The 57,671-nt window shown below is 61.8% G+C and carries 41 protein-coding genes (1 of these 41 running past the window's edge); 16 read left to right on the forward strand and 25 right to left on the reverse strand.

Features of this window, described 5'->3' with window-relative positions:
* Positions 1-21 precede the first annotated feature (21 nt).
* The 3 genes from IAE77_RS21630 to IAE77_RS21640 all read left to right on the forward strand — a co-directional run bounded on the left by IAE77_RS21630 (position 22) and on the right by IAE77_RS21640 (position 13,330).
* Positions 22-10,902 (forward strand): SdrD B-like domain-containing protein, encoded by a 10,881-nt coding sequence (locus IAE77_RS21630; RefSeq protein ID WP_294231262.1) that lies wholly within the window; start codon positions 22-24, stop codon positions 10,900-10,902.
* A gap of 44 nt (positions 10,903-10,946) precedes the next feature.
* Entirely contained in the window at positions 10,947-11,600 is a 654-nt protein-coding gene (locus tag IAE77_RS21635) for a L,D-transpeptidase family protein (RefSeq protein ID WP_294231264.1), read from the forward strand.
* Between the two features lie 137 nt (positions 11,601-11,737).
* On the forward strand, positions 11,738-13,330 hold the full coding sequence (locus tag IAE77_RS21640) for a hypothetical protein (RefSeq protein ID WP_294231266.1): 1,593 nt from the start codon (positions 11,738-11,740) through the stop codon (positions 13,328-13,330).
* Positions 13,331-13,902: 572 nt separating this feature from the next.
* On the opposite strand, the gene IAE77_RS21645 is transcribed toward IAE77_RS21640, so the two are convergent.
* Positions 13,903-18,579 carry a hypothetical protein gene (locus IAE77_RS21645; protein WP_294231268.1) on the reverse strand — a complete coding sequence of 1,559 codons (4,677 nt, stop codon included), beginning with the start codon at positions 18,577-18,579 and terminating at the stop codon, positions 13,903-13,905.
* Between the two features lie 33 nt (positions 18,580-18,612).
* Between IAE77_RS21645 and IAE77_RS21650 the strand changes: the two genes are divergently transcribed.
* The 3 genes from IAE77_RS21650 (at position 18,613) to IAE77_RS21660 (ending at position 21,580) form a co-directional block, all read left to right on the forward strand.
* Positions 18,613-18,804 (forward strand): hypothetical protein, encoded by a 192-nt coding sequence (locus IAE77_RS21650; protein ID WP_294231270.1) that lies wholly within the window; start codon positions 18,613-18,615, stop codon positions 18,802-18,804.
* A gap of 8 nt (positions 18,805-18,812) precedes the next feature.
* Positions 18,813-21,047 carry a hypothetical protein gene (locus tag IAE77_RS21655; protein WP_294231272.1) on the forward strand — a complete coding sequence of 745 codons (2,235 nt, stop codon included), beginning with the start codon at positions 18,813-18,815 and terminating at the stop codon, positions 21,045-21,047.
* Between the two features lie 119 nt (positions 21,048-21,166).
* Complete coding sequence (locus IAE77_RS21660; protein ID WP_294231274.1) at positions 21,167-21,580, forward strand: cupin domain-containing protein; 414 nt, start codon at positions 21,167-21,169, stop codon at positions 21,578-21,580.
* 18 nt (positions 21,581-21,598) lie between these two features.
* On the opposite strand, the gene IAE77_RS21665 is transcribed toward IAE77_RS21660, so the two are convergent.
* Entirely contained in the window at positions 21,599-22,810 is a 1,212-nt protein-coding gene (locus IAE77_RS21665; RefSeq protein ID WP_294231276.1) for a hypothetical protein, read from the reverse strand.
* Positions 22,811-22,931: 121 nt separating this feature from the next.
* Between IAE77_RS21665 and scpB the strand changes: the two genes are divergently transcribed.
* Both scpB and pheA read left to right on the forward strand, forming a co-directional pair.
* Positions 22,932-23,654: an SMC-Scp complex subunit ScpB gene (scpB, locus tag IAE77_RS21670; RefSeq protein WP_294231277.1), complete on the forward strand. Its 723-nt coding sequence runs from the start codon at positions 22,932-22,934 to the stop codon at positions 23,652-23,654.
* A gap of 17 nt (positions 23,655-23,671) precedes the next feature.
* Positions 23,672-24,751 carry a chorismate mutase gene (pheA, locus tag IAE77_RS21675; protein ID WP_294231278.1) on the forward strand — a complete coding sequence of 360 codons (1,080 nt, stop codon included), beginning with the start codon at positions 23,672-23,674 and terminating at the stop codon, positions 24,749-24,751.
* 22 nt (positions 24,752-24,773) lie between these two features.
* Here the strand turns inward: pheA and IAE77_RS21680 are convergent, their stop codons facing one another.
* Positions 24,774-25,538: a YdcF family protein gene (locus IAE77_RS21680; protein ID WP_294231280.1), complete on the reverse strand. Its 765-nt coding sequence runs from the start codon at positions 25,536-25,538 to the stop codon at positions 24,774-24,776.
* A 105-nt stretch (positions 25,539-25,643) separates the two neighbouring features.
* On the opposite strand from IAE77_RS21680, the gene IAE77_RS21685 reads away from it, so the two are divergent.
* Entirely contained in the window at positions 25,644-26,315 is a 672-nt protein-coding gene (locus tag IAE77_RS21685) for a L,D-transpeptidase (RefSeq protein WP_294231283.1), read from the forward strand.
* Between the two features lie 29 nt (positions 26,316-26,344).
* On the opposite strand, the gene dxs is transcribed toward IAE77_RS21685, so the two are convergent.
* The gene (gene dxs / locus IAE77_RS21690) at positions 26,345-28,237 is read right to left on the reverse strand and encodes a 1-deoxy-D-xylulose-5-phosphate synthase (protein ID WP_294231284.1); all 1,893 of its coding nucleotides are present in this window, start codon (positions 28,235-28,237) and stop codon (positions 26,345-26,347) included.
* 3 nt (positions 28,238-28,240) lie between these two features.
* Complete coding sequence (gene xseB, locus IAE77_RS21695) at positions 28,241-28,591, reverse strand: exodeoxyribonuclease VII small subunit (RefSeq protein WP_294231286.1); 351 nt, start codon at positions 28,589-28,591, stop codon at positions 28,241-28,243.
* Between the two features lie 228 nt (positions 28,592-28,819).
* Between xseB and IAE77_RS21700 the strand changes: the two genes are divergently transcribed.
* Positions 28,820-29,908, forward strand: a complete 1,089-nt coding sequence (locus IAE77_RS21700) for a hypothetical protein (protein ID WP_294231287.1) — start codon at positions 28,820-28,822, stop codon at positions 29,906-29,908.
* Positions 29,909-30,019: 111 nt separating this feature from the next.
* Here IAE77_RS21700 and IAE77_RS21705 read toward each other — a convergent pair whose 3' ends face one another.
* The 10 genes from IAE77_RS21705 to IAE77_RS21750 all read right to left on the reverse strand — a co-directional run bounded on the left by IAE77_RS21705 (position 30,020) and on the right by IAE77_RS21750 (position 41,025).
* Positions 30,020-31,312, reverse strand: a complete 1,293-nt coding sequence (locus IAE77_RS21705) for a DUF1501 domain-containing protein (RefSeq protein WP_294231288.1) — start codon at positions 31,310-31,312, stop codon at positions 30,020-30,022.
* Positions 31,313-31,360: 48 nt separating this feature from the next.
* Positions 31,361-33,613: a DUF1549 domain-containing protein gene (locus IAE77_RS21710; RefSeq protein ID WP_294231290.1), complete on the reverse strand. Its 2,253-nt coding sequence runs from the start codon at positions 33,611-33,613 to the stop codon at positions 31,361-31,363.
* 229 nt (positions 33,614-33,842) lie between these two features.
* Positions 33,843-35,396 (reverse strand): peptidase S10, encoded by a 1,554-nt coding sequence (locus IAE77_RS21715; RefSeq protein WP_294231291.1) that lies wholly within the window; start codon positions 35,394-35,396, stop codon positions 33,843-33,845.
* Positions 35,397-35,498: 102 nt separating this feature from the next.
* Positions 35,499-36,422, reverse strand: coding sequence for a prolyl oligopeptidase family serine peptidase (locus IAE77_RS21720; RefSeq protein ID WP_294231293.1), 924 nt, complete (start codon positions 36,420-36,422; stop codon positions 35,499-35,501).
* Between the two features lie 196 nt (positions 36,423-36,618).
* Positions 36,619-37,809: a M23 family metallopeptidase gene (locus IAE77_RS21725; RefSeq protein ID WP_294231295.1), complete on the reverse strand. Its 1,191-nt coding sequence runs from the start codon at positions 37,807-37,809 to the stop codon at positions 36,619-36,621.
* A 22-nt stretch (positions 37,810-37,831) separates the two neighbouring features.
* Positions 37,832-38,722, reverse strand: a complete 891-nt coding sequence (locus IAE77_RS21730; RefSeq protein WP_294231297.1) for a serine/threonine-protein kinase — start codon at positions 38,720-38,722, stop codon at positions 37,832-37,834.
* Between the two features lie 138 nt (positions 38,723-38,860).
* Positions 38,861-39,589, reverse strand: coding sequence for a sigma-70 family RNA polymerase sigma factor (locus tag IAE77_RS21735; protein WP_294231298.1), 729 nt, complete (start codon positions 39,587-39,589; stop codon positions 38,861-38,863).
* 75 nt (positions 39,590-39,664) lie between these two features.
* On the reverse strand, positions 39,665-40,540 hold the full coding sequence (gene folD / locus IAE77_RS21740) for a bifunctional methylenetetrahydrofolate dehydrogenase/methenyltetrahydrofolate cyclohydrolase FolD (protein ID WP_294231300.1): 876 nt from the start codon (positions 40,538-40,540) through the stop codon (positions 39,665-39,667).
* Between the two features lie 30 nt (positions 40,541-40,570).
* The gene (locus IAE77_RS21745) at positions 40,571-40,777 is read right to left on the reverse strand and encodes a hypothetical protein (RefSeq protein WP_294231301.1); all 207 of its coding nucleotides are present in this window, start codon (positions 40,775-40,777) and stop codon (positions 40,571-40,573) included.
* Positions 40,774-41,025, reverse strand: a complete 252-nt coding sequence (locus IAE77_RS21750; RefSeq protein WP_294231303.1) for a hypothetical protein — start codon at positions 41,023-41,025, stop codon at positions 40,774-40,776. The genes IAE77_RS21745 and IAE77_RS21750 overlap by 4 nt, the downstream gene beginning before the upstream one ends.
* 222 nt (positions 41,026-41,247) lie before the next feature.
* On the opposite strand from IAE77_RS21750, the gene IAE77_RS21755 reads away from it, so the two are divergent.
* Positions 41,248-41,913 carry a DUF1080 domain-containing protein gene (locus IAE77_RS21755; RefSeq protein WP_294231306.1) on the forward strand — a complete coding sequence of 222 codons (666 nt, stop codon included), beginning with the start codon at positions 41,248-41,250 and terminating at the stop codon, positions 41,911-41,913.
* Here the strand turns inward: IAE77_RS21755 and IAE77_RS21760 are convergent.
* Positions 41,868-42,536 (reverse strand): hypothetical protein, encoded by a 669-nt coding sequence (locus tag IAE77_RS21760; RefSeq protein ID WP_294231308.1) that lies wholly within the window; start codon positions 42,534-42,536, stop codon positions 41,868-41,870. The two genes, IAE77_RS21755 and IAE77_RS21760, sit on opposite strands and share 46 nt — an antisense overlap.
* Positions 42,533-43,480: a 6-bladed beta-propeller gene (locus IAE77_RS21765; RefSeq protein ID WP_294231310.1), complete on the reverse strand. Its 948-nt coding sequence runs from the start codon at positions 43,478-43,480 to the stop codon at positions 42,533-42,535. Before IAE77_RS21765 ends, IAE77_RS21760 begins: the two co-directional genes overlap by 4 nt.
* Positions 43,481-43,605: 125 nt before the next feature.
* Here IAE77_RS21765 and IAE77_RS21770 point away from each other — a divergent pair, with 125 nt between their 5' ends.
* On the forward strand, positions 43,606-45,807 hold the full coding sequence (locus IAE77_RS21770; RefSeq protein WP_294231312.1) for an EF-hand domain-containing protein: 2,202 nt from the start codon (positions 43,606-43,608) through the stop codon (positions 45,805-45,807).
* An 85-nt stretch (positions 45,808-45,892) separates the two neighbouring features.
* Here the strand turns inward: IAE77_RS21770 and IAE77_RS21775 are convergent, their stop codons facing one another.
* The 5 genes from IAE77_RS21775 to IAE77_RS21795 all read right to left on the reverse strand — a co-directional run bounded on the left by IAE77_RS21775 (position 45,893) and on the right by IAE77_RS21795 (position 49,172).
* Positions 45,893-46,744, reverse strand: a complete 852-nt coding sequence (locus IAE77_RS21775) for a hypothetical protein (RefSeq protein ID WP_294231314.1) — start codon at positions 46,742-46,744, stop codon at positions 45,893-45,895.
* A 131-nt stretch (positions 46,745-46,875) separates the two neighbouring features.
* Positions 46,876-47,460 carry a hypothetical protein gene (locus IAE77_RS21780; RefSeq protein ID WP_294231316.1) on the reverse strand — a complete coding sequence of 195 codons (585 nt, stop codon included), beginning with the start codon at positions 47,458-47,460 and terminating at the stop codon, positions 46,876-46,878.
* Between the two features lie 19 nt (positions 47,461-47,479).
* Entirely contained in the window at positions 47,480-47,854 is a 375-nt protein-coding gene (locus IAE77_RS21785) for a hypothetical protein (RefSeq protein WP_294231318.1), read from the reverse strand.
* Positions 47,855-47,870: 16 nt separating this feature from the next.
* A complete protein-coding gene (locus IAE77_RS21790; RefSeq protein ID WP_294231319.1) occupies positions 47,871-48,806 on the reverse strand; it encodes a hypothetical protein in 936 nt (311 codons plus the stop codon).
* Between the two features lie 27 nt (positions 48,807-48,833).
* Positions 48,834-49,172 carry a hypothetical protein gene (locus IAE77_RS21795; RefSeq protein ID WP_294231321.1) on the reverse strand — a complete coding sequence of 113 codons (339 nt, stop codon included), beginning with the start codon at positions 49,170-49,172 and terminating at the stop codon, positions 48,834-48,836.
* Positions 49,173-49,299: 127 nt separating this feature from the next.
* On the opposite strand from IAE77_RS21795, the gene IAE77_RS21800 reads away from it, so the two are divergent.
* A complete protein-coding gene (locus IAE77_RS21800; RefSeq protein WP_294231323.1) occupies positions 49,300-50,109 on the forward strand; it encodes a ParA family protein in 810 nt (269 codons plus the stop codon).
* A gap of 361 nt (positions 50,110-50,470) precedes the next feature.
* A complete protein-coding gene (locus IAE77_RS21805; protein WP_294231325.1) occupies positions 50,471-50,986 on the forward strand; it encodes a hypothetical protein in 516 nt (171 codons plus the stop codon).
* Here IAE77_RS21805 and IAE77_RS21810 read toward each other — a convergent pair.
* Positions 50,976-53,666, reverse strand: a complete 2,691-nt coding sequence (locus IAE77_RS21810; protein WP_345781006.1) for a protein kinase — start codon at positions 53,664-53,666, stop codon at positions 50,976-50,978. The genes IAE77_RS21805 and IAE77_RS21810 overlap by 11 nt on opposite strands.
* Positions 53,667-53,685: 19 nt before the next feature.
* On the opposite strand from IAE77_RS21810, the gene IAE77_RS21815 reads away from it, so the two are divergent.
* Positions 53,686-54,162 (forward strand): low molecular weight protein arginine phosphatase, encoded by a 477-nt coding sequence (locus tag IAE77_RS21815; protein WP_294231327.1) that lies wholly within the window; start codon positions 53,686-53,688, stop codon positions 54,160-54,162.
* Between the two features lie 35 nt (positions 54,163-54,197).
* Positions 54,198-55,889, forward strand: a complete 1,692-nt coding sequence (gene rpiB / locus IAE77_RS21820; protein ID WP_294231329.1) for a ribose 5-phosphate isomerase B — start codon at positions 54,198-54,200, stop codon at positions 55,887-55,889.
* An 85-nt stretch (positions 55,890-55,974) separates the two neighbouring features.
* On the opposite strand, the gene IAE77_RS21825 is transcribed toward rpiB, so the two are convergent.
* Both IAE77_RS21825 and IAE77_RS21830 read right to left on the reverse strand, forming a co-directional pair.
* Entirely contained in the window at positions 55,975-56,862 is an 888-nt protein-coding gene (locus tag IAE77_RS21825; RefSeq protein WP_294231331.1) for a S1-like domain-containing RNA-binding protein, read from the reverse strand.
* A gap of 39 nt (positions 56,863-56,901) precedes the next feature.
* Positions 56,902-57,671, reverse strand: the 3' portion of a protein-coding gene (locus IAE77_RS21830) for a PQQ-binding-like beta-propeller repeat protein (RefSeq protein ID WP_294231333.1). 445 nt of this gene lie beyond the right edge of the window; only the last 770 of its 1,215 coding nucleotides appear in the window; the start codon falls outside the window, past its right edge — the gene reads right to left on this strand; its stop codon occupies positions 56,902-56,904.

The raw sequence follows: 57,671 nt of genomic DNA on the forward strand, positions 1-57,671 counted from the left end.
ACCGAGTCCGGACTCGGTGGCGTGGCGGTCGAACTGATGAGCCCGGGCGCTGACAACGTCATCGGCGGCACGGGCGGTGACGCTGATGTGTCGCTTCAGACCACTTCCACGCTCAGCAATGGCTCCTACAGCTTCAAGGTTTACACCGCAGGCCGCTACTACGTGCGCCTGACGCCGCCTGCAGCCTACTCGCTCGCCAGCGGCAGTGTTGTCTCGACGGACAACGGCGTGAACAATGACAACAACGGCACGCAGCCTGCCGGTGCCGGCACGGCGGTGAGCAGCATGGTCTTCCAGCTCACCCCTGGCGGCGAGCCGGGCACCAGCGGAGTCAGCAACACGGAAAACACCATCGACTTCGGCCTGCGTGCCTGCCCGGCGGTCACCATCACACCGGCGACGCTCACGAATGCGATGAAGGGCAGCGCCTACAGCGCCACCTTCAGCGCTGCTGGTGGCAATTCGCCTTACAACTGGTCGGTTTCCGCCGGTGCGCTGCCGACAGGCCTCACCCTGGCCAGTTCCGGTATTCTGAGCGGCACGCCGACGGCAGTCCCGGCCACTTACAGCTTCACCGTGCGCTCGATTGATGCCTCAGGCTGTGTGGCGACGAAAGCGATGACGCTCGCGGTCGTGTGCCCCACGATCTCCCTTTCGCCGACGTCGCTGGCGTCGGTGGCCCAGGGAGCGGTGATCAACCAGACCTTCACCGCGAGCGGCGGCACTTCGCCTTACACCTTCAGCAATCCATCAGGCGCCATCCCGGCGGGCCTGACGCTTTCCTCCGGCGGTGTGCTGTCCGGCACGATCACCGGAAGCCCTGGCAGCTACAGCTTCGTGATCCGTGCCACCGATGCCAACGGCTGTTCGCTCGACACCACGATTCCGTGGACGATCACCTGCCCGACCATCGCCATCTCGCCAGCCACGCTGCCCGCCGCCACGCAATACGCGGCCTACACGCCGCGCACGCTCACGGCTTCCAGCGGCACCTCGCCTTATCAATGGAGCTACCTCGGTGCCCTGCCCACGGGCATGAATCTGAGCTCGGGTGGTGTGCTCAGCGGCACGCCTTCCAGCGCTCCGGGCACTTACAACGTGACCGTGACCGTCACCGATGCCAACGGCTGCCAAAGCTCCGCCGTGTATGCCGTCGTGGTGAACTGCCCGGCGATCACCATCACGCCGACGACCCTGCCAGGCGGCACGAAAAACGTGGTGTATGCCTCCCAGCAGCTCGCGGCCGCCGGTGGCACCGCGCCCTACATCTGGTCGCTGGCTTCCGGCACGCTTCCCGCCGGATTGACCTTCTCGAATGCGGGACTCATCTCCGGAACGCCCACTGGAACGCCCGGCAACTACGACTTCACCGTCCGTGCCACCGATGGCGTGAACTGCTCCGCGACGCAGCCTCTGCGCATCGTGATCGCATGTCCGGCGCTGTCCATCGGACCCGTTCCGCTGCCTTCCGCAGTGCAGTATGCGTCCTACAGCCGCACGCTGTCCGTCGGTGGCGGCACCGCGCCTTACACCTGGACTGTCAGCTCCGGAGTGCTGCCCACCGGCATGACCTTGAGCACCAGCGGTGTGCTCAGCGGCACTCCCACCGGCCTGGGCAGCAGCACCTTTGTGGTGAGGGCGACGGATGCGGAGAACTGCGTCGGCACCCAGTCCTACACCTTCACGGTGGACTATCCGCCGATCACCATCCTGCCGCCCACGCTGCCGAATGCGACTCGCCTCGTGCCCTACTTCCAGCAGGTCACCGCCAGCGGCGGCACTGCGCCATACACCTTCAGCAAACTCACGGGCAATCTGCCTTCCGGCATCACGATCTCCTCCACTGGCGTGATCTCCGGCACCACGACCTCCGCTCCGGGCGACTACAGCTTCACTGTGCAGGCGCTGGATGCCAATGGAGCGCCTGGAACTCAGCCCTACACGATCACCATCGTGTGTCCGGCCCTCGCCATCTCTCCTGACACGCTTTCTAGCGGTGTCGTCGGCACGGCTTACTCCGCTCCGTTGAGCGCCAGCGGCGGTGGTGCGCCTTATGTGTGGAGTGTGATCAGCGGCTCGCTGCCTCCGGGCCTCTCGCTCAGCTCCACAGGCATCCTCTCCGGCACGCCGACACAGGCGACGACGGCGTCCTTCACCGTGCAGGTCACGGATGCGTTCAATTGCGTGAACACCAAGCTCCACACGCTCGCGGTGAACTGCCCTGGCATCAGCATCACGCCGACGACACTGACGAGCGCCTACTACGGCACGCCTTACAGCCGCCAGTTCAGCGTCACCGGCGGCACCGGGCCTTACACCTGGTCCGTGATTGCCGGTTCGCCGCCTGCGGGCATCACCCTGTCGTCCTCCGGCCTGCTTTCCGGCACTTCCACCGTGTATGGCACCGCGGCGTTCACGATCCGCGTCACGGACGCCTATGGCTGCTCCTCCACGCAGTCGTGCTCGCTGCTGGTCAAAGGTCTCAGCCTCGGTGATCTCGTTTACGAAGACACGAACTTCAACGGCCTGCGGGATGTGGGCGAGCCGGGCATCAAGGATGTCACGGTCGAGCTCTGGGATCCAGGTGCGGACGGCCTCATCGGCGGCACCGGTCCAAACAGCGACCTCATGCTCCGCTCCGCCACCACCGGTGCTCTGGGTCAGTATCACTTCGACAACCTTCAGCCGGGCAAATTCTTCATGCGCGTGATCATGCCGTCGTCGCTGAACATCCGCGGTGGCAATCCGGTGGACCTCGACAACGGCATCGACAACGACAACAACGCCGCCTCCCAGCCGGATGGTCCGGGAACGGCGGTCTTCTCGCCAGTCGTCACTTTGGTCACCGGTGGAGAGCCGACGCTGGATGATGGTGATGCGGACACCGAGTACACCGTCGATTTCGGCCTCTTCCGCGGCATGAGCGTGGGCAATCTGGTGTGGCAGGACACCAACGACAACGGTCTCCGTGACGGCGGCGAGCCCGGCATCGAGAGCGTCACCGTGCAGCTCTGGTCCGCAGGCGCGGACGACCGCATCGGCGGCATCGACGACACGCTGCTGAAGACCACGCAGACCTCCGCCACGGGCGCGTATCTCTTCACCGCGCTGCCACCGGGGAATGTCTATGTGCGTATTCCAGCGCCGCCGCCCGCACAGCCGTTGTCCAGCAGCAGCACCGCCTTCACCGACAATGGCGTCGATAACGACGACAACGGCCATCAGGTGAACGCCGGCTCCGTTTACAGCCCGGTCATCGCCCTCAGCCCGGCCGACGAGCCCGGCACCGGCGGCGGCACGTATGAGGAGCTCACCATCGACTTCGGCTTCGTCAATCTGACGCCGAGCATCTACGTCTCCGCCACACAGGCGGACAGCATCCAGACCTTCAATGCCACGACCGGCTTGTATTCGGGATCACTCGTTCCGGCCTTTGGCAACAGCCAGAGCCAGGGCAATGCGGATTATGGCGACGTGCCTTACGCCATCGAACTCGGCCAGGATGGCCACTGGTATGTGGCGCACTACGGTGCCAGCAACATCCGCAAGATCAGCGCCGCTGGCGTGGATATGGGGCCGGTGCTCGACAACAGCACGGCCAGCGTCAGCCTCATCGCGCAGTTCACCATCGGCCCGGACGGCAACTTCTACGTGGTGGATGTGAACGGCGGCCGCATCGTGCGCTTCCAGGGCCCCACGGGCACGACGCCCGGCGCTCCGATCGGCACCGCGCCTTACACCTTCATCTCCCAGACCGGCATCGAGGACCTGAACTTCGGCCCGGATGGCAATCTCTACCTCGTGGTGCAGACCAGCGTGTTGCGCGAGGTCCGCCGCTACAACGCCACCACCGGCGAGTTCCTCAACACCATCGTCACCGACATCGAGCTGGTGGACATGGTGCCTGGAGGGCAGCCCATCGCGCTGATCTCCGGCATCGACATCGAAGGCAACGCGCTCTACGGCGTGAACCGCAGTGACGGTGAGATCTTCTCCGTCGATCTCACCACGCCCTCCGCCGCGGGCCTGCCGCAGCTCATCGCCACCATCTCCAGCGCGGGCAGGGGAGACGTGGACACGCGCGACATCGAATTCAATCCTGCGGACGGCCATTTGTACATCTCCGGTTATCACTGGGGCAAGCCGGTGAACCCGGGCACCTACATCAGCGGCGCCTTGCTGCGCGTGAATGTCGCCAGTGCGCCGAACGGCACAGTCAGCGTCCATGAAGTGCCGATCCCGCGTCCGCCGGGACCGAACAACGAAATCTGGGCGGGTCCGCGTGACCTCGCCATCGGCCGTCCGTTCGCACCGTTGCCGGATTCGGTCTCCATCGGCTCGCTGGTCTGGAATGATCTCGACGCAGACGGCATCCACGACGCGGATGAGCTCGGAATCTCCGGCGTGCGTGTCGAACTCTGGCGCGATCTCAACGGCAACTCCGCCGACGGTGCCGAAGTGCTCATCGGCTGGACTTACACCGACACGAACGGCCGCTACTACTTCTCCGGCCAGGCTCCCGGCGTGTATCAGGTGCAGATCCCCGAATCGAACTTCGTCGAAGGCCTGCCGCTCGCCGGCAGCGGCTACAGCAGCCCGATTTCCTCCATCCTTGATGATCAGATCGATGGTGATGACAGCGGTCGTCAGCCAGACGGGCCTAAAACGGTGGTGAAGAGCCCGCTCATCACCCTGACACCGGGCTCCGAGCCGCTGGGTGACGGTACCGCCGGCTCCGCAGAACATGGACGCGGCGGCGAAATCGACGATTACACTGTCGATGCCAATGGCGACATGACGATCGACTTCGGCTTCGTGGAGCCCGGCATCATGGGCATCGGCAACCTGGTGTTCGTGGACGCCAACGGCAACAACCGCTTCGACGTGGGCGAAGGCCGCGACGAGGCCGTGGTCGAGCTGTATCGCTGGGGCGATACCCCGGGCGTCACCCAGCCCGTGGGCACCACCGTCACGGCGGACGGCGGTCTCTTCCTCTTCAGCAATCTGTGGCAGGGCCAGTATTTCCTCCATCTGCCAGCGGCCCAGTTTGAATCCACCGGCAACCTGCGCGGTCTCTTCAGCCTTCCAGGTTACACCTCGGGTGATGATGACACGGGCGAGGACTCGCTCGACAGCGACGAGCCGTGGGTCACCGGCATCAGCAGCAGCATGGTCAATCTCGTGCGTGAGCAGGCGCCCACCGACGACGAAGGCGAGACCGGCTACGACAACTCCACCGACCTTGATGACTTCAACATCAACCTGACCGTGGACTTCGGCCTGTTCCGTCCGGTGGCCCTGGGGAACCTCGTCTTCGATGACATTGACTCCAGCGGCGGCTTTGACACTGGCGAAGGCCTGGCTGGAGTGCGTGTGGAGCTGTATTCTGACACCCAGTTCCCTGAGGTGGACAGTCCGCTGGCCTTCACCACCACCGACTCCGTCGGCCGCTACGGCTTCAACTTCCTCCGTCCAGGCAACTACATCGTCCACATCCCGTCCACTCAGTTCGCTTCCGGAGCGCCGCTCTATCAGCGCATCAGCATCCTCGAAGGCCTCGTGGGCGATGACGATGTTGGCGAGGATGGCGTGAACAATGGCGATCCAGCCGTGAACGGGGTCTCCTCCCTCGTCACCAGCCTCTTCCCGGGCAATGCGCCGACCGATGACAGCGGAGAAACCGGCTTCGAGGCCACCACGGACAATCAAATCGACGCTGCGGTCGATCTGACGATCGACTTCGGCTTCCAGACGCCGGTCGGTGTCGGCAATCTGGTTTACATCGACGGCAACGGCAACGGTTTCGCCGATGCGGGCGAGGGTGTCGATGGCGTCACGGTACAGTTGTATCGCGGCAACCAGACGCCGGGCTTCAGCCTGCCAGTCTTCACCGACATCACCAGCGATGGCGGGAAATACTTCTTCGGCTCCCTGCCGGCGGGTGAATACCGTCTGCACATCCCCGCCTCCGAATTCGAGGCAGGCCGCCCGCTCAACGGGCTGGCCTCGTCCACGGGTTCGAATCCGGTGGAGATCGCTCTGGATGACAACGTGCCGCAGAATGACGACGGCATTGATGATCCCACGCCGTTCCTCAATGGCATCAGCAGCGCTGTCTTTGCCCTGGAGGTGGATGGCTCGCCTGTCGCCGCCGATGGCGAGACGGGCACCGATGCTGATGCCGACACCTTCGATGACGACAACTTCAACCTCACCTTCGACTTCTCCTTCGCCCCGGCGAATCCGAACAGCGTCGGCGTCGGCAATCTCGTGTTCCTCGACCTGAACGGCAGCGGATTCCGCGATGAGGGCGAAGGCGTCGATGGCGTGAAGGTGCAGCTCTTTGATGCGGCGGCCGATCCGCTCAGTTCCACGCCGCTCGCGACGCAGATCACCAGCAATGGCGGTCTCTACCAGTTCAGCAACCTCACCTCCGGCGACTACAAGGTCTTCATCCCGCCGTCAGAATTCGCTCCTGGCAAACTCCTCGCAGGCTGGCATTCGATGCCTGGCGAAGGCGGGGATGATGGTGTGGACGATGACTTTGATGAAAACGGCAGCGACTCCGTCGATCCGGCCTCCACCGGCATCGTGTCGAATGTGTTCACGCTCATGCCGGATGAGGAACCCACCGACTCCCTCGGCGAGTTCGGCACGGCGGCCTACATCGACAACGTCAACGACGACAACACCGACCTCACCATCGACTTCGGCTTCTTCCGCTCCGTCGGCGTCGGCAATCTTGTCTTCATCGACTCGAACTACAACGGCCGCGCTGACGCTGGTGAAGGCATCGGTGGTGTGACCGTTGAACTCTATGCGGAGGGCATGGTGCCGCCGTTTGACGCCCCGCTGTCCACCACCGTCACCGCCGTGGATGGCACCTACCTGTTCAGCGATCTGCAGGCCGGCCGCTATTACATCCGCATTCCTTCCAGCCAGTTCGAGTTCGGCATGCCGCTTTATTTCCACGCCAGTGTGTCCGGCACGCAATCCGGCGACGACCACCTCGGCGAGGACGGTGTGGACAGTGGCAATCCTGCCGGCACCGGCATCGACACCGCCGTCTTCGAACTCACCGCAGTGAACGGGCCGACCGGCAGCCAGGAGGCGGGGCATCTCGGCTCCAGCGATGATTTGAACGACACTGCCGTCAATCTCACCATCGATCTTGGATTCGTGCCTCAGGTTTCCATCGGCAATCTGGTCTTCAACGACATGAACAACGATGGCATCTTCGATCCGAACGTCGAAAGTGGCATTGATGGCGTCACCGTCCAGCTCTGGCCGAATCTGGCCTCCGCCACCGAGCCGGTCGCCACCACGCCGACCTTCGGCGGCGGCCTCTACAATTTCAACGTGGCCCCGGGCATGTATCAGGTGCGCGTTCCTGCCTCGAACTTCGCCGAGGGCGGTGCGCTGGCCAATCTGGTGCCGTCGAAGCCGGTCAACACCACGACCACCACGGCTTCCTCGACCGCTGGAGACGACGATGTCGGCCAGGATGGCTACACCACCGGCTCCGTACTTGTCGAAGGTGTCCGCACCGCCTTCTTCACAGTCCTTCCCGGTCTCGCACCGGCGGCGGAGACGGATGAAACCGGCTATCTGTCTGAAATGGATGACTTCGCCGATGCGGACGTCGATCTCACTGTGGACCTCGGCTTCTCACCGAAACCGCTGAGCGTCGGCAACCTCGTCTTCCGCGATCTCGACGGCAACGGAGTCTATGACAACACCGACTACGGCGTCTCCGGCATCCAGGTGCAGTTGTACCGCCTCGGTGACGTTCCCGGCAGCAGCACTCCGGTGATGGAGACGATCACCGCCATCGACGGTTCCTTCCTTCTCAGCACCTATGAGGCCGGGGAGTACTTCATGCACATCCCAGCCTCCCAGTTCACCGGCACAGCCCTCGAAGGCGCCACCTCCGTCAATGGCTGGGGCGGTGACGACGGCACCGATGATGACCGCGGCGAAAATGGCATCGATGCCGCGAATCCGGCCGCCACCGGCATCAGCTCCATCGTCTTCGATCTCGCCTACGACTCGGAGGCCACTGGCGACACGACGGAGTCCGGCTTCCTGGCCGATGCCGACGAGTACAACGACAGCGATGTCGATCTGACCATCGACTTCGGCTTTGTCGGCGGCACGACACCGGAGCTCATGAGCATCGGCAATCTCGTCTTCTTCGATGCCAACAACAACGGCGTGGCCGACGCTGGCGAGGGCGTGCCCGGCGTCTGGATGCTGCTCTATGCCGGCGCTGGCAACGCGGGCTCCACCAGCTTCATCCGCAGCACTTACACAGGCGCTGACGGGCGCTATCTCTTCGACCATCTCAGCCCCGGCACCTACACCGTCCACGTCGCCGCGGACAACTTCAAAAACAACATCAGCATCAACGGCGGCACGCCCGGCAACGGCCCGCTCTACCAGAAGATCTCCCTGCGCGGTCATCAGTCCGGCTCCGGCGATGACAACATCGGCGAGGACGGCATGGATGTGCAGAATCCTGAGCAGGTCGGCACCACCGCACCACCTGTCACGCTCTTGGCCGGCGCTGCTCCCGCAGGCGCCGCCGAAAGCGGCATCATGGGCTCCGATGACAATGGCAAGGACAGCAGCGTCGATCTCACCATCGACTTCGGCTTCGCCACGCGCCTCGGCGTGGGCAATCTCGTGTTCCGTGACAACAACGCCGACGGCAAATACACCGCCGGTGCGGATGCGGGCATCCCTGGCATCACCGTGGAGCTCGTCCACTCGGATGGCAGTGCCAATGAGACCGTGATCGGATCCACCACGACCACCACGACCGGCGCTTACATCCTCTACGCACCGCCGGCGATCACGCCGCACACCTACAAGGTGCGCATTCCGGCCGCGCAGTTCACCGCCTCCGGCAGGCTGGCCTTCCTCGTGCCGAGCGTGCTCAGCACTTCTGGCAACGACGACGATCTGAATCAGAACGCGCAGCCTGCCACCAGCCCCGAGACCACCGGCGTCGTCACCGCCGCCTATTCCGCAGGCGCTGGCACGCAGCCGACCGATGCCGATGGCCGCGAGACCGGGTTCGACAAGACCAGCGACAATGCGGACGACGCCAACATCAACCTCACCTTCGACTTCGGCCTCAAACCGAAGGCCATCATGGTGGGCAACCTCGTCTTCCGCGATGTGAACGACAACGGCACCTTTGAGTCCGGCATCGACCTGCCTGTGCCGAACGTCACCGTCCGCCTCTTCCAGCAGTCGCAGGCGGTCACCGCAACCCCTGTCTCGGAGGCCGTGACCTCGGCCAACGGCACCTACATGCTCTACGCCACCTCGGCTGCGGCCTACTACGTCCACATTCCGAAAGAGATGTTCGCCACGGGTGCTCCGCTCGCAGGCCTGAACTCCGTCATCGGCCTCGGCAATGTCACGCTTACCACCAACGCCAACACCAATCTCGACGATCGTTACGACGAAAATGGTGCTGATCCGTCCCTCCCTGCGGTGACGGGTGTCTCCTCGGGCATAATCAATCTCGGTTATGGCACCATGCCGGTGAACACCGGCGTCACCTCGACCTACGGTGAAAACGGTTTTGAATCCTTCATGGACGACACCGCCGACTCCTCCGGCATCATGACCATCGATTTCGGCTTCAGTGTGTTGGGGCTTGGACTGGGCCTTCCTCTCGCCCAGCACGAGACGCGTGATCTGGCCACCTCTCCAGCCGTCTCTTCTCCTGCGGCCACCTTTGCCACCTGGCAGTCACAGTCCGCGCTGGCGTCCCAGAACAGCGCCACCGATGACCCCGATGCCGACGGCCTCACGAACCTGCTCGAATACGCGCTCGGCACACCCGCTGCCAGCGGCGTGCAGACCAGCCGCTTCCGCCTCGAAGTCAATGCCGCCTCGGGCGCGGTGGACGCGTTGCTGACACGGGCCGCCGGCGAGCAGCGGGACCTTCGCTATGTCCTCGAAGGCAGCACCGATCTCGCCACGTGGTCGTCGCTCGCCATCACGCCTGCGGTGCAGCCGAATGCCGATCAGACCGCCACACTGCGCTTCCGTTCGCTCACCACGCCGTTCGTCCGGGTCAAAGTCCTGCTCGATGCTGATCTCGACGGCACCGCTGAAGCCACCGCCTTCACGTCAGTGCAGGGCTTGACCCAACGCGAGTTCGCCGTGGGCAAACAGACCCTGTCCATGCCGCTCCAACGTCCTGCGGCCTTCATCGGCCGTGTTTCCAGCGTCGATGGCGTCCAGATCACGCTTCCCGTCGCGCTTACGCTGCCTGCCGTGCCGCATTACCTCGAAGTGCTCGATGGTTCGCTCGCCGGTCGCACTTTTGAAATCACTTCCAGCCTCAAACTCGACGCTTATGCCGCCCTCGCCGGTGCTCGTGTCGCCATTCGTCCGCACTGGACGCTCGGTGGCCTGCTTCCGGCCGGGAACTTCCAATCCGGAGCCACAGCGGACGAGTCTGACCGCGCTTTGTTCTTCGATTCCGCCGCGAACAGCTTCCAGACACTCGTCATCGCCGATCCTGAGGCCGCCCCGCGCATCATCCAGCCGCAGGAAGGGCTGCTGGTGCAGATCCGCAGCACGCCAGTCAGCATCGTCCTGCTCGGCGAGGTGCGCGTCAATGCGCTCGCCCTTCCGCAAGCCGCCGGCACCCGCCTCATCGGCACCGGACTCGCCACAACGCGCTCGCCGGGCTCGCAATCACACGCCGCCGGTTCCCGTCTCCGCCTGTGGCGTGGCGATGCCGATCCTGCGGCCGCCAGTTACCAGAACTACCTGCTGAATGAGCAGGATCGCTGGATCGACGAGGCCACCGGTGTCGATGTCACCACGCAGCCGCTGTTCGATCCGTTCCGCGCCTTCTTCCTCGTGCGTCCGTGACCGCGTCTTGACGAATCGCGGCGGGTGCGCGACAAGCCACGCGCATGAGCTGCCCATCGCGCCTTCGTCTTCCCTCGCTGCTCGTCCTGGTCTTCGTTTCGTCCTGCCTCAGCAGTTGCGTCTTCCCACGCGACGGCGGTGTGGTCGGCCGTGCGGGGAAAAGGTTCTTCACCCACCAGGTGCCCACCGCCGCCCGCTTCGTCCACGGTCGGGCCATGAACCTCATCCGCGGCGACTCCTCGCGCGGCAGCTTCTGGTATGCCGATGACATGCGCGGGAAGCCCTCCGTCGTGATCAATCTGGGCGAGCAGATGGTCTATCTCTTCAAAGGCGGCGAACTCGCCGGCGGCTCGCCGATTTCCTCCGGCTCAGAAGGCTACGACACCCTTCCTGGCAGCTACCGCACCCTGGAAAAGGACATCGACCACAAATCCTCCATCTACGGCGACTACGAGGACTTCGACGGCAATGTGATCTGGCAGAACATCGACAACCGCAAAGACCCGCGCCCGCCCGGCACGCGGTTCGAAGGGGCCAAGATGTACTACTTCATGCGCATTTACGGCGGCGTCGGCATGCACCAGGGCTATCTGCCCGGCTACCCCGCCTCCCACGGCTGCATCCGCCTCCCCGGACACATGGCCGAAAAATTCTACCACGAAGTCCACATCGGCACGCCCGTGAAGGTCGTGCCGTGATGCCACAACGGGGCGCGGCGGAGAAGCAGACCCCGTCGCTCTCGCTGTTCAGAGTTTTCCTGTGGGGCCTTTGCCCGGCATTTTGTCCGAGAAAACGGATTGCCAAAGTCAGGCTCTCTCGGGTAAAAACCTCCGAAATGAAACCCGCCGCCCGTTTCCTGAGGCTCGCCACACTCGTCGTGAGTTTCGGCGTGACCTCGCTTTCGGCACAGACCAGCGATCCTGTGGACGAACCAGCCGGTTCCACAGGTGGCCCTGTGTATGGCGGGACGCTGGCCATCAGCAGCCCCACCTGGTCTGGTGGCAACACGCTCGTGACAGGTCTCGCGCTCGCGCCGGACGCCACTCTTTGGGCACCCGTCAATTTTTCCGGCGTGAGCCTCGCGAATGGCAGCATCGTCCCCGCCATGGCCGGGGGCTACACCGGTGCCACCGTTGTTGCCAACCCGACGACCTCCACCAACCTGGTGGGCGGTGGCAGCACCGCCACATGGTTCGGAGGAGATCGTACCCTCACCACGAATGTCCTTTCCACCAGCGGTTCGACCCTGACCCTGTCGTCGGGCAACACCAACGCTACCATCTCGTTGGGGGCTTGGACGGGTGCCACGCTGACCACAGGCGTTGACAACTCAACCAACGTCCTTTCCACCAGCGGCTCCACTCTGACCTTGGCTTCAGGCACAACCGCCATTCCCGCCACGTCGGGAGCCTCCACCGGCGCCACGTTGACGATCACAGGCTCGACAACCCCGACGAACGTCCTGATCAACGGTGGTGCCGGCACATTGACCCTCGCCAACTCCACGAACACCACGTCGTCCTCAGGGTCGCTGGTGCTAGGCTCTCCGGTCATCATCAATGGCATCAATTCCACCGCAGGGACCCTGACGCTGTCGCAGACTGGGGCCTCGGCCTTGACCGGCGGCACGGTGCTGGTCACCACGCAGAACATCGCCGCTGGCGGCACCCTCTCCCGGCCCCTGACCATCTCCAGTGGCACGGTTTCGCTGCAAAACGCCACCACGCTCAACAGCAGCCTCCAATTGCAGAACAACGCCACCCTCAGCGTCAATCTCGGCAACGGCGCGGCTGGCTCCGGTGGCAGCATCACCGTCGCTGGCGACGTGGTCCTCAGCGGCAACCTGGCCGTGGCAGCCCCTGCGAACCTTCCCGTCGGCTCGTCATTCGTCATCCTCAACAAGACCAGCGCGGGCATCATCGCCGGGAGGTTTTCCGGACAGCCTCAGGGCAGCATCATCAGCCTCAGCGGCAACGACTTCGTCATCAGCTACACCGGCGGCGATGGCAATGACGTGACCCTCACCGCCCTTTCCAAGGCCCAGGCATGGAGGCAGGCGCACTTCGGCACCGTCGAGGAGACCGGTGCCGCTGCGGACACGGCTGATGCGGATGCCGACGGCATTCCAAACCTCATCGAGCGCGCCTGCCTTCTCGATCCCGCCGCCAGCAGCACCCTGCCCGTGAGCACCGCCCGTTCCGGAGCCAGTCTCGAATACAACTATCAGCGCAGTGTCGCGGCCGTGAACGCGGGCGACCTCTTCACTGTGGAATGGAGCGATTCCCTCACCGCCGCCACCTGGAGCAGCATCGGTGTCACCCAGGAGGTGCAGAGCGACGACGGCACCATCCAAATCGTCAAAGCCACTGTCCCTGCTGGCAGCAAAGGTCAGCGCTTCATCCGCCTCAAGATCACGCCCGCCCCGTGATTGGCGGACGCCTGTCATCCCGGTGGAGGCGAATGAATGGATGAGGACACGAGTCAGATGGGGCCAGCCTCTCCAGAGGTGACAGTGACAGCCGGGTTCCTTTCGCTCGTCAGCCTGCATTCTGCCCACCTATTCAGAGCACGCAGTCATCGGCAGACGTTGGAGTCCAGCCTTCAGGCGACCCGAACGTCTCCCAGCCTGCGGATCGGCTGAAAGCCTGGACTCCAACTCCGAAGAGACGCACACTGTCTTTGTCAGCTCCCGCCAGGAACCTGCGCGGGAACTCAGCGCCAACGGCGCGGCATTCCTCAGCCCAGGGGTGAAACCCTGGTTGTGCAAGATGCCACCGTGCATACCGAGTTCGGTGAAGCCCTGAAAGGGCGAAACTCGTCTCAGGATGGCCTTGGCGAATGGAGGGTGGCAGCGGGAGCACAGTGTCGAGTGCCGCCCTTGCAGGGCTGGGTTTCATCCCCTCCTGCCGACCGCTCACGAAACCCAGGATTTCATCCTGGGCTCAGGAGTTCCGCGCCGTTGGCGCTCCTACAGCGAACATCATTGCTGAACTCCCACCGCTACCGCTTTGCTTTGTTCGCGATGGCTTTGTAGTAGCTCTCAATCGCGGCGCGGTATTCGGGGGCGGCTTCGCTGCGGGTGGCTTCGGTGAGGTCGTCGGCCATCTTTTGCGGCAGGTGGCCCCAGTCGCCGTTCACCAGCACGGTGATCTGGCCCAGCACGCCGTCCTTGAGCTGCGTGGCCTGATTGCCGCCCTCGGCGGATTGCGCCTGGGTGTTTTGATTCTGCTGCTGATTCTGCGCCATCTGCTGGGAAGGCTTGGAGCCGGGCGTCTGGCCGTTGTTGCGGGAGTCGGCCATGCTCTGCTGCTGGGCCTGCTGCGCGTCGTTGAGGGAGTTCTGCGCCTGTTGTTGCTGTCCCTGGCCCTGCTGCTGTTGCTGCTGGCCGTTTTGAGCCTGCTGCTGGCCGCCCTGCATCGGATGAAGCTGGGCATCGAGCTGATCCAGCGCCTGGGCGAGCATCTGGCCCTGCAATTGTTCGAGAGGCGAGGCGAGCATGGGCGGCGAGGTCGCGCTGGCGGTCGCTTCGGCGGCTTTCGCGGCCTGGGCGGCGCTGGCCTGGCTCTGCTGCGCGGCCTGGGCGTTCGGTTGTGGATTCGCCTGTTGGGCCTCGGCCTGTTGACCGGCCTGCTGGAGCTGGTTGCTGGCCTGCGCGATCTGCTGCGCGGCCTCTTTCTGCCCAAGACGCTGCTGGTGGCGTGACACGCGGGCGAGGTCATTGGCCGCCTGCTTCTGCGCCATGCCATTCTGCACGGCCTGCTGCGTTTCCTTGGAGACAGCCTGCTCCGCCTGCTGCGCGGTGCCCTTCGCCGTTTCCGCCAGCGCCTTCTGCATGGAAGGATTCTTTGGCAATTCCTTCTCCAAGGCCTCCAGAACGGCCTGCGGGTTCTGCTTCGCATCCTGCGCCATCTGCGCGAGCTGCTGCGCACGCTCATAGGCCTCGTCCAAAGGCTCCTGCACGCCGAGTTCCTGCTCCATCTGCTGCATGGCGGCCTTTTCGGCGTCGGTGAGTTCCTGGCCCTGCTCCATCTTCTCGATGTTCTGGGCGAGCTGCTGCAAGGCCTGCGCGGTCTGCTGCTGCGCATCGGCCGCGGCCTGCAGATTCTGGGCCTGTGGCTGGCTTTGGGTGGCCTGGGCGGCCTGTTTGAGGTTCTGCGCGATCTGCGGCGACTTCTGCTGCATCTGCGCCAGTGCCACATCCGCCACGCGGGCCATCGCGGCATCCGGCTTCTTCGCCAGATCGGCCGCATTGGCCTCCTGACGCAGCGCTGCCTGCAAGGCTTCCATCTTCTCCGCATTTTCGGCGGCTTCAGGTCGCAGCTCCTGCGCCTTCTGCGCCACCTGATCGACAGGTTTCTCGGCTTTCGCCTCATTCGCGGCGGTTTGGGTCTCCTGCTGCGTCGTTTTCAAGTCCTCGGCCACGCGTTTCATCATCTCGCTGACTTCCGGGGTCATCGCGGCCAGTTGGGCGCGTGCGGCGTCGATTTGCGGCTGCAACTGCTCCGCGAGTTGATTTGCCTTCATCTGCGCATCCGCCGTGGCCTGCTGGGCGGGCTGGTTGTTCAATTCCTGACCCGCTTGTTGCTGCGCGGCCTGTTGCGCGAGCTGCTTGTTCTGCTCCGCCGCGTTGCGTGACGCATCGCTGGCCTGTTGCGCGACCTGACGCAGGTTGTTCGCGGCCTGTGGATCGGTCTTCTGCATTTCCTCAGCAAGACGGGCGCGATTGATCTTCTCCGGGAGCTGCTGGAGGGCCTCGGCGGCGGCTTTAGCCTGCGCGGCGGTCTGTGTCAGATCCTGCTGATTCTGAGGACGCATGGCCTCTGCCTGCACGGACTCCAACGCCTGCGCGGCTTCCTGTGCCAGCGCGTCCGCCTCCAGCGCACGGGTGGCCTGGGCGAGCTGCGTGGCCTGGTCCTTCACTTGCTGCATGGCCTTCTGGGCCTCGGAAGGCGGTGCGTTCGACTTGCGGGCCTTTTCTGCTTCTTCTTGCGAGGGAAGGGGAAGCTGGCGGGCCTCCGCCGTCTGCCGGGCGAGTTCATCGGCGGCACGGCTGGCGCGGTTCATGTCGAGCGCGGCCTGATTGTTCGTCAGCTGGTTCTGCTCCCGCAATTCCGCCTGGTCCTGGAGCTGTTTCGCAGCCTGGGCGAGCTGCTGCTGCGCTTTTTCGGCCGGCGTCATGCCATCGCGGTCGTTGCGTTTGTTCTGACGCGGATCACGCGCGGCATTCTCCGCCACGGCGAGCGTGTTCTTCGCTTCTTCGAGCTTCGCGAGCGCGGGATTCTCCTGGCGGGCGAGCTGTTCACGCCGTTGCGTGGCCTCGTTCGCCAGTTGTTCGGCGATGTTGCGTGAAACATCCGCCGCCTGCTGCAAACGACCGCGCAGGTTGTCCGACGCGCCATAAAGATGCTCCGGACTCTTCGTCTGGTCCGCCTTGTCGAGGCTGCTGGCGAGATCGTTCGAGGTGTCGTCGAGCTGGCGGTTCGCGTTTTCGATCTGGCCACGGTAACGGCCGCGCTGCGTGTCATCGATCTGCTGCATGTCCTTTTGCAGCGTCTTGGTCTGCGCCATGAGCGCGCGCTGCTGCTCCTGCCACTTCGGCCGCTGGTCGGCGTCACGATTCGCCTGCAAGGCGTTCTCCGTGAGCATGCGTGACTGCCGCTGCAACTGCTGCGCCTCCTGCGCGGCGATCTTCGCCGTGGTCTCGCCGGCGAAGGCGCGTGCGGCGTCGGCGATCATGTTTGCCTGGCTGTGCGCCTCATGGGCGGCCTTCTTGATCGTCTCGGGGTTTTCAATCGCATCCGCGTTGAGCTTTTCCATCTCGGCGATGTTCTCGCGGCGCATCTGCGCGAGGCGTTCGCCCAGGAGCTGCGTCTCCGACGCGTCGAGCTGGTTCGGCGCGTCGCGTGCGGCGTCTTTGAGGGCCTTCCAGAGATCATCCGCCTGCGCCTTGACCTGCTCAAACTTCTCCTGGGCGCTGGCGAGCGCGTTCTCGGCCTCGTTTTTGGCGGCATTGGGGTCTTTGCGGGCGTTCTTCTCCGTCTTCCGCACTTTCTCGATGTCCTTCACCAGCTCGCGAGTCTGCTCGTTGAGCCGTTCGGCCTTCTGGGCCAGCCGGCGTTGGGATTCCGCCCAGTCACGCTGACGTGGATCGATGGTCTGTTCGAGGACGATCACGCGCACGGGCGGCGATTCGGCCTTCTGTCCCTTCAGATCGATGGCGATGAGCTTCACGAGCAGGGCGTCGCCCGTTTTAACCCCGAGCGGTGCCAGCGGAATGAGGCTCTGCACTGGCGCTTCTTTCGCCGCCTTCGTGACCTGCACTTCACGCTCGCTCCAATCGGCGCCATTGATCGCGTGGGCGATCTTCACGGCGCTGAGGCCGACATCGTCGGAGGTGATGCCCGCCAGACGCACGGCCTCGTCAGGCAGCAGTTCGATTTGTTCCGCCGGCTCGTTGATTTGCGCGAGAGGCGGCAGGTCTGGAATCGTGGTGATGCGCCACGGGGTGCTCTCGTCGTTGGTGAAGCCGCTTTCCTCCGACTTCAGCGCGATCTGCCACGACGCGTGCTCAGCCTTGATGGCGATGTCGGCGGTGAGCAGCCCGTTCGCGTCGGTTCCGGCGGCCACCTTGGTCTTTTCCGGCAGGTCTGGATTCAAAAAGACATCGCTCTCTGTGACGGGCTGGTTGGTCTTGAGCGCGAGCCTGATGGTGGAGCCGTCGAGCGCTTCGAGATCGCCGTGATCCTCGGTCACCTGGGTTTCCTTGGCTCCGGTGTAGGCCGGTGGAACGATGGTTTTGATGAATTCCGTCACGCGTGGCCGTGCGCGGGCGCTGAGCGTGCGCCATGGGCTGATGGCGTCACCCGCATGGATGCGATAACGGACGTCCGCCTGTCCGACGGGCAGCACGCCTTCGAAACGGGTGGTGCCGACGGCGGAGAGTTCGTTGCGGCGTGGCTTCGAGCCTTCGGTTTGCAGTTCGAGCGTGGCCACGTCCGGCATCGGGCCTTCCGTTTCGATGACCAGCGGCACTTCAGAACCAATCGGGGCGAGCGCATCTGCCTTCGCAGGCTCCAGGATGCGGATTTTCACTGACGCAGGACGTTCCAGGTTCGCGAAGGGCAGGGCAGCGCGGGCCAGGAAGCCGGCCATGTGCAACCCAGGCACCAGGAAGAGAACCAGCACCAGCACAACCACAGCGCCGACGCCGATGAACCACGGTTTGAGCGCCCGCGTGGGCAGCTTTGCCTTCCAGTCGATGCCCTCGACGGCAGCGGCGACATCGTCCTGAAGCTTTTCACGGAACTCGATGGAGTCCTTCACGCTCGCACCATCATGCGGGTCGGCGAGCTCGACCGCAGCGAGAAGGCGCTCATGCAGCGCGGGTTCGACGGTCTCGATGAGTTTCGCCGCGCCTTCTTTGCCCTTGGATTGAGCGATGAAGCGCCAGGCGAGCCGCCATGCGGCATAGACGGCGCCACCATAGACGGCCAGCGTGAGCCACGGGCGCAAGCCGTCCGGCATGAACCACGCACGATCGAGCAACGCGATCAGCGTGAATGCGGCAAGGGCCACGACAGCGCCAGCGAGCAGCGCACGGGCTTGCAGCAGGAACTGTCGGCGCAGACGGAAGCGTTCGAGAGCTTCGTGCGTGGCGGGGCGTAGGGCGAGGTTCATGAAGTGAGGGGGCTTAACGCGGCTCAGAGGAGCATGTTTTCCGTCGCAGGAAAGATGTCAGCGATGCAAAAAACTTACTTTGTGGAGTCTTGGGATTGGCATAAATATCAGCTAAACCGTCCCGATTTCAGAACGCTGAAACCCGATTCGTTGTGGAAAATTCAGAAAAGACATCGCTCCACCCCTTTGCACCTGCGCCTGAGCCATCAGGGGTGGAACGGCTGAATCCCTTCGTGGACGATGTCTGTGCGGGTCCGTTTGGAGTGGCTGAGAATCGCTCGGTGCCCGGCCTGAACGCCGACATTCTGGAACAACTGACCACCTGCGTGGATGAACGGCAGAAGAGCGTGGGTCGTGCGGGCGGGCAGCCGCTGCTGCTGCTGACCGCTCCTCGTGCCGGCTATGGCAAGACGCATCTGCTGGGGCGTCTGGCGGCAGCCGCAGGCGGGCAGGTGGTGCTGGTGCCGCTGGCGTTTCGGCTGGAGGACCAGATCGGCATCTCGGCAGTGGCCGTGCGTGGATTGGAGTCGATGGCACGTGCGGAGACCGGGCGCGACGGCTGGACCAAGCTGCGTGAGGCCTGCGCCGGCGTTTGCGCGGCGCTGGTGCGGCGTTTGATCGAGACCGACTCGCTGCCTTGCGCGAATAAGGACCAGGCGCTGCGCGTGCTGAGCGGCGATCCGGTAGAGGTTTTCGATGAAAGGGGCAGCGCACGCCTGATCGGCGACTGGGTGCGGCGTTTTGAGGCCCAACTGCGCAAGCCGATGACCGAGCAGGCAATGAAGCGCGTGCCGGCGATCCCTGCGGCGCTCGAAGCGTGGGTGGGCGCGATGCTGAATCACGCTCTTGATGGAGCGATGTCGGAAATGGCTGTGTTGCGAACCCTCGCGGCAGATGAATCGAATGAGGGGCCGGTCACGTGGCTGCGTCTGCTGGGCCTGTGGCGTCCCGTGGTGCTGCTGGTGGATCACCTGGATGCTTATTATCGCAATCCCGAGGCAGGTCTGCGCATCGCCTCGCTGCTGCTCGACATGTCGGAGATGGATGGCGTGAACGTGGTGCTCAGCCTGAACCAGGATGTGTGGCAGGCGACGTTTGGTCATCATTTGCCCAGTGCCATGGAGGACCGCCTGACCGCGTCGCAGATGCTGCTGCGTGGCATTGGTGAAAAGGAGGCCGCCATGCTGCTGCGTCTGCGCCTGCAAAACGCGGGCGTGGAGGGTGACGAACTGCGCGACTTCGAGGCTTTCATGGATGTGAAGCGCTACTTCCTCGGCCGGCCGCTCGGTTCCGTGTCTGCGCGCACCTTTTTGCGTCATGCGGCGAAGCAGTGGGACTTTTTCCATCAAACCTTGTCCGCGCCGCCTGAACCGGCACCCATCGAGCCGCTCAAGGCTCAGCCGGAGGACCCGGGCGTCCTGCCGCTGATGACGGAAACCGTTTTCGACAACGAAACGCCGGAGGATGTGGCCATTTTCGATGCCGGCACCACTGCTGACGTGAAGCGCATGGCCGAAGGTCTTGCCGAGCCGCAGCCTGCGCTGCCGCAGCAGTCCGAAGCACCGCTGATGGCGGTGAATGGCCATCATCTGCCTCCGCCGAGTCCTGCATCGGTCGAATTGCCGCCGCCCGTGGCCGGCGAAAGCATCGCGCCCGCGCAAACGCCATTCTCACCGAGTTCGGCGAGCGCCTTTGAAAACCTGCGGGAGATGCTCGGCAGGCTGCGGCAGCCCAACGTTCCTGCTCCCGTGTCTGCACAGGCAGTTGAACCAGGTTCGCATGCGGTCGCCGCGCGACTGGCCACAGTGATGAGCACCGCGACGCCGGTGGCGGCCCCCGTCTTCTCCGCCGCACAGGCGTCCCCTGCAGCAGTCGTCGCGGCAGATCCTGAGCGTGATGCCTTGCTCGGCCGCTACGAGGCGCTGCGCATGCAAATGTCCGCGGAGGCGGTGTCCCTGCCGCTCGATTACACGAAGCTGGCCGAATTGATCCGACTCGCCGGCCGCCGTTTTCCCCTGGTTCGTTTCAGCGAGCACGAACTGCCCGGCATGACCGGTCGTTACGCGATGTGCTGGTCGCTTCAGGGCATGGAGATCGTGTTCGGGCTCGCGAACTTCGCCGACAGCTCCTACTGGCGCACGCTGGCGGGCTTTGCGGCGGGGCGTCTGGCTGAACTGGACGTGAACGCGGTCGAAGGAGCGCCCAAGCTCAAGATCGCCACCTTCAAAACCGATCGTGAGCAGCAAAGCTGGGCCATCCTGCAGCACAGCACGGCAATCCCCGAGGTGCTGCGCCCGCATGTCGATGTGATCCACCTCGACACCAACAGCGTGGCCTCGCTGTATGCGATGCAACGCATCATCAAGGAGTCTGAATCCGGTGCCCTGCAGGCCGCTCCGGCGCAGGTGATGAGTGTGCTGGCGCGTGAGCTCGATTTCTTCTGGAAGCGTGTGACACGCGCCGCCTGAAACGGCCGGGAGCCGCTGGAAGGTGGTCGCAAGGATCATGCTCACGTGGCAGATCGGATAGCCGCAGGTGCAATGACTTGGCTTGCCGTCCGCCAGACGCGTCGCTAGCATCGCGGATCATGTCTGACTCCATCGCCGACCGCCGTTTTGTCACCGCTGCTGAAAAAGTGGATTTCCTCTCCCCGTGGACCCTCGAAGAATGGCTGTGCCGCGGTGACATCGTGAACAACGAGCATCTGCTCATGGTGCGTGCGAACATGGAACCGGGCCGCAGTCATCCCTTCCACTCCCACCCCACGCGTGAGGAGCTGATCTATGTGCTGGCGGGGACGGCGGAGCAGTGGGTGGGCAAGGAGAAGAAAATCCTCCGTCCAGGTGACATGGCCTTCATTCCGACGGGCGAGATCCACGGCACGTGGAACGTGGGTGACGACATGCTGGTCTTCCTCGCGATTCTTTCTCCCGCAAAGGCCGATGAGCCTGCCATCGTGGACCATAGCGGGGAAGAGCCATGGAAGTCACTGCGGCAGTGAACCGCGCGGCCCATGTGGTCAATGCTCGCGCAGTTCCTTGCGCAGATCGGTGATGCCGTCGCGCAGGGCGAAGAGTTCGGCGCGGAACTCCCCCAGCAGCTCCAGCCGTGCCTGCCAAGCGGGCGATTCGGAGAGTTCATTGAGAGCTGCCAGCGCCTCGTTGGCCCAGTTCAGGCAGCGGCGGAGAATCGCCAGCGTGTAGCCACGGTCGCGCGAGCCTGACATTTCGCCGTAGCCGAGCGCCCCGGCGAGTTTTCCGCTGATGTTCATGCTGTTGCGGATGAAGCGGTCGAGCGCCGTGCTGCCATCGCTCGTCTGGGTGTTCTCCTCGCGTTCCTCGTCGATGTCGGTCATCAGACGCAGCACGAGGTCGTGCGCGCGTTTCTGCAAGGGATGCTGCTCGCGCTTCTCCTCCTCTTCGAGCCAGCGGTCGAAGTCCTCCTCGTCAAACGCTTCGGGAGCGGTCTCGCCATCGGCCTGCTTCCACGCTTCGCCATCATCATCTTCTTCTTCATCATCATCGTCGTCGTCCGCATTCGATGGCGGTCCGCCGCGGCCGAGCATGTGATCCCAGCCCATGACGAAGAAGACGCGGTCGTCATCCAGGCCGTCCATGCCGTATTTTTCCAGCGCTTCGAGATGGGCGTCGGAAAGCCGGTCGGATTGTTTGAGGGACTCCTCCCAGGATTCCTCGCTGTCGTCGAAGTCATCCTCCGCCTCGTCGTCCTCTTTGGGCTCAGGACGCTGGATGATGCCCGCCAGCCACCCGCGCATGGTGTGCAGGTTGGTCATTTTCTGCGCCTCTTCGTCGGCCTCGTCCATCTCCCAGATCCACTCTGACATGCTGACCTCGAAGCTGGTGCTCTCGATGAAAACGCGGCCGTTCTCATTGGAAAACCACTCAAAGTAGAGCGCGTTGTGCCATTCGGCCGCCGGCTGTGAATCCGTGTCATCCTCGAATTCAGACTCCGCCTTGATCTTTTGTGAGGCGGTGATGTCACCCACATAGCCGGTTTGCCTGGGCTGGATTTCGGCGGCGACAGACTGTGCCTCCGGCGTGGGATTGATGAATGTGAGCCTGGCGCCCGCCACGTCCCGCCATGCATCCCCGCGCAGGTCCAGAACGACTGGCTCTTCACGACCGACGAGCCAGAGCTTTCCACGCACGTTTCCACGGGTGGTGTTGTCAATTTCGCCACGGATGACGGCGGAGTCCAGACGCAGGGCCATGGTCGCATCAGAGCGTGGGCGGGGCGGGCATGTCAAGGCCCGTGCAGGGCCGGCCGCCAGGCAAGTGCGTTCCATAGCTTGACTCTCCTGCCTGCCTTGCTTGAGGTTATCCGCCCGCGTCATGGAACTGATCTCGATCGTCGAAGCCCTGCTTTTCGCCACCCAGGAACCCCTGGGCGTGCCGCAAATGTGCGCTGCCGTCAAAGACACGGCCAGGGACATCCTCGAGGCAGCGGCTGAAGCCGCCGCGCCCGAGAATGGCGAGGCCAATCCGATCCCTGAGTGGGTGGCCCCGCTGGCCGAAACCACCGAGGAGCAGGTGCGCGCGATCCTGGATGAACTGATCGCACGCTACGACGCTGAAAAACATGCCTTTACGCTCGTCGAACGTGCGAACGGCTGGCGGATCGCCGCCCGTGGCGAGTATGCGGAATGGTGCCGCGCCTTGTATCCGGGAAAAAAGATCCAGCGACTCAGCCAGCCCGCGCTGGAGACGCTCGCGATCATCGCTTATCGCCAGCCCATCACCAAGGCGGGTGTTGAAGCCGTGCGTGGCGTCTCCGTGGATGCGATGGTGCAGATGCTCATGGATCGGGGCTTGGTGAAAATCGAAGGCCGTGCCGACCTGCCGGGGCGTCCGCTCCTGTATGGCACCACCGAGGCATTCCTGGATCATTTTGGGGTCCGCAGCCTGGATGAAATGCCCAATGCGTCCGAACTGCGCCGCGTGAAACTACCCTCGGCTGAGGAAGCTCCGCCTGCCGCAGCTGAACAGGCTCAAGAGGAACAACTGGCGCTGGCTCCGGTGGCTGCGGCAGATGAACCCGCCCCGGCTGAGGGCTGAACTCTTTTTAGCGGCCCATGTCCCTCGAAGAAGTCCGCAAAAAGATCGACAGCATCGATCAGCAGCTTCTCCGCCTGCTGAACGAGCGTGCGGAACTGGTGCACGCGGTCGGGGAGATCAAGCGCAAGGACGATCTCGACATCTATGTGCCAGGACGGGAGGATCAGTTGCTGCGCAAGCTGGCTGAATTGAATCGTGCGCAAAACGGCAGACTCACCGAGCGCGCGATCCGTGCGATCTTTCGCGAGATCATGAGCGCGGCGCTGGCGCTGGAGGACAGTTTGAAGATCGCCTACCTCGGGCCGGCAGGATCCTGGACGCATCAGGCGGCGGTGAACAAGTTCGGCCACTGTGTCGAATACCTGCCGGAGGCCAGCACGGAGAGCGTTTTCGGTCGCGTGGCGTCGCAGGATGCGGATTACGGCGTCCTGCCCATCGAGCACTCCACCGAAGGCGCCGTGCACCACACGCTGGACCATCTGGCGGACAGTGCCCTGCAGATCTACGCGGAGATTTTGTGGAAGGCCGATGTCGCGGTGATGGCGCAGTCACCGACGGCCGCCATTTCGGAGATTCACGGCCGTGCGCAGATGCTTGCACGCTGCGGGCCATGGCTGGCGCAAAGTTTTCCCGGCTCCAAATTGGTGGAGGCGGCCAGTTCGAACGCCGCGGCGGCCCTGGCGGCGCAGAGTGCCTCCATCGCCGCCTTGGGCACGCCCTTGAGCGCGGAATTGCACGGTCTGCGTGTCATCGCCGCCTCGCCGCGCGAATACGCCACCCAGACGCGCTTAATCATCCTCGGCCGGCGTTCCGGTCCGCCATCCGGGAACGACAACACGATGCTGATGATTCATTCGCGTGACCGCGTCGGTGCGCTGATGGAGGTGCTGCAGGTTTTTGCCACGCGAAACATCAACGTGCGCCAGATCGAGAACCGTCCGACGCCCTGCGGCACCCAGGCGCGGTTCTTCCTCGAAATCAGCGGCCATCATGCCGATGCGACGATCCGGCAGGCCGTCGCTGCATTGGAGGAGCACGCCGTCCACGTGAAGACGCTCGGCAGCTATCCCGCGCCCGGCTGGGTGGAGGAGAGATAGGAGCCAGCGTGGCTGGAACGAATCAGATCCAGCCCTTCCAGCGATAGAACAGGCTGCCGACGATTTCGTGCATCCACAGGCTGAAGGATTCGAGTCCGCCATGACCGGGCGGATGAATGAGGGTGCGTTCCGTGCCGCGGAACTTCGAGGTGATGTAATTGCAGGGCACCGGAGTGACTTTCAGCCCCTGACGCTGGAAGACGGCAAGGGCCCGGGGCATGTGATAAGCCGATGTGACCAGCAGAATGCTTTTCCACTGATGAGCCTGCGCCAGCTTGGCCGTCTTGAGTGCCTCATCATGAGTGTCGGCACACAAACCGAGACTGAAGACGGTCACCCGGGTGTCCAAAACGGGATGGAGCAGGGCCTTGAGCGTGTCCGACTCCGAATGCCACTGGCCGTGGATCTTGTAACCTCCGCCGCCGATCACCAGATGAGGGGCTTTTTTCAGCCGTGTCAGGACCAGCGCCGCAGGCAACCGGTCCGCCGCGCTCTTGAGGTGAACTCCCGCAGGTTCGGGAGGTGACGGGGACACTCCTCCGCCGAGGCAGACGATCGCGTCGCAAACAGCCAGGTCTCCCACCGCCACTGGCGGATGCTGGCCCTCCAAAGACGCCAGAAAGAGCGAAGGAAGAGCGCTGCACGTGAAGAGGGTGAGCACGAGCCAGGAGCCGGCGGCGAGGCAAGTGGTCGCATGCCGGCGCTTGAGAATCTGCCGAAGCAAAAACGCGGTGAGCAGGAGCCAGGCAATCCCGAGAGGCTCGACGAAGGGCAGGAGCGATTTCATGGACAAAGTCAGGCCGTGGAAGCCAGCCTGCCGCTGAATGGCGACAAAAGTCATTGGCGCAAGTTCTGCTGTGTTCCAGTGTCCTGAATCGATCCACAAGCTGCCATGACCCGTCATTCCAAGCTCCGCGCTGTTCTTTTGCTGTCACTTTCATCTCTGGCGCTGGTCATGGGCGGCACCGGCTGCACCACCGTCACTTACCGGCCCGCCCCCGGAGGTGCCTATTATGTCGTCGAGGAGAGGGTCACCATGGACGAATACTGGGGGCTGGTGAAACTGCCAAAATTCGGCGGCAGAGGGTCGAAAGCGCAGCATCGTGACGATAACACATTCTGGCATGGGGATGGCGTGTCGGGCTCTCCGAAGATCGTGATCGTTCTCGGCGAACAACGAGCCTATTTTTACAAGGGCAATCAGAAGGTGGGTTCGTCACCTGTTTGCACAGGCAGTCCGCAATTTCCAACGCCCAAAGGGAGCTTCCGGGTCATTGAAAAAGACGCGGATCATTACTCATCGGTGTATGGCGACTGGGTGGATCAACACGGCAACGTCTTGCAAACACAGATCGACAATCGCAAGGACCCGCGGCCTGCCGGCGGGCGCTTTGACGGCGCGAAGATGTTCTATTTCATGCGTGTCACAGGCGGCGTCGGCATGCACGAGGGCTATTTGCCCGGTTACGCCGATTCCCACGGCTGTATCCGCCTGCCATCCGAAATGGCAAGAACCTACTACCACCACGCCCCTGTCGGCACTCCGGTGAAGATCGTGGAGTAAGGTGAAGGTGAATTGCTGTGCGCTGAACGCTATTTTCCAAGCGTCGCAAGCACCTTGGCCACACAGTTTTCAGCAGTGAGGCCGTGTTTTTTGCGGAGGATGGCGGGTGTGCCGTGTTCGACGAACTGATCTGGCCAGCCGATGCGGACGACGGGGGTGCGAATGCCGGCATCGCTGAGTTCTTCGATGACGCCTGCACCGAAACCGTTGCGGAGAACGTGGTCTTCCAGGGTGCAGACGACCTTCACTTTTTTGGCGAAGGATGAGATGCAGGGCATGTCCAGGGGCTTGATCCAGCGCGGATTGATCAACGCGACGGAGATGCCTTTGGCTTCGAGTTCTTTCTTCGCGGCTTCGGCGACGGGGAACATGTCGCCAAGGGCGATGAGGGCGACGTCGCTGCCATCGGCGACGACTTCTGCCTTGCCGATTTCGAGGAGGACGGGTTTTTCTTTCGGCAGGATGCCAGGGCCGTTGCCACGCGGGTAGCGGATGGCGATGGGGCCTTTGTCGTAGTTCGCCATGGTCCAGAGCATGTCCACGAACTCGTCCTCGTTGCGCGGTTGCATGTGAACGATGCCGGGGACGCCACGGAGGTAGGCGATGTCGAACAAGCCGTGATGCGTGGGGCCGTCGTCGCCGCTGAGGCCGCCGCGGTCCATGCACATGCGCACGGGGAGGTTTTGGATCGCCATGTCATGCACGATCATGTCGAACGCACGCTGCATGAAGGTGGAATAGATGGTGAGGAAAGGCTTCATGCTGCGGGTGGCAAGGCCGCAGGCGAACAAGGCAGCATGTTCCTCCGCGATGCCGACATCGAAGTAGCGCTCAGGCACTTCGTTTTTAAAGACACTCAATCCTGTGCCGCCGGGCATTGCTCCCGTGATGGCGACGATCTTTTCGTCTGCTTTCGCCATGTCGGTGACGGCTCGGCCGAAGACTTGAGAGTAAGTCGGTTTGTCGCTGGCGGCGGTTTCGCCGGTTTCGACGTTGTATTTGCCGAGGCCGTGGAACTTGAGCGGATCATCAAGAGCTGGCTTATAGCCGCGACCCTTCTCCGTGATGATGTGCAGGATGACGGGCTCGTTCTGAGTTTTGAGGAACTCGAAGGTCTGGATGAGCAAGGGGATGTTGTGACCGTCGATGGGACCGTAGTAACGGATGCCGAATTCGTCGAACAGGACGCTGCGGTTGCTTGGCGTCTGGCTTTGGGGCAGAAGGATGTTCTTAGCTTTGCCTTCGACCTTTTCGGCGAAACGACGGGCGCCTTCGCCGAGGGCAAATTCGACGAACTTGGCGGCTTTCTGGTGCAGGGACGCGTAGCCGGGATTGGTGGCGATTGCGTTGAAGTATTTGGCGATGGCACCGACGTTGCGGTCGATGGACCATTCGTTGTCGTTAAGGACGATGATGAGGCGCTTGGTGTGCGCGGCGATGTTGTTCATCGCTTCGAAGACCGGGCCGCAAGTGAATGCGGCGTCACCAGCGACACAGACGACGTTTTCATCCGTGCCGGCCAGATCGCGTGCGGTGGCCATGCCTAGAGCTGCGGAAAGGGCGGTGCCAGCGTGGCCGGCACCATAGCAGTCGTGTTCGCTTTCGGTGCGGAGCAGGAAGCCGTTCAGGCCGTCGTGCTGACGGATGGTGTGGATGCGGTCCCAGCGCCCGGTGAGCATTTTGTGGACGTAACCCTGGTGGGCGACGTCGAAGACAAAACGATCCGTTGGCGTGTCGAAAACCCGGTGCATGGCCAGCGTGAGCTCGACCACACCGAGGTTCGGACCGAGGTGGCCGCCAGTCTGGCTGAGGGTTTCGATGAGCGTCTGGCGGATTTTTTCAGCGAGGTCGGGCAGTTTCTCCAGCGGCAGCGCTTTGAGATCGGCAGGGCAGGTGATGGCAGGCAATTCGATGGTGTCCACAGGTCAAAAGAGTCGTATTTCGCCGCTTTCAGGATCGGTCTGTTTGCGGCGGCGGTTCGGGGATCGCTGTTTTTCGGATGATTCGCTGAGGTCCTCGGCTTCCGGGATTCCCTCAAAAGGTGTCAGCGCCGCCTTTCCGGGCTCCAAGCCCACACTGATGAGTTCCACCCGACGCCTGGCACCGTCAATGCGGTGGCGGCAAAGTTTCAGCAGCCGGACACCCTCCTCATAGCTGGAGATCATTTCCTCCAAGGAAAGCTGACTGTCCTCCATTCCCGCCACGATGTCGTCGAGGCGTTGCATCGCCTCCTCGAAGGAGGGATCGACGGTCTCGGTGGCGGTCGGTTGGCTCATGCGTGTTTTTTTGCGATCCGTGAGGGCAAAAGGGCCGCCATTATCCGGGCTTCAAAGTGCGCCGCAAGCAGGAAAAGGGGCGGCTTTGTGTGGTTGTGCGAGGCGGAACTCACGAATGGAAGGGGAACGGGATGTGGGTGGAGTCAGACGGCATCCACGGCACTGGGATTGCCAAACGTGGAAATTATTGAATTTATATTCAGTGGCACTAAAGTTACGCTTACCTGAATGAGCAATGCTTTAGCCAATTTCGTCCTCGCCATCGCCCTGTTGGCCGTTCTCGGCCCCCGGCAGGCGGAGGCGTATTTGGGCAGTTTTGAAGAGCAGGACGGTTATCGACTTCCGTCCGCCGGGCAGATTCTATCCGAGTACCTCGTGGGAGACGCGCAATTTTACCTGAACAACATTGAGGCCAATGGGTACACCGGGGTGGTGCCGCTCGGTGCCTATCCAAACACTCTGGGTGACAGCAGTCATGGAGCCGATCTCAGCCGTTATAATGCCGGTCAATACGGCACGAATAATGGTGGCCCGGGGGGCACAGCGACAGACATAGCGGATAATTCCGGCCTGTGGCAGGCCCTCGCTGGCGGGCGTTTGAACGAGGATGCAGACGCTCCCTACTACTACGGAGGGACGTTCAGCCGTGACTACGTCCAGGCTTACGGTTACCCCGGTGCGCGCACGGGTTCTACAGTTCTTAACTTCCTCGCCTCGGAAACGGATCTCAGTTATGCCTACACGCTGGATTCTCGGGACTTCGACGGCCTGGCTCCATCGGCCAGCGGGGCCAGTCTGGTGCAGATGGCGCTCTGGCTCTGTCCGTCGGACTGGGACGACGACGACACTGGCAATCTTCTGAGTCTATCGCTGAAGGACGCAATGAACCAGACGATCTTCCAAATCGGTTACACGGGCGACAACATGCTCCAATACCGGCTGGCGGGCGGTTCCTGGCAGACGACGGCCTACCGCATGGGCACGTCCGGGTGGTCCCAGGTGATTGTGATTTACGATGCGGTGAACAACACCGCCGGCCTCGTCACGAGTGCCTTCAATGACACCACTTCCAGTCTGGGACCGCAGAGTTATGTGTTGTCCAACCAAGCGCTGGGGCTCGATGCCGAGGCGCTGACGGGGCTCCAATGGGATTTGCGTGGTGGGACACTCGACAACGGAGCGGTGAGTTTCAAAAACTACTTTGATGACTTCAACTTCACTGTGAGCCCCGTTTTGGTGCCCGAACCGGGGAGTTTGGTGCTTGTCGGGCTCGCGGTTGCCCTGGTGGCAATTCCACGTCGCCGCCGGGCGTCCTGAGGTGCTGCCCTCTGCTCGATGGGAGTGTCGCCGTCCGTTCAAGACCATCACGGCAACAAAAAAGCACCCGGCTTTGGGCCGGGTGCTCGTGGTTCGAACTTTTGCGAGTGATCAGGCGAAGATGTCGAGGATCGGCACGCCCTTGTCACCGACCGTGAACGGACGGTTCGAGGGGGACATGACGACTTCGTCCACCGGAAGGCCCATCGCATGACCGATGGTGGCCTGGAAATCCTGCGGGGTGACCTGCTTGTCGGCAACGCGACGGCCATCCTTGTCGGTGGCGCCGTAAACGAAGCCACCCTTCACGCCGCCGCCCGCGAAGACGGTGGAGTAGGCGAGCGGGTAGTGATCGCGGCCTTCATTTTCGTTGATGTCCGGTGTGCGGCCGAACTCGGAGCCCATGACAACCATCGTGGATTCAAGCAAGCCATTCGAGGCGAGATCCTGAATGAGCGCTGCAAACACCTGGTCCATGGACGAGGCGGTCGTGTTGAGAGCCTGGTCGATGTTGTTATGCATGTCCCAGCCACCGGACTGGACTTCCACGAAACGGACACCTGATTGAACCAGACGGCGGGCGAGAAGAGCACCCTGGCCGAATTGATTGCGGCCGAATTTCTCACGCACGTTCGCCGGTTCCTGGGAAAGGTCGAAGGCCTTGAGGTCTTCGCTCTTCATCAGTTTCATCGTTTCGTCGTAGAACTCGCTGTAAGCCTTCACTTCTTCCGATTGGAACTTCTTGCGGAAGGCAGTGTCGAATTCGTCCATCAGGCTGACTCGCTTCTGGAACTGGTTGTCAGACACACCTGAGCTCGGGCGGATGTTCTGAAGGCCGGTTTCCGGATTGGAGATCGGGATGGGGCTGAGGGCAGGCGGGAAGAAGCCAGAGCCTGGATAAGCGCTGCCGCTGTTCACGACGACGCTGTCAGGAAGGGTGACGCCCTTGATACGGCCGAGGAAGTGGGAAGCCCAGGCACCGAGGTTCGGGTGAACGATGGTTCCACGGGGCTCATAACCCGTCTTCATGATGTAGGTGCCGGACTCATGAACACCAGTCTTGGAGGACATGGAGCGCACGATGGTGATCTTGTCCGAAACCTCGGCCATGTTCTTCATGGAGCCGCCAAGGAAATCGACGCTGCCCTTGCCCTTGATGGGATCCGTCGGGCCCTTGGTGGAGCCGGTCTTCGGATCCCAGGTGTCGATGTGGGTCATGCCACCACCCATCCAGAGGAAGATGACGTTCTTGGCCTTGCCAAAACCGGCAGTGCCCGGTCCGGTGCCTCCGGCGGCGCGGAGATTGAGGGCTGGCATGACGGTGACGCCGAGGGCGGCCTGGGCTGTCCGCATCATGAAGTCACGGCGGGCGATCGGGTTCAGCTTGTTCAGTTCAGTTTTCATAGAGGTGTTAATGCGCGTTGTTGGTGAGGTCTGGATTCAGGTGGGTGATCATTGAACAAAGATGAACTCGCGGGTGTTGATGAGCGCCCAGATCATGTTTGCGTAGCCATCATCACCGGAGGAAAGGGCACGTTTGGCGATGTCCTTTTCAACCAGCGTCGGACGGCGGCTGAGCACGGAAAGGAAAAGCGCCTCCACCTTCTCGGAAGGTGATTTCACTTTCTCCATCGTGCGGAAAATGAGGGAATCCTGGTTGGTGAGCATCTCCTGGGCCTGCCCGTTCATCATCATGAGCACCTGCGGCACGGAGCCGATCTTGTTGCTGCCGTCGATGAGGTTGCGGGGAGACTGGCCGAAGTCCGTCAGGAAGTGGCCTGGGCGTGCGGGCTGTTCCAGTTCGGCGGCGCGGCGGAGCACCAAGTTGCCGTATTTGAGGGAGGCGTTCTCCATCATCTCGCCGGCCGGGGCTGCGTCGCCCTTGCTCTTGCCTTTGGAGCCTTCCATCATCATGTCGCCACCGGCGTCAGCCAGGCCACCGCCCATCATGGCGGATTCTTTCGCCGCCATGCGGCGATAGGCGTCATACTTGATCAGGATGGTTTTGGCATCGAGCTTCGGATTGTAGAGGTCGAGGTCGATGGACTTGCTGTAAAGGTCCTCCAGCGGCTTCTTGTACTTGTCAGGATCGCCCAGCACGAGGGTCATGTAGGAATCCCAGGCCTGTTCAGCGGTCATGCGGCGGAGCAATGGTCCCTGGAAATAGTAGGGCTCACCCATGGCGATGAACTCCGTGGTGGCTTCGGACTGGTAGGCGCGTGTGTTGTAAAGGATGCGCATGAAGTCCTTCAGGCTGAATTTCACCCGCTTCATTTCCTCGGCGAGGTGCTTCAGCAGCTCAGGGTTCACCGACTGGTTCGGGTCATCAATGTTCGTCACCGGCTCAGAGATGCCCTGACCGAACGCACGCTTCCACATGCGGTTGGCGATGGCCATGGCGAAACGGGGATTGGTTGGATGCGTGGCCCAGGTAGCGAAGGAAACACGGAGATCCTCCTCCACCTTGGTCTTTTGCTTGTACGCAGCAAGATTCTTGTCGTCCTTGCTCCAGCTGATGAACTTCGGTGCCACAAAATCGCCCGGCTTGGCGTCAGGATACTTGTAGTCGTGCGGCAGCTTGGTGCTGTTTTCCGCTAGGTCGGTGATCGCGTAGTTGTTGGCGCCGATGAACTGGCGCAGGCCATTGCGGATGCGGGTCAGATCGCCACCGCCCTTTTCAATGAGGCCTTCCACTTCTGGCATGAGCTTGTCAGCCATGTTGGTCATCGCCATGCCATCCTTCGTCCGGCTTTTCTGCCGACGGGGCTGGTAGCGCGTGGTGGAGGCACCGAAGAAGGACGCGAGTTCGAAGAACTGGTGCTGGGTCCAGTCGGAAAACGGGTGGTCATGGCACTGGGCGCAGGCCACGTCGGTTCCGAGGAACACGGCGAGGGTGTTTGCCAGATTGTCCAGCGGCATGCCGGTGTCGCGCAGGAGATAACCAGCTTCACCGTTGTAGGTGCCGTCTGCTTTCTTGTCCCACATTTTGCCCGTCGCGGTGAGCATGGAGTACACCATCTTGTCCCAGCCGACGTTCTTCTCCACCTGCTGCTGCAGCCAGTTGATGTAGGGAAGGCCGCGGACGTTGTTGCCTCCGCCGAAGTCATCCTTCACACGGAGCATCTCGGCGACGTAGTTGTACATGTGGCTGTTGTAGCCAGGGCTGTCGAGCAGCATGTCGATCAGCTTCGCACGCTTGTCTGCGGCGGAATTGGCCAGGAAAGCGGTCGTTTCCTCATGGTTCGGAATGCGGCCCACGATGTCCAGATACACGCGGCGCACGAATTGCTCGTCATTGCAGGGCGCGTTGAAGTTGGTGATCGGCTTCTTGCCGGTCTTCATGCGCTCAGGATTCGCACGCACCAGACCTCTGGCCACAAGGCCATCGATCACAGCGGCTGCCTTGCCCACGGTCGCGTTGGCGAGGTAGGCTGGCTGGCCTTCTGCAGCAGCCGGGGCAGCCGGGGCTTCCGCCACCAGCTTTTTGGCCAGCGCCTGATCCTCGGCGGACAGGTTTGCAAGCGGGAAGCGATGCATGGTGCCATCAGCGGTCTGGAGGGTGATGTTATCACCTTCGAGGCCGACGAATGTGGCGGTGACCTGACGTCCTTGGACGTCGGTCCATGTCCGGGATTCCGCGAGAGCGGAACCGGCGAACAGCGCCAGGACGGTGAGGCTGCTGAGCAGTTTCGTGGTTTGTTTCATGGGTAGGGTGGGTAAAAGGGATGCCTTTCATCATGCGCAACGCGGATGTGGGGCACCAATTTAGGCATTTTAGCACTTTTTTTCGAATTCAGGCAAGCAACAGGACCTCGCCGAGGCCGATATGGGATGGATGATCCGGCTTTTCAGGCCATCCAGCGGTGGGAAAGAGGCCCTTTGGGTCATTTGATGCCCGTTTTCGCCTTTTTCGCCGGTCCGGTCGGCCTTCATCTCATTCCATGGCTTTGGCCATGAATGCCGCGATGTCAGCGTGCATTTTGGCCATGTCCGGCCGGTTTGTGTACATCATGTGGCCGGACTCATACTCGGCGAATTCGATGTTGCCCCGCAGTTCCTCGGGCAGTCGCATCTGGCGCACGCTCAGCCTCATGTTGTCGGGCGGGGTCACCAGGTCGCGCCAGCCCACCATCGCCAGCACCCTGAGGTGCGGGTTTTGTTTGATGGCCTCGGAGAGCTGGCCGCTCACGCTGGTGTAGCTGTTGCCTTTCCCATGGTTCCAGTTCGGCTGGGGGGCCAGAACCTCGTACGGCAGGTCTTTCTCATATTTCAGCGTCTCACGCAGGTAAGCGTTCATCGAAGCGGCCGCGATGCTCCCGACCACGCGCATGAAAGGCTCGATTTGCGGGTAATTCTCCGATTCATCGCCGTCCCGGCCGGTGACACGGGCGTCATAGGCCCCGAGGACGAGTTTCTCCTTCCGCAGCAGCATCTCCCGGAACACTCCACTGTCGATCCGCAGCTCCTGCTCCTCGATCAATTTGTTCGGCAGCCCGGTCAGCCGGGCGAGCTGGCGCACGATGCCTTCCCGGGCCGTTTTCGTCAGTTCCGCCCCTTGCAACAGCGCTTCTGCGTAGTCACCGAACGCGAACTCCCGCGCCTCAGCCACCGCCTTTTTGAAATCCGCCTGGAGATCTGGCGGCAGCTTCTTGTGATAGTGCGCCGTCGCCGTCAATGCGGGAAGCAGCGTCAAATAAGGAGTGTCATTCAAAGGCCCGGCCAACAGGGTGGCGTAATCCAGCAGGCCTGAGACGATGATGATGCCATTGAGATACATCCGGTGCCGCTGCTGCAGGTGCTGCGCCAGACCACCGCCACGGATGCCGCCGTAGCTTTCTCCGGCGATGAATTTGGGCGAGCGCCATCGCTGCTCGCGTGTGACCCACAACCGGATGAACTCGCCCACGCTCTGGATGTCCTCCTGCACGCCGAGGAACTCATCCACCTTCTTCGGATCTTCCGCCCGGCTGAAGCCCGTGTTCACCGGATCGATGAAGACGAGGTCGGTCACATCCAGCAGCGAGAACTCATTATCCACCAAGCCTCCCGGCGGTTTCGGCGGCGTGAGGCCGTCCGCCGGCAAATCCACCCGCCTCGGTCCGAATGCGCCCAGGTGCAGCCACACGCTGCTGCTGCCTGGGCCGCCGTTGAAACAGAATGTTACCGGGCGTTTCGTCACGTCCTTCACGCCTTTCATCGTGTAGGCAGTGTAGAAGACCTGCGCGGAGGGTTTCCCATCCGGCTTCAGGATCGGCAGTGTCCCCGCCTTTGCCTGAAATTCGATCTCCTTGCCCCCGATCTTCACCTTGCCTTCTGTCAGGACAGGTTTGTCGTCCTCGGGCTTCGTCTCTTCCTTCTTCTCCTCTTTCTTCGGTTCTTCAGCGGGATCCGGTTTCTTGGGTTCGTCGGCAAACAGGCACAAAGGCAGCGCACAGGCGTTAAAAGCGGCAAAAAGGGTCAGTCGGTTCATCATGGCGGCGTGGAGCATGACATGAGCTGTCCGGGAAGGGAATGAATTTTCTAAACTGTCGAGGCGCTCTGGGCCTGCTGAGCGCAATTCCGCCCTGAATCCTCAACCGGGCCCAATCGGTCATTTCGTCGCCACTCCTTTTGCGAAGAGCCATGTGTGCATTTCCTCCTCTTCGAAGACTTTTCCCGGGATGCCGTGCCCGCCTGTGGGATACTCCGTGTATTTGCATTCTTTGTCGCGCTTCAGGGCCTCCCACAGGTCGCGCGAGTATTTCACCTCGACGGTGGGATCGTCAGCCGCATGAAACAACCACAGGGGCACTTTTTTGAACGTGCTGGCCGTTTCCGGCCCGGTGCAGCCAGCGACGGCGACTCCCGCCGCAAAAAGACGTGTCTCCGTGTTGATCAGATGACAGGTGCCAAAGCCGCCCATCGAATAGCCGACGCAATAAACGCGTTCTTTGTCGATGGGCAGCGACTTGAGCAGTTCCTTCACCAGATCGATCGCTTCCTCGCCCGGTTTCGAGTTCCACGCCGAGCCGGTGCCGCCAAAGGGCTGGTAGCCGAGCGGCGCGAGGATGATGCACGGGTTCTTCTTGTAGCGGTCCTCTTTGGTGAAGCTCTTCATCCAGCCGCCCACCTGCTTGCCGTTTTCATCGTTCTGGCTGCGGCCATGCAGCGCGAGGATGAGCGGATATTTCTTCGCCGCGTCGAGTTCCTTCGCGCCATAGAGGGCAAAGGGCAGGTTCTTGTGCTTCGAGAGCGCCCAGTCGCCCGTGAGCAGCGCGGCAAACTCACCTTCGATCTTCTTTGGTGCCGTGGCTGGCGCTGCCGCGCCTTGTTGCCTCACAAAGGCCTGATCCGCAGCGGACAGACGGCTCAGCGGCACCGGCACGATCTGGCCGCTCGCCAGTTTCAGCATCACTTGATCGCCATTGAGTGAAACAAGGTCGGCCTGGAGCTTTTTGCCATCACTGGAGGTCCACTCACGGGCCTCGGCGGAGAAGGTCACGACGAGCAGAAGGGCAGAAAGCAAGGTCTTCATGGCAAAGGCTGGGTGGCGTGTGCTAGAACAGAAGGCGCGCGTCATTGTTTCATGAAAGACACTGGAGGCGCTGTGATGAGGCGTGTGCTTGATCCAATCAGGGGGGAAAGATTGAGGGCGGAAAATTTAGAACCAGTCCTCCTGCCCCAAATGCTTGCACCCTGGCGCGGTGCTGCAGTGTCGGTCGATCATGGCTTCACGGTTTCCCGGCAGCTTTCCAAAGTTCCGCTTTGAGACTGACGTTATAAACACTGCCAGACGGGCTGCTCAGGGTGAATTCCGCCGATTCGCCCGAGGCTATTTCCACAGCGTTTAGGGCGCTGATGTGCTCGTTTTGTGGATCCCCGCTTTTCTCCTTCAAGGTGCCCGAGATGGATAGCCCTGTGCTTTCCTTCCCTTCGGTCTGCTTTCTCACGTGGGATGCCACGAGGGTGAGTTCGAACAACACGCCCCGTCCGTCGGCGGGCGAGAGGCCCCAGGCGATTTTGGTCGGTTCTCCGAGCAAGGTGTACAACGTCGGCCGGCTGATGACACGCGCTTCCCCGCCGCGTCCGGCCGACATGTCGGAAATCACGCCAGAGATGCAAACCTGACCGGGGCGTTGATCCATGGCCGTGAGTTCTTGGAGCGCCGCTTCAAAGGCCTGACTGGTTGGCAACAGGCGAATCGAGTTGGTGGCTGCGTCCGTGGAAACCAGCGTGCTGGCGAATTCTGGATGCGCCTTGAGCAGGGTGGAGCCGGCCTGCTCCGCCGCGATGTACTTCAGCGTCACGGACTTGAGGTCCGTCATTTTGACAGCGTCTTGAGCAAGGTCAGCGACGGGCCTGCTTCGTTTCGCTGCCTCCCCCACTCCAGGCCGGTGTTCGCGGATGAACTCGGAGGGCGCCCAGTAGTTCTTTGTGCTCTTTTCATACTTTGAAGACTCCACGCCCATGCCGGGGGTCTTGCGCAGCTCAAAGTGCAGGTGTGAGCGATACATGCCGTTGTTGTTTCCCAGCGTGCCGATCTTCTGCCCGCGCCGGACGCGTGCGCCGGCCTGCACGAAGCGCTGCTGGAGGTGATGATAGGACGATTCGCAGACCTGGAGCCTCCCCCTCGGATCCCAGTAGTTGTGCCGCATGATGATCACATGGCCATGGCCGCCGCCGGTGTTTTCAGAGAAGACCACCAATCCATGCGCGATGGCGTGCACTGGAGCGCCTAGGTCGCTGTCCGCCTCGCCGTCGCCATTCCAATCCTCGCCCGCGTGAGGCGCGTCTTTGCCAAACGCCTGACGCATGAGGTGGAAGCCTGCTCCGTCCGGCGGTCCAACCGGGAAATCGAAGCCGTCCGCCACATCCGTCGGGTAGGCCGTCTCGTATGAAGCAAATCCCTGCTTCTCTTTCATCGCCTGCGACATCTGGCGGTAGCTAAAAAAAGCTCTGGGTGCTGCTCAGGGGCTTGTTTTCAGGGATGGCCGCTTCCACCTGTGTGCGAAACTCCGCCGCCGTGGCAAAACGCAGCTCGGGTGTCTTTTCGAGGGCACGGAGAACGATTTCGTCGATGCGGATGTCCACTTGGACGCGTTTCGACGGCGCTTCGAGTTTGTCCTTCGGTCGCTCTCCAGTGAGCATCTCGTAAAGAACGACGCCGAGGCTGTAAATGTCCGCGCGGTGGTCGGCGTGGCCGTTTTGCTGCTCGGGGGCGGCGTAGGCGGGGGTACCGAGCGGAAACGTAGCCCGACTTTCCAAAGTCGGGTCACTGGGGCTGGGTTGAACGAACTCGGAAGTTCGTTCTACGATCTTCGCGATGCCGAAGTCGGCGATCTTCACGACGCCGTTTTTGTCGATGAGGAGGTTCTCAGGTTTGATGTCGCGGTGGACGATGCCGTGGTCGTGGGCGCATTGCAGCGCATCACACACCGGCGGCACGATGCTGAGGGCTTCTTTGGGCGTGAGGCGCTTCGATTGGAGAAGTTGGCGGAGATTCACGCCGTCCACAAACTCCATGAGCAAATAGTAGAAGCCGCTGGCCTGACCGAAGTCGAACACGCTGACGATGTGCGGATGATTCAGCGCGGCGAGGGCCTGCGCCTCTTTTTCAAAGCGGGCGGCGAACTGCGGATCATCCGCACGCTCGGGCGCGAGCAGTTTGAGCGCGACGAGGCGGTTCAGACTCTTTTGACGTGCTTTATATACCACGCCCATGCCGCCGCGGCCGAGGCATTCGAGGATTTCGAGCTGCGGGAAGTGCGGTGCGAGTTCCTCCGGCGTCAGCGGGGGCAAAGAGGCGTTCGTCTCGCCAGCTTGAGTCGGTTGCACGATCTGGGCCATCAGGCAGCGAGGACACAAACCTGACGTGGCATCCGGCATGTTGGCACCGCACTGTGGGCATGGAATGACTTGGGAAGCGTTCATGCTGATGTCCTGATGCGAAAAGCCGGATTCATAACCGCTTTTTCACCGGCTGAGGGCGGCGAAAAGACTTTCCAGCTCCTGCTGCACCATCGCCGGATCATCCAAGGTGCTGGCGATCTCCGCCTTCACACACTCTCGCAGCCGTTTCTTCAAACGGTGAACGGCCATGCGGAAAGCTTCGATGTTCAGGCCGCATTCCGCCGCCAGAGCGGCCTGGCCACCGTGAACGCCGTCGCCCGTCAGCAACGGGCAGGCTGCACGGAAGAAGGATTCGCGGCCTTCCTCGACGCATTCGAGCCGCAGAGCGTCCAGGCCGCGTGCCAGCACAGTAACCGCCCATTGTCGGTCGAATTCGGCATCGGGGGAGAGTTGGCGCATGTCCGCCAGTTGAGCCGCTTCTTCGTTTTCCAAAGAAACGTCCTCCTTGCCGCCTCCTCGTTTCAATCGGGCCGCCGATTCGCGATGTCGGGACAGAAAATGTTTCACCGCTCCGAGCAGATAGGCACGAAACCGGCCCCGGTCGCGTTGAGCACCACGAATTGAGCCTCCAGCAAGCATTTCGGCAAAGAAGCTATGGCTCATCTCCTGCGCAGCGTCGGCGTCACGCAGTTCACAGCGCAGATAAGCCAGCAGGGGTTCGTAGTAGGCGTCGCACAGGTCGGCGAGCGCACTGCGGCCCTCGTCAGAGTCTGACTGGGCTGCACAAACGGAGGTCCAGCGCGTGGTGTGAAACGTGCCGGTGCGGGGCGGGGGAGCAGGTGCCAAAGTCATGTCCAACGGGCACAGCGTGCCACATTTGCCTGACGTTTTGGAAGCCAAACCTCACGGGCTGATTTCCCCACACCCTCAAACAGCCTGCCGGCAGGCCTTGATCGTGTTCGCCATGAGCATGGCGATGGTCATGGGCCCGACGCCGCCGGGAACGGGGGTGATCGCGCGGCATTTGGGCGCGACTTCGTCGAAGGCGACGTCGCCGACGAGCTTGTAGCCCTTATCACTGGACGGGTCGTCCACGCGGTTGATGCCGACGTCGATGACAACGGCACCTTCCTTGACGTGCTCCGCCTTGAGGAAATGCGGGCGGCCGATGGCAGCGATGATGATGTCGGCAGTCTTGGTGATCGCGGCGAGATCGCGCGTGCGGGAGTGTGTGACGGTCACGGTGGCGTCGCCGCCTTTGCCCTTGGCCATCAAAAGCAGTGCCATCGGCTTGCCGACGATCATGCTGCGGCCGACCACAACGGCGTGCGCGCCGCTTGTTTCGATCCCGGCATCGATCAGCAGGCGCTGGCAGCCGAGGGGCGTGCAGGGCACGAAGCCGGTGGGGTCCTCCAGGGCCAGTTTGGCGACGTTCACGGGATGGAAGCCGTCCACGTCCTTGGCCGGATCAATCGCTCGCACGATGGCGGCTTCGTCGATGTGTTTAGGTGGCGGGCTTTGCACGAGAATGCCGTGGATGGCCGGGTCATTGTTCAAAGCGTGGACATGCGCGAGCAACTCGTCCTGGGTGGTGGTGGCGGGAAGCTCCAGTTTGACCGAGTGCAGGCCCAGATCGCGACATTTTTTGTCCTTGGAGCGGACGTAGGCGCGGGAAGCAGGATCATCACCGACCAGAACGACGGCGAGGCCTGGTTTGCGTCCTTGGGCGGCCAGATCCGCGATGTCGCGGCGGCATTCTTCGAGGACTTTTTCAGCGACGGCAGTTCCAGAAATCAGAGTCATGCGCCTCGGTGGCGCAGGGAGGGCGGCATTTCAAGCCGCCAGCATCTTCCGGCGGCCGCTCTGCGCCAGCATGGCGGCGAGTTCCGGCATGTAACGGGTGATTTCGTGGGAGAGCATCGACAGCCGCGTCTCGGACTTCCAGTTGCCCTTCAGGCTGCGGTCCGTGTCGGTCATCTCGACCTCGACGAGCGTGGAAAAGACGGCGGAGTCGGCTTGGAGATCAAGTTGCAGGGTCATGATGTGAGGGCAGGTTGGTCGGGCGTGACCAGGACGAGTTCCCCGTCCTTGAGCGCCCATTTGCGTCTTTCCAAAGCACCCGTGTTCAACATGGCATCAATCCCATTGCTCAGAAGCATCCTCGCCGCCTCGGCGGGGCTGCTGCCAAACGTGCCCTTCAAGGTCAGGTCTTCGAGATACTGCTTGATCTGCGGGGTGACCGCGATCGTCAGCGAGAGTGAATCGAAGGTGTTTGAGGGGCGGGCCATCCAATAATAACCGGGTAATAACCCCATTTTAATTCCAACCTGGGCCGATGGTCAAGGTTGGTGTGGGTTTATTTGAGGTTTTTATCCGGTTAAAACCCCTGGTTTAATTAAGTTTTCTTAAATAACTGTGACTTTTCGATGGAAATCAGGCTGTTGGGGCGTTCTGAGCGGCTCATTTTTATGAAAACCCGCTCCATTGCCTCTCTCTCTGCCGTTGCCTTCATGGCTGCCGCCTTCCTGAACCTCCGCGCCGAAACCAAGGGGGATGGTGAGTGGCAAAAATGGTTCGCCGACGGCTCCCTCCAAGGCGGGCAGATCATCAGCGGTCAGGCCACCTACAAGGTGGAAGATGGCGTCCTGGTCGGCACCACCACAGACGGAAGCCCGAACACCTTCCTGGCCATCGGTCCATTCAAGGACTTTGAACTCGAGTTCGACGTGAAGGTGGATGACGAACTCAATTCCGGCGTGCAGGTGCGCAGCCACATCGCCAAGGAAGGCGATCCGGTGCCTGAAGGCAGCAAAAGCGGCAAGCCGAACCCTCCCGGCCGCCTTTTTGGCCCCCAATGCGAGATCGCGATCAATGGCACTGCCGGCGACTTCTACGACGAGGCCCGTCGCGGCACGTGGTGGAGCATTCTCACCAAGACGGAAGCCGTGCGGACTGACGCGGCGAAGGCGGCCTTCAAAAAAGGCGAGTGGAACCACTACCGCATCGTGGTGAAGGGCGACCACTACCAAAGCTTTGTGAATGGCGTGGCGACTGCTGATTTCAGCCAGCCCGGTGATCCTGAAGGCTATATCGGCTTCCAGGTGCACGGCATCAAGAAGGGCAGCGGCCCCTACAGCGTGCGTTGGCGCAATGTGAAGTTCCGCGAGACGAAGTAACCGAGCAGGACAAAGACCAACGACGAGGCCATCACCGTCTGCCAGCGACGCCACCATGGCGTCCAGTGGACGGAGATGGCCTTTGATTTGTCGCCGGCGAGGAGAAGCATCCACTTCGGCGGGGCGGAAGGATCTGCGTCGTCGTGCGTCCAGAGCAGGACGTCGTGGAGGCGGCCTTTGGGCATTTCAAAGACGATTTCCGGCGTCTCACTGCGCCACTGCCAGGACGCTGTGATCAGCGCGTGCGACTGCGTTTCGGTATCGGATGGCAGATAGGCCGCCGGGGCGAAATCTGCCCAGTTTTGATGCTGCGAGAGGCTGGGGGCTGCCAGTTCCGTCAAAGGCAGCAGTTTATCCGCCTGTCGCAGCCGGACCGGGTCCTGCAGTGCTTTTCGCGCCTCCGTTTCATCCGCGATCAGAGGATTGCCGCCAAAGTCTGCGGTGACATCGAGACGCACCTCTGCGTCCGGCAGTAAAGTGAGCTTGGCGCTCAAAAACTCGGCCCCATGTCCCAAAGCACCCAGGGGGTAAGTCAGAATGACGAATGCAGAAATCCGAATGACGAATGAGCGGATGGTCTGGGGCATCTGCGATTCGTCATTCGGGATTTCGGGTGTCGTCATTTCTTGAGGTTCCACCTCAACACACGGCCCCACTTGTTCCATTCGGTTTCGAGGATGTTGCCCTCGTTGTCGAAGGTGATGCCGTGCGGACTCGTCACGATGCCTTGCTGCCAATCTTTGGGCTCAATACCCGGTGTGTTGGTCGGTTTCGGGCTGGTGCCGAGGTCGGCGACGCGCTTGTTGTTCTTGTCCCAGACGCTGACATTGCCGGCGATTTCAGCGACGCACATCAGTTCGCCGTGGAAGCTGGCGGAACTCGGATTGCGCATCTCGGTGGCGATTTCGCCGATGAAATTGCCTGCCAGATCGGTGTGCAGCATGCGCTTGTGGCCGCGGTCGCAGATCATGACGCGGGCGGGTTCAAAGCGTTTGTCGATGAAGATCTTGTGGGCGTTGGCCAGTTTGAGAGGCTCCCCCGGGCCGCCAAAGACGCTCTTGAATTTGCCTTCGCGGCTGAAGACGAAGATGTGGCTCTGTCCGTAGCCATCGACGACATAGATGTCTCCGTTCGGGGCGACGTCGCAGTTGGTGAGCTTGAGGCCCTTGCCGACCTTGTCAGCGGGGAACTCGCTCGTCGGGATGGTCATGAGGACCTTGCCTTCAAGGTCGGTTTTGATCACCTTCTGCTCGCCCAGCACGGCGGCGTAGATGAATTCTCCGTCACCGTATTTGCGGATCACGAACCCATGCAGTGACTGCGGCAGGGGCAACGCCTTGATGAACTTGCCGTCAGTTCCATAGACCTGGATGCCGGCATTCGCTTCCTGGACACTCACATAGACCTTGCCGGTGGAATCCACGGCGATCTCACCATGGCCGTTGCCAATGGTTTCTTTGCCGGGAGGCGGCTGGATGAAGTTCGGGACGAATTCATAGGCCACCTCGGCAGCAGCGCTGCCGGAAAGGGCCATGACGGACAGGAGGGAGAGAATGCGGTTGTTCATCGAAGGGGCGATTCAAACGAACTGGGAACAGGGCGTCAATCGTGCAGATGTGATTTTGACTGGATGATCCTGTCATACAGCAGGAAACTTCCGGGCACCCATCGAGTTCACTTTCCGCTCACTCCATGAAAAAGACCGGCTTCATCTTTCTCGGCGTCGTTGTGCTTGCCATCTCCGCCCTGGCCCTCCGTGCGCAGTCCCAACTGTCCGAATTCGACTCTCGTTTCAAAGCCTTCGACAAAAACAGCGACGGTGTCATCAGCGGTGATGAGATGAACAGCGCGGCCTACCTGAAGCTCCTCGACTCGGACAAGGACGGCACGCTGACTCGTGAGGAGGCGCTTCAGAGTGTGCGCAGGACGCAGAGCCTGGCAGCGAGCATCTCGGAACCAGGCGTTCTGTTCAAGCGGTTGGACAAAAATGCTGATGGCCGGCTTACCGAGGACGAACTGCCGAACAAAAAGTGGTTCAATGGCCTCGATCTCGACAAAGACGGCAGTGTGAGCCAGGACGAGGCTGCAAAGGCGCTGGCTGTGCTGCGCAAACGTGCGAGCGGCAGCAACTTGGCTCCGGAAGATCCCATCCAGCCCGCGAACGAGGATCCATCCTTCAAGGAGGCACCCCAGATCCTCAAAGGCAGTGAGCATGGTGTGGGACGCATGGTCGATGACATCGCCCTGAAGACCGTCGATGGGAAGGACATCAAGCTCAGTCAGGCGTCCGGCAAAAACGGCCTGGTGATCGCCCTTTTCAGCGCAGACTGTCCGATCAGCGGCAAGCTGGCGCCCGAAACCGTGCGTCTGGAGAAGGATCTGGCCGCGGAAGGTGTGAATCTGTTGCTGGTGAACGCTCCTCCCGGCCAAAAGAACGAGCAGGTGGTGAAGTTCGTCGCTGATCACGGCTTCAAAGCGAAGGTTGCGCTTGATGCCGAAGGAATTCTGTCCAGGGCGCTGGCCGCGACGACGACCACGGAGGTGTTTCTGCTCGATGCGTCCCGCACGCTCATCTATCGCGGCGCTTTGAATGACCAATACGGTCTTGGCTACGCGAAAGACGAAGCGAGGCATCATTACCTGCGGAACGCGGTCGCGACGATGATGCGCGGCCAGTCACTCAATGTCTCCGCAACCTCCGCACCGGGCTGTGCGCTCGATTCGTCCACTCAGAGCGCTGCTATGGCCGTCCCGGTGACTTATCATCGGGACATTGCCCGGATCATGCAGGCACACTGCGTCGAATGTCATCACAGCGGTGGGGTCGGGCCCTTCGCTCTCGATACCTACGAGGCGGTGATCGAACACTCCGGAATGATCCGCAAGCAGGTCGAAAGGGGAGCGATGCCACCCTGGTTCGCGGCTCCGCTGGAAGGCGTGGCGCATTCGCCTTGGGCCAATGATCGGTCCTTGTCCAAGCGGGATCGTGACGATCTGCTTGCGTGGCTGGCCTCTGACCGGCCGAAGGGCGATGTCGCCGATGCGCCCAAGCCGCGCACTTTTCCGGGAGAGTGGAGCATCGGCAAGCCCGATGCCATCATCGCTGTCGCTAAGCCGATCTCGATCAAGGCGGAGGGGACCATGCCCTACCAGCATGCGACGGTGACCACGGAGTTTGCTCAAGATCGCTGGGTGCGCGGTTATGAAATACTGCCCTCGGCGCGTGAGGTGGTGCATCACGTCATCGTGAGCGTGTTTGAGAAAGGGCAGAAAGTGCGTGGCGGCGGCGAGGAGGGGGCCGAGGGCTACTGGGCGGCCTATGTGCCGGGGAACACAAAACAGATTTATCCCGAAGGCTTCGCCCGCAAACTGCCAGCCGGCGCCACAGTGCGGTTTCAGATTCATTACACCCCGAACGGCAAGGCGGTTCAGGACACGATGCGTCTGGGCCTGCTGTTCGCCAAGGAGCCGCCAAAGTATGTCGTCCACACCACCGCCCTGCCGAATCCGCGTCTGAACATTCCCGCCGGCCGGGCAAATCACGTCGAGACGGCGCAGCGGAAGCTTCCAGTGGACCTGAACGCGATGGCGTGGATGGCGCACATGCACGTGCGTGGCAAAGCGTTCAAATTCGAGGCCATTTCACCTGAAGGGAAGAGCGAGACGCTGCTCGACATCCCGCGTTACGACTTCAACTGGCAGCTCCGCTACGACTACGCGATGCCGCGTTTTCTGCCACGAGGCACCACCATCAAAATCACCGCCACCTACGACAATAGCGCCGCCAATCCTGCCAATCCCGACCCGGCCAAAAACGTCCGTTGGGGCCAGCAGACCTTCGATGAAATGATGATCGGCTATGTGGAGCACTACACGCCATGGACTGGCAGGTAGTAACTGGATTTCTGTTATTCGTCACGACCGATGATTCTCTCCGCAGTGCATTGGGTCGCGGCCTGCCTGGGTTGAGATGTCGGCCTCATTTTTTCCCGAGAAGCGTCTGCTCCTGAGACCTCAGAGAGTTTAACCGCGTCTCGATCTTGCCGGCCTCGCTGCGAATCTGGCCAGCGCTGCCTTCCGCGACATCCCGTTGCGTCCTGATGCTGAAGCTCGCCTGGGAACGGCCCGCTTCACGGGCGATCTGCTGGTCGTACTCACGCACGAGAGACTCCTGCTGGACTCTCTGGACGGTGAGTCGCTCCAAAGCGCCCTCCAGAAGGGCCATTTCCTTGCGCATGGCGGTCAATCGGGCGTCTGGAATGTTTTCCGGCGGAGTCGATTGATTTGCTGGTTCAAGCCGGGCGGCCAGACGTTTCAAACGCGCGATAATGTCGAAGGACCGCCAGTCAAACTTTGCGAGGAGGGGCGCTGGCATGTCGTGAAGCGGAATCACACCCGCTCCTTCTGAATGCGTCAGGTTCAAGCGATCTCCGTCGAGGGATCCCAGTTTCACATTCCGCAAGGTCCTGCCGCTGCCGAGCTGGATCTCGGGGATCTCAACAGCCCTCCAGGCAGTTTCCGCTCGCTGGAAGTGCTCTTCCACTTTTCTGGCGAGCGCGTTCAAGTCTGAGATGATGGCCTTTGTGTGTGCGTCAGTTGTTTCATGCTTTTGCACCGCTTCATCCACCCGCTTTTGGGCGTGCAGCAGCTTTTGCCGGGACATATCATCCAAGCGTGCGGCGGCCGCCCGGTTGGCGGCCCTTTCCGTCAATGCAGCATGCGTGCGTCGGACGTGCGCAACCTTCAACCGTGTCGTTTCGAGGGCCAGTTTCGCTTTTTCCACCTCATCCACATACCAGAGGCCGGCGGCACCGCCCAGAACAGCCAGCATGACTGCCACCACCCACCACGGCGAAGTTTTCGGGGGCGGCTCTGCCCATGCTTGGGTTCGGTGAAGTGAAGGCCGTCGGCGCATTGATTTGGATTTGCTTCAGCAGAGCAGGGTTCGGACCATGGAGGGCCTCAGGGATCGATCCTGGTCGTGGGTGACTGCAGCTTCTTCAGGGCGGCCAGTGTGGCGGTGCCATCGAGACCGAGTTCGCTTTGCAGTTTATCAGGCAGTTCGGCGAGCGGGACGCTGCTGATGCCATCGGAATGTACAATGCTCACTGAAGACTCGTCGATCTTGCGAAACCGGGCGTCGGCGAGTTTCTTCCCGTTGCGCAGCTCGATGGCGAGGTGCTCGGTGCCCAAAGCCCGGCGTTTCGCCGTTTCGATGGCGTCTGTCAATGTCATCGCGAGCCGGTCGAGTTCGGCTTTGATCTGGCGTTTGCGATGGAGAATGTCGAGCTGCTTCTGTTCCGCAGATGCGAAGCGGGCCTCCGCCAGTCTGAGCGCGTCCCGATTCGCCAGATGGCCGGACTGGACCCGGTTTCTGTGATCGAGCATCTGATGACGGGCCAGCAGGCTTTCCTGAGCCTGTTCGGTCAGCAGCTTGGCATGCTGGAACTCGGTGTTGGCACGATCCACCTTGTCAAAATAGCTGAGGCAGAACGTGCCCAGGATGATGAACAGCAGGACGGCGACTGGCACGATCAGCTTGTTCATGCGATACAGAGGGGCGTTGTTACTTGTGCCGCGCCATGAAGGCTTCGGCCTCCGCCTTCAGTGGTTTGTATTCGTTCTCCAAGGCCTCAAGCTCGCTGGTCTGGCTGACAAGTTGCGCTTCCAGCTCAACAGCCTTCTTTTCCATCACCTCGATCTGTCTTTGGATGGCTGTCTCGTTGATCCGATCAGGCATGGCGCTGATCTTCTGATCGAGTCCGGCGATCTCGGCATGCAGCGCAGCCCGTTCCGCTTCCAGTTTCAGACGCTCCTCATCGAGGATTCGATGCTTGTTGCAGCTTGTGGCGAGCAACACGCAGATCAGACTCACACAAGGAACGAACGAATTTGCTGTCGTGCGCTCGTGTGACAGCCCGGCTGTATTGGGTGAAGGCATGAAACGTAGAGACATCTCATTTCCGGGCGCTGGCGAATTCCAGTTCGATCTCAAGCTTTCTTTTTTCGGCCTTCAGGCTTTCGACCTGGGCCTTATAGACTTGCGCTTGCTGGGCTGCCTGTTGTGCCGCCGCCCAGTACCGTGTCGCCGGAGTTCCACGGGCCTTGGCAATGTCTCCATTGGTGTACTGATCGCTTGCCTGTTGCTGATAGGAGGCGGCGGTGGACTGGGCAGTTGCAATGCTCGACTCAACGGAGGCAATCTTCAGCCGAAGGGCTTTCAGTTTTGCTTCGTCCACTTTGGGCTCTTCTGTGGGGGGGCTGGACGGGGCGGTTCTCGCCACGGTGGTCACGGCCGGCTTCTTTTTGTCATCTTTCGAGGCTGGGTTGCCACTCTCCGCAAACGCCTTCTCTCCATCTGTGAGAGCCGCCAACAATGGCGAGGAGATATAGTCGTATTTTTCCAGCATTTCCGCTGGCAACTGGTCAAGGGGGACGCTGCCAATGCCGTCCGCGTGGGAGAGGGAAGCTCCTGACTCATCCAGTTTGCGAAACTTGACTGACCGGAGGGTCTTGCCATTGGCGAGGGTCAGGTCGCCCACTTCTTTTCCCGGGGCTTCGTTACGGGCACGTTCCACGGCCACTTTGATCGTGGCCGTCATATCGCGGAACTCGCCTTCGATCTTGCGGACACGAGCGTCCAGAACTTCCTTGGCCTTCAGCAGCACAGCGCCCTTTTCCTGTTGTTCGCGGATCTGTGTGGCGCTGTTCTGCAATTCCAGGACAGCCTTCTGGCGCTGGGTCGCGATCTCCTCCAGGCTGGCCAGCTTGGTCTTGGCTTCCTCGTACATGGCATTGGCAGAATCCACCGACGAAAGATAGGATGCTGCATAGCCAATGCCGATGATGGCTGCGACAACGGCGATGAAGAACCAACGACTGTTTTCGAACATAAGCGGGAGGGGTGAATGATTGGTGTATTAACGGAAATGCTTCGCTTTATAGGCGTCCACGCGGGCTCTCAGGCTTTCGACCGTCGCTTCTCCTTCTGCGCAACGGCGGGTCATGTCGCTCAACTGCTTTTCCAACAGCTGATTTGTCGCCGCCAGGGACGCAGTCTGGCGGTCCAGGCCGATTTTTGCAGCCACCGGATCCATGCCATAAGAATGCAAGGTGGCATCCATGGTTTGAATTTCCTGGTTTTTCTTAGCTATCTCGGCCTCCACTTTGGCCTTCTCGCCCATCAACACATTGTGCTTGTTGCATGAACTGGTTAGAAGAATGACCGCGAGTGCTGTGAGGGCTGCTGTGGGTTTCATGGAGATACAGATTAGATCGGAACATGCACGTGGCGTTCTGGCAAGGATAAAACGATTTAGCCGAAAAAAAGTCATGATGTCGCCACATTGACGGTGCAAGAGCCATGCCAGTGGCTAGCATCGTCGCGTGATCGCAATCGCAACGGCCAGTCAGAAGGGAGGGGTGGGGAAGACCACGCTTTGCATCAATCTTGCCTACTCGCTGGCCCGGCGCGGCTGGCGGGTGCTGTTGATCGACACCGACCCGCAAGGCGGCGTCGGTCTGTCGCTGGCGAAAAGCACCAAAGCGCGGGAGGGTTTTCACGAGTTCCTTGTTCGGGGTGGTGATTTGGGGCGCATCGTGGTGTCCACGCGGCTTCCGGAATTGGAGATCGTACCTGCGGGACAGTATGACGTGTGCGCCCGCCAAGGCTGGCCAGTCCATGAACTCCCCGCGCGACTGGCGGATCTGCTGCGAAACGCCGAGCTGCGGGGAGTGGACATTGTGCTGATGGACACGGCAGCTGGCATGAGCAGCACAACGGAAGCTGTGGTGAAAGCTTGTGATTTTGTCATTCTGCCCCAACAAGCCGAGCCGCTGGCGATCCGGAGCGTCCCACACTTGCTTGAGACGCTGGCGCGTTTCCGGGCGGAGGGGGCTGGGGTCCGGGTGGCGGGAATCCTGCTGACCATGGTCATGCGTGAGCAGGAGATGAGCCTGAAAGTAGCCCGGGAACTGCGGGACATGCTGCCGGCGAACCTGATGTTTCAGCAAAGCATTCCGCGTTTGTCTTCCTTCCTTGATGCGAGCGCTCTGGGCGTGCCTGTGGCTTTGACCAAACGCAATCCGCCGCCCGAGGCGCTGATCTTTGACCAGATCGCCGCGGAACTGGAGCAGCGCACCAATCTGGTGAAGGACCGTGAAAAGGATCATGATCATGCAAGTCTCATGGATTGACGCGGAACGCCTGAGGCAGTTGGTGGCGCAGATCGCCCCTGAGCAGGAAAGTGTCAGCGACCTCGGTCGCGAGGCTGGGGCTGGCGCGCGCGGGGATTTCGCGCGTGGCGATTTGAGTGGCGGGAGTTGGCCGGAAGGCAGCTGGCTGGAGCCGGCGGAACCGCTGTCTGAGCAGCCCTCGTTTGTTTCCCTGCCAACTGCCTCGCAGATGGCTCCTGGCACAGACGAGACCGCCGGGGGGCCTGGGCCTGAGGAAGATGGTCCGCCAATGCCAGTGATGCCGTTGAGCCGGATACGTGACAAACTGCGCGCGATCCGTCAACGGGCCTCTGAGGCGGGGATTTTGAGCCGCGCAGGTGATATGGCAAAGACTGAGGCAACGCCGCCTCCGCAGGTGCCGACGGGGGATTCATCGTCCCAACGTGTCGATCCACCCATCAAGCCTGCGGACGAACGCTCATATGGCGCTCCGTTGGCAGCATTCGACCGGCCGCTGCCTCCATTCGAGATCCCGCAGGGCTCGCGTGAGCAACGTCTGGCGGCATTCGCGCGTTGGGCGCTGCAACTGCTCGATGATGATGGCAGCCATGTGCTTGTGATGAACGGAGAAGGCGATGTTCTATGGGGCGGAGAGGCGAAGGCAGGACTGGTCTTGTCCGCCATGATGGCCTGGGGCTCCGCGATGCATGCGACCCCCCTGCCTGCGAGTGGCGTGCCGGGAGTCATGCGCACTTCACTGGCTTCGGGTCATGTTTTGACTGTCGTGCCGTGCGAGACTGCTGATGGCGTCCTCCATGCCGCCGTTGTGGCTTCGAAAGCCATGCCTGAGGCCGCAGCTTCGCTGCTGCAGGGGGCTCTGGCGGCAGCTATTTCTTGAGCAGCACCAGCTCGTTGATGGACCAGTGGTTGGAGGCCCCGCCCCCCTGGGTGATCCGGAGAAAGCGTCCTTTCTGCGGTGCTTTGAAGATGATCTCCGTCACCGAGGAGCCACCACCTTCCGCTGCGGGATTCCATTGCTTGCCATCTTTGGACAGTTCGACTTTGTAGCGTCGTGCGTGATCAGGAGAGTTCCCCTGGCTGTCGATCGCCACCCCCGCGATCTCCGTTTCAGAGGGCAGCTCGACCGTGACCCACTCGCCCCCTTTCATGGGGGCGCCGGTTGACCAGCGCGTCGCGGTGTCATCATCCAGCATCTTGCCGACGTCGCTGGATTTATGACTGGCGCTGGATTTCCAGGCCCTGCGCGGCTCGATCCACGCCAGCTTGGTCTTCAGCCTTTCTTTCAGAGGTGGCGGCGGGCCTGCAAGGAAGTACGTTTCCTTGAGGCGGCCGTCCAGCAGTTGAGATTGATCCGGCTTCAAGGCGGAAGCATAGGCCATCACTTCCGCCACGTGGCCGCTGAACTGGTCGGATGGATTGTCCGTGACACGTCCGATCTGCAGCTTGCTGAATGGTTTGGATGGCGCGGGGGCTTTGGCGGTGGTGCTGGAGGTCCGGCCGTCGGCGTCACGCGTGCGCAGCTCAAGAACTCCGTTGCTGGCATTCCATGTCAGGATCGCGGTGCAGGGGATGCCGCCGTTCACATTGTTGGTCGAGGTCAGGTTCGGCTTGCTGCCACCGTTGCGCACTTCTGCGATGATGGTCTTCTTCTGATCCACCCGCAACGACACGCTGGCACCGTCATCGTTGCTGTAAGTCAGGATCCGCGTCGGCAGACGTGTCGAGTCCGGCTGAAACACCGCGACCAAGGTCAGCCCCTTTTCGCTGCCGGGCACGTCGTTGGCACCAAATGGCATGTTGGGGAGTTCCTTGCCGGGCTTCGCCAGCTCCATGGCGCAGGGCTTCCCGGAACGCGGGCGGAAATCCAGCGCCACGGAGCCGGGTTTCGGTCCGCCGATTCCGGTTGCGGTCGGCCAGTCAACGCGCTTCGGCGCGTGAGCGGTGTTGCCTTGGAAGCAGCGCAAAATGTTGTCATTCCCGCGCTCGGAGATGTCATGCCACTCAATCACCGCCTCATTCGTGTTGGCAGGCGCAGGTTTGCCGTCACCACCTTTGCCGCTGCTCAGGATCCCGGTGTTGCCGACGTAAAACAAAGCGATGCCCTTGTCTGCCGGCGGATACGTCCGGTTCTGGGGAAGCTGGAAAGTGACCTTGGGCGGATCGGACGAGATGATGGAGGTGAGGACAGATGAGGTGGTGCTTTCCCCAGATTCATCGCCGCCGCTGCCTCCGAAGAAGAAACAGCCTCCTGCGAGCAGCAAAACGACGCCTCCTGCCGCAATGGCGATTTTTTTGCCCATCGACAAGCCTTCCCGATGCGGCGGGATGGCGTTCTTGTATCCGGCGGGCAGCCGCTGGTGCGCGGCAGTGTGGGTGCTCGGACGACGCGGTGCCGGAACCAGCGGTGTGGTGATGGCCGCGGTCTCCACCACCGGCTGTGCCTCAGGAATGACCTCCACGGCCACAGCCTCCTGCGCAGGGGGATAGTAGCCCGTCAGCGGAACGGTTCCGGTACCTGGCGGCATGTAGGCCGGCTGCCCGGGCGGCATGTACATCGGCGGTGGCGCGTACATGCCCATCCAGGGGCCGTAAGGGACCATCGTGGGCATCTTTTCCCACGCGCGAAATTCCTCGATGGCCTGCTGTGCGTTGGCGGGGCGGTCATCCGGCTTCTGCGCCATCAGGCGCGCGCACCAAGCTCCCAGCCACTGCGGCACATGTGGGGCGATGACATGCAGCGGCGTCACCACGTGATCGATGTGTTTGTCGATCACATCAGCCATCGACTCGCCGTCAAAGGCCTTCTTGCCCGAAAGCGCCTCGTAAAACACGCAGCCGAGCGAATACAGGTCTGTCCGCTCATCCACCGGCTCACGCGTCAATTGCTCGGGAGCCATGTAATAGATGGAGCCCATCACCGTGCCTTCCTGGTCCTCCGTCTGCTTGCGCGCACGCAGACCGGCGCGGGCCAGGCCAAAGTCGATGATTTTTGCCTGGAGGCGCCCGCCGGGGAGTCGCTCCACCTTGATGTTCTCCGGCTTGATGTCGCGATGCAGGATGTGATGCTGGTGCGCGGAGAGCAGCCCTTCAAGGGTTTGCGAGGCCAGTTCCTTGAAGTCGTCGTAGGGCAGCGGACCACGGGCCACCACATCGGCCAGATCCTCGCCCTGCAGCAATTCCATCACCATGAACAGCCCTTCGTCATCGCTGGCGACATCAAAGATGGTGACGATGTTCGGATTGCGGATGGAGGCCAGCGCGTCGGCCTCACGACGGAGTTCCGCGGCGATGTTGCGGTCCTGCGCCTCTTCCGTGGCTGTCATGAGGCGCTTCACCGCGACCCATCGCTTTAATTGGCTGTCATAAGCACGAAAGACGGCCCCGACGCCGCCTGCGCCGAGCTTTTCATATATCTTGTAGCGTTCCGCCATCCGTCTGAGTCGCGTGAAAAAATGATTCTGGGGAGCAAAGCCCATGGGCCGCCCATTTGGCAAGCGCGATGTTCTGCGAAAATGCCTGGGAGACAGCATTTGCTCCTCTTTGACAAAACGGGGCATGCGGCCAGACTGGCATCCCTTGAAACACGTTCTCTTTGTTTGTACTGGCAACACCTGCCGCAGTCCGCTGGCGGAGGCGATGTTCCGTGAACTCGTCAAAGGACGCGCCGACTACCAGGTCTCCAGCGCGGGAGTGGCCGCGGCGCCAGGAATGCCCGCCAGCAAGCACACAGCGGCCATTTTGAAGGAAAAAGGACTGCACCGGGATGATTTTTGCAGCCGCATGTTGGATGAGGAGATCATGAAGGCGGCGACTCATGTCTTCGCCATGTCCTGCCATCACATCGGTGCCATCGAGGAGGAGTTTCCCCAGCACGCTGACAAGGTCTATCTCGTCTCCGAATTCGCAGCGGATGACGTCCTGCGCGGCAAAGACGTCAGTGATCCCTTCGGCCAGGGCCGCGCCGCCTATGAGGAGACACTGCGCGATCTCGACAAGATGCTCCCCAGCGTGCTTGCGTTCATTGAGCAGACCTGGAAGGAGCCTCCGCCTTGACCTCGTCCACACCTTGCCCGATTGACCCTTTTTCAATGCAAAATCCCGTCCCTCAGACACTCGCCATTGGTTCCGACCACGGCGGCCTCGTGCTCAAAAACGCCATCGCGGCGCACTTGAAGACCGCGGGTTTTGAAGTCGAGGACGTCGGCACGCACACGATGGACAGCGTGGACTACCCGGACTTCGCGGAAATGGTCAGCGAGCGTGTGTTGGACGGCCGCGCGGATGCGGGCATCCTCGTTTGCACCACTGGCATCGGCGTCAGCATCGCCGCGAACCGCCACGCCGGCATCCAAGCCTCCCTCGTGCACGATGTGGAGACCGCGAAGATCACCCGCGAGCACAACGCCTCGAACATTCTCTGCCTCGCGGGCAAAACCACGCCCGAGTCCCTGGCGAAAGACATTGCCACCGCCTGGCTCGCCACCCCCTTTGCTGGAGGCCGTCATGGCCGCCGCGTCGATAAAATGAACACCCAAGCCCACCCCCTCAGCATCCTCGCCTCCGCCGATCCCGCCGTCGCCCACATCATCCAGGGCGAGCAGCAACGCCAGCAGGACCACATCGAGCTCATCGCGAGCGAAAACTTCACCTCCCGCGCCGTGATGGCGGCTCAAGGCAGCTGCCTCACGAACAAATACGCCGAAGGTTATCCCGCGAAACGCTGGTATGGCGGCTGTGAGGAAGTGGACAAAGTCGAGCAACTCGCCATCGACCGCGCGTGCGAGCTCTTCGGTGCGAAATTCGCCAACGTGCAGCCGCATTCCGGCTCGCAGGCCAATGCCGCCGTCTATTTCAGCGTGCTCCAGCCCGGCGACAAAGTTTTGGGCATGAATCTCGCCCACGGTGGCCATCTCACCCACGGCAATCCGGCCAACTTCAGCGGCCGTTTTTACCAGTTCTGCCAATACGGCGTCAGCGCCACCGACGAGCGCATCAACTACGACGAGCTCGCCGAAGTCGCCCTGCGTGAAAAGCCGAAGATGATCACCGCCGGTGCCTCCGCGTATCCGCGCATCATCGACTTCAAAAAGATGAGCGAGATCGCCAAGAGCGTCGGCGCATATCTTTTCGTCGATATGGCCCACATCGCCAGTCTCGTCGCCGGTGGCGCGCATCCCTCGCCGATGGAATACGCCGACTTCGTCACCACCACCACGCACAAGAGCCTGCGTGGCCCGCGTGGCGGCATGATCCTCACGAACAACGAGGAACTCTTCAAAAAGATCCAGAGCCAGGTCTTCCCCGGCGTGCAGGGCGGCCCGCTCATGCATGTCATCGCCGCCAAGGCCGTCTGCTTCGGCGAGTGCCTCAAGCCTGACTTCAAAGCCTACACGCATCAGGTCGTCAAAAACGCCCAGGCTCTCGCCGCCGCACTCATGACCCTCGGCTACCGCATCACCAGCGGCGGCACCGACAACCACCTCATGCTCGTCGATCTGCGTCCGCAGGGCCTCAACGGCAAAATCGCCAGCGAGACCCTCGACAAAGCCGCCATCACCGTGAACAAAAACGGCATCCCCTTCGACACCGAGAAGATCACCCTCGGCGGCGGCATCCGCGTCGGCACCCCCGCCGTCACCACCCGCGGCATGAAAGAAGCCGAGATGACCCAAATCGCCTCGTGGATCGACCGCGCCCTCAAAAACCGCGAAAACGACGCTGTGCTCGCGGAGATCCGCAAAGAGGTGAGCGAGACGAACAAGCGTTTCCCGCTGCCCTGAGTCTTTGTTTCACGTTTCAGGTTCCAAGTTTCAGAACACGCAGCGGGATGTCGAAAGGCATCCCGCATCGTTTTGGTGCCTTGGATCATTTTCCGCCGCCTGCGGACGGCTTCCAGTCACCCGCCTTTGCCTCGCGAATGTCCAGTGCAGCGATGCCTGGACGTGTGAATTCGAGGCGGCGCTGCTTGTAGAGGGCTCCGAGGGCCTGTTTGAAGGCCTTCTTGCTGGCGTCAAAGGTGCTGCGAATCCGCTCCGGCGACGTGTCATCATCGAAATCGAGGCGGCCGCCGTTGTTCTTGAGTGCTTCGAGGATGCGATCCGTCAGCGACGCCACGCGCTGATAACCGGAAGCATCCAGGCTGAGGTCGATCTTGCCGCCAGGATGCACCGCCGCGATGAATCCCTTCACTTTCTGGCCGATCTGCAACGGCGCACCGACGTTTGAGTGGTAAAGCAGACCCAGGTGCGTCCCCTCGACGATCGCATTGTATCCAAGCGGTGTGCGGGCGGTGATGAGAAGCGAAACGGGCTGCTGAAGCCGGAAAGCCGGCCGTTCACGGCTCAGATGGCGGTTCAGCCGCGTTGTGGCGATGATGCGGTCCGTTTTCTCATCCACGAGGATGAAGGCCACCACCATGTCGCCCACTCGCACTGGCTCCGCCTGCTCGCGGAATGGCAGCAGCAGGTCCTTGAGCAGTCCCCAATTCAGGAAGGCGCCAGTGTTGCGATTCACGCTGACGACTTCCAGTGTGGCAAACTCGCCTACAGTGGCGAACGGCTTCTCTGTGGTGGCCACGAGCCGGTCCTCTGAATCGCGATAGACGAAAACCTCCAACACATCGCCGATGCTCGTGCCTTTCGGGATGTAGCGGTTCGGCAGCAGGATCTCGCCATGCTCGCCACCGTCGAGGTAAACGCCGTGAGGAGTGCTGTGCAGCACGGTGAGTGAGTTTTGTCTGCCGATTTGGGCCATGCGTCCCAGACTAGACGCGCCCGGTCATCAATCCAGCGGCTACTTCACCCGCACCGCGACGAGTTTCTCCGCATCACGGGCAAACAGCAGGCCGTCAGCGAATGCGGCGTGGCTTCGGTGGCCGGCGCGGGTGATCTGCGAGCTGCGGACGAGGTCGAATTTTTCGGGCGTGGCTTTGAAGATCCACAGTTCGCCCGATTCACCGTGCAGGAGCAGTTTGTCCCCCACACGGATCATGGTGCCACCCTGGATGCCTTCTGGTGCCTCCCACGCCACTTTGCCATCGGCGACGGCGATGCAGCGCAGTTTCATGCCGCTTTCCTGGCGGCCGTGCAGGCCATAGACGTGACCGTCGTGATAAACCGGCGTCGTGTAGTGACAGTCGAGCGTGTCGAGCTTCTTCCAAAGGCTGGTCAGCTTGCGCTCCGTCTTGTTCCATTGCCACAAACCGGCACCGACATCATACGCGGCGGAAAACAGCAGCTTCCCGTCTCCGCAGGGCACCGGGGCGGCGGCGTTCACGGAGGCATCGATGTCGGCACGGAAGAATTCGTCGCCCAGCACTTTGCCGTCGCTGTTTTGGGTGATGACCACGCCTTTCCGGGTGAAAAAGGCGCTCACACTGGGGTCTTCAGGGAGCAGCACCGGCGATGAATAGCCCGCTTCGTCGTCCGTGGCCTTCCAGACCAGTTTTCCCATGCTCAAGTCGAGTGCGATGATCCCCGCGCTGCCTTTTCCGCCGACGTTGAGCAGCACCTTACCATCCACAACAAGCGGCGAGCACACGCGACCGAAGAAACCCTGGGGAG

The organism is Prosthecobacter sp. (assembly GCF_014879935.1).
GTDB lineage: Bacteria > Verrucomicrobiota > Verrucomicrobiia > Verrucomicrobiales > Verrucomicrobiaceae > Prosthecobacter.

Bases quoted from the DNA above. Each gene is read 5' to 3' on its own strand.
- IAE77_RS21765 (WP_294231310.1), bottom strand. From the start codon at position 43,480: ATGAACAACCGCATTCTCTCCCTCCTGTCCGTCATGGCCCTTTCCGGC.
- IAE77_RS21775 (WP_294231314.1), bottom strand. From the start codon at position 46,744: ATGCTGGCTGTTCTGGGCGGTGCCGCCGGCCTCTGGTATGTGGATGAG.
- IAE77_RS21705 (WP_294231288.1), bottom strand. From the start codon at position 31,312: ATGAAAACTGAACTGAACAAGCTGAACCCGATCGCCCGCCGTGACTTC.
- IAE77_RS21715 (WP_294231291.1), bottom strand. From the start codon at position 35,396: ATGCTCCACGCCGCCATGATGAACCGACTGACCCTTTTTGCCGCTTTT.
- IAE77_RS21780 (WP_294231316.1), bottom strand. From the start codon at position 47,460: ATGAACAAGCTGATCGTGCCAGTCGCCGTCCTGCTGTTCATCATCCTG.
- IAE77_RS21810 (WP_345781006.1), bottom strand. From the start codon at position 53,666: ATGCCCCGTTTTGTCAAAGAGGAGCAAATGCTGTCTCCCAGGCATTTT.
- IAE77_RS21685 (WP_294231283.1), top strand. From the start codon at position 25,644: ATGACCCGTCATTCCAAGCTCCGCGCTGTTCTTTTGCTGTCACTTTCA.
- IAE77_RS21735 (WP_294231298.1), bottom strand. From the start codon at position 39,589: ATGACTTTGGCACCTGCTCCCCCGCCCCGCACCGGCACGTTTCACACC.
- IAE77_RS21760 (WP_294231308.1), bottom strand. From the start codon at position 42,536: ATGACGACACCCGAAATCCCGAATGACGAATCGCAGATGCCCCAGACC.
- IAE77_RS21805 (WP_294231325.1), top strand. From the start codon at position 50,471: ATGGCAAAGACTGAGGCAACGCCGCCTCCGCAGGTGCCGACGGGGGAT.
- scpB (WP_294231277.1), top strand. From the start codon at position 22,932: ATGGAACTGATCTCGATCGTCGAAGCCCTGCTTTTCGCCACCCAGGAA.
- IAE77_RS21635 (WP_294231264.1), top strand. From the start codon at position 10,947: ATGAGCTGCCCATCGCGCCTTCGTCTTCCCTCGCTGCTCGTCCTGGTC.
- IAE77_RS21665 (WP_294231276.1), bottom strand. From the start codon at position 22,810: ATGGCCCTGCGTCTGGACTCCGCCGTCATCCGTGGCGAAATTGACAAC.
- folD (WP_294231300.1), bottom strand. From the start codon at position 40,540: ATGACTCTGATTTCTGGAACTGCCGTCGCTGAAAAAGTCCTCGAAGAA.
- IAE77_RS21680 (WP_294231280.1), bottom strand. From the start codon at position 25,538: ATGAAATCGCTCCTGCCCTTCGTCGAGCCTCTCGGGATTGCCTGGCTC.
- IAE77_RS21750 (WP_294231303.1), bottom strand. From the start codon at position 41,025: ATGGCCCGCCCCTCAAACACCTTCGATTCACTCTCGCTGACGATCGCG.
- IAE77_RS21645 (WP_294231268.1), bottom strand. From the start codon at position 18,579: ATGAACCTCGCCCTACGCCCCGCCACGCACGAAGCTCTCGAACGCTTC.
- rpiB (WP_294231329.1), top strand. From the start codon at position 54,198: ATGCAAAATCCCGTCCCTCAGACACTCGCCATTGGTTCCGACCACGGC.
- IAE77_RS21790 (WP_294231319.1), bottom strand. From the start codon at position 48,806: ATGTTCGAAAACAGTCGTTGGTTCTTCATCGCCGTTGTCGCAGCCATC.
- IAE77_RS21660 (WP_294231274.1), top strand. From the start codon at position 21,167: ATGTCTGACTCCATCGCCGACCGCCGTTTTGTCACCGCTGCTGAAAAA.
- IAE77_RS21755 (WP_294231306.1), top strand. From the start codon at position 41,248: ATGGCTGCCGCCTTCCTGAACCTCCGCGCCGAAACCAAGGGGGATGGT.
- IAE77_RS21725 (WP_294231295.1), bottom strand. From the start codon at position 37,809: ATGAAAGAGAAGCAGGGATTTGCTTCATACGAGACGGCCTACCCGACG.
- xseB (WP_294231286.1), bottom strand. From the start codon at position 28,591: ATGAGCCAACCGACCGCCACCGAGACCGTCGATCCCTCCTTCGAGGAG.
- IAE77_RS21710 (WP_294231290.1), bottom strand. From the start codon at position 33,613: ATGAAACAAACCACGAAACTGCTCAGCAGCCTCACCGTCCTGGCGCTG.
- IAE77_RS21825 (WP_294231331.1), bottom strand. From the start codon at position 56,862: ATGGCCCAAATCGGCAGACAAAACTCACTCACCGTGCTGCACAGCACT.
- IAE77_RS21640 (WP_294231266.1), top strand. From the start codon at position 11,738: ATGAAACCCGCCGCCCGTTTCCTGAGGCTCGCCACACTCGTCGTGAGT.
- pheA (WP_294231278.1), top strand. From the start codon at position 23,672: ATGTCCCTCGAAGAAGTCCGCAAAAAGATCGACAGCATCGATCAGCAG.
- IAE77_RS21745 (WP_294231301.1), bottom strand. From the start codon at position 40,777: ATGACCCTGCAACTTGATCTCCAAGCCGACTCCGCCGTCTTTTCCACG.
- IAE77_RS21770 (WP_294231312.1), top strand. From the start codon at position 43,606: ATGAAAAAGACCGGCTTCATCTTTCTCGGCGTCGTTGTGCTTGCCATC.
- IAE77_RS21795 (WP_294231321.1), bottom strand. From the start codon at position 49,172: ATGAAACCCACAGCAGCCCTCACAGCACTCGCGGTCATTCTTCTAACC.
- IAE77_RS21785 (WP_294231318.1), bottom strand. From the start codon at position 47,854: ATGCCTTCACCCAATACAGCCGGGCTGTCACACGAGCGCACGACAGCA.
- IAE77_RS21700 (WP_294231287.1), top strand. From the start codon at position 28,820: ATGAGCAATGCTTTAGCCAATTTCGTCCTCGCCATCGCCCTGTTGGCC.
- IAE77_RS21650 (WP_294231270.1), top strand. From the start codon at position 18,613: ATGTTTTCCGTCGCAGGAAAGATGTCAGCGATGCAAAAAACTTACTTT.
- IAE77_RS21720 (WP_294231293.1), bottom strand. From the start codon at position 36,422: ATGAAGACCTTGCTTTCTGCCCTTCTGCTCGTCGTGACCTTCTCCGCC.